The sequence below is a fragment of the Micromonospora sp. DT48 genome, from assembly GCF_049844495.1.
Classification (GTDB): Bacteria; Actinomycetota; Actinomycetes; order Mycobacteriales; family Micromonosporaceae; genus Micromonospora.
Map to the genome: position 1 here is coordinate 1 of NZ_JBNCLE010000023.1, position 56745 is coordinate 56745.

Genomic DNA, 56745 nt, shown 5'->3' on the forward strand with positions numbered 1-56745 from the left:
CCCGTGGTCAACCGGCACACCGACAAGCCCGCCGCACCTTCAACCGGACCTGACCAACCTCATCTCAAACACGCACTAAGGGACGTGCATCCATAATCGATCATGCTTTCGGTTCACAGGATCGGCTACTCCTCCATCGCATGTGTCGACTTCCGGACCTGCCGATACGAGTGCATCTGATCATGGCGAACTCCGGGCTACGGATGCGGACCGTCGAACATTCCCGCGCAACCCGAACTCGAACCAGGCAGCGAGGTCTGCGTCGAGATCGGTCTGAGTCGCCTCCGGCGCACACTCTCGCTTATCGGCGGCCAGATTCTGCGGTCCCCTCACGGGTCTGCCACGGAACCGTCGTCGCTCTGCGTCATGAGGAACGCTCCGGCTCAGGCTCGGTCGTGCCGAGAAGAGCGCGCGGTGACTGCCAGCAACACAGCATCCAGGGCACCGATGATGATCCTCCGTGGCGGAAGCCGCCACCCACCCTGCCGCACCGCTCGGTCATACTGGCGTCGTGTTCGCCCTTGTCGCCGATACTCCCGTCGCAGCCGGTGAGTTGGTCCGCCGAGGGCCAATGCAGTTCGGCCAGGACGTTCCAGGATGGACGGCGGCGCCGTACTGCCTGCATGTGCCGATCGAGCACCTTGTCGCGGTTTTCGAACCGGTCTACGACACGTTCCTCAACGACGGGCTGGCCGATGCCCGTGACTGTAGCGACGACTGGCCCGAAATCGAGGCTCTCGTCGCTGCCGGCTGCCCACCGCTGTCCGACATACCCACGAGACTGCCGGAACTGCTCGCCGAGATCCTGCGGGAGTCGTTGTACATGGACGTCCTCGACGCACTGCTGCCGCTGAAGCCCGACGTCACCATCAGATACCTGGCCAACACCGTCGACCATGTCGCCGTCGATCCGAACTGGGTGGCGGTGTGCGGACGAGCCTTTCAAGTACCCGAAGCGACCCTGTCCGGCTGAACCCCGCAAACGCCGACGACTCACCGTGTCAAGGCCCCCAGCATTAGGTTCCAATATTCGCCGCCGAGTGGATCAGGGCATTGGCGAACGTGACAGACATCGGGAGGAGACGGAGCGCGGACATGAGTGACGGCAGGTGGTTGGATCAGCTGGATCAGTGGGCCCGGCGGGGGTGGAGCCGGTTCCTGCTGCTGGTGGCAGCGCTGACGGTCGTAGGGGCGGTCATCGTCGTGATGCTGATCGTCGTGTTTGACGCGACCGGCGTCTTGGCCGAAGACTCACCATTCTGGCGCGGTGACGGGCCGGACTGGGCAGGAACCGTCGGCATCGTCTGCTACCTCACCGGACTGGCCTGCATAGGGGGCGCCTTCTGGTGGCTCGTGCGCAACGGCTACTACCAGCGTTACGCCCGCACCCGGCAATGGGCAAAAAGCTGGTCTCGTAGCCGGCACCTGGTCCGGCAGGTACGCGGCACCGTCGCACGCCGGGACGAGGATCGACCGTTGCTGCCCCTGGTTGCGGAATACCTGATCGACCAGCCGACATTCCTGCTGCCGCTCTACGGCGTGGCGCTGCTTCAGATCGGGCAGATGTTGACTCGGTGGGCACCGGGCTTCACCCTCATCGCCGTGCTCTTCGTCGGGGTGCTTACCGTCGGGGCCCTCCGGTCCTTCCAGAGCGCGCGCCGGGCGAGAGTGTTCCTCGCCGAACACGCGGGCGGCGAGACCTTACGCGTCGACCGCTGACGGCGGCATCTCGGCCCTGCGGGGGCGTACTGCGCGTCGACACCCGGGGGCCCTGACCGTCAGATCAGCAACAGCGTCTTGCCCACGGTGGTGCGGTTCTCGACCGCGGCGTGCGCGTCGGCGGCAGACTCCAACGGGAAGGTCTGACCGATGATCGGCCGGACACGCCCCGCTGCCGCCTGCGACATCATCCGTTCCGCCCACCTCGCCACATTCGGCCTGAAGCTGGAAAGCTGCTCGATGCCAATCACCTCCACACCCTTGCGGCGCGCCTCCGCCGGATCGATACGGGTGACCTCGCCGCTGGAGGCGCCGTGTATCGAGAAGCGGCCGCCACGGGCCGTGACCTCGAACGCGGCCCGCCCGATCTGGCCTCCGACACCATCGAACACCACATCCGGTCCCGCGCTCCCGGTCACTTCGAGCACACGCTTGGTCCAGCCTGGTTCGGAGTAGTCGACCACCGCTTCGACGCCCAGGTCACGAAGCACGTCGAGCTTTCGGGATCCGCGAGCGGCTCCGACGACGTGCGCGCCAGCCGCACGGGCGAGCTGCACCAGCAGGTTGCCCACCCCGCCCGCCGCCGCTTCGACCAGAACCCAGTCGCCGGGGCCGATCTTGGCGCCTTCGGCCAGTCCCATTGCCGTGCTGCCGTCGGTGTAGAGGGCGGCGGCCTCCGGCAGGCCCAAGCTGTCCGGTACCGGAAACAGGTTCCCGACCATCGCCACCGCCTGCTCGGCGAAACCACCGGTCTCTCCCGTGCGGGCGATGACACGCCGCCCCAGCCATGCCGGATCCACCTGCGCGCCGACCGCACTCACGAGCCCGGCCACCAGGCCGCCCGGCACATACGGCAGCTGCGGCCGCTCATGCCACCTGTCGGTGCCACGCCGGATCTGGGTCTCGACGAACGTCATGCCCGCTACCGCCACATCGACCACGACCTGGCCCGGCCCGGCTACCGGATCCGGTACCTCCGCCGGAACCAGCACCTCGGGACCCCCGAAACCGATCGCCTGGACCACCCGCATCTCACCCTGCCCCCGTCCCGCTCGCTGACGCGATCTACTGACAGGATGAAATCTGAAGTTAAGTTGAGGTCAAGGGATTCGCTCTGACGAGACGGGATCCCACCGGCGTCACGTCCATGGCAGGCTCATGCCGCATGATCGACGAATTCGCGAAAGACAACCTGCACGGGAGGCTGCGGCGGGACCGCGAGGCGTTGCTGTGGAAACTCGACGGCTTGTCCGAATACGACGCCCGTCGGCCTTTGACAGCGACCGGGACCAACCTCCTCGGTCTGGTCAAGCACGTGGCCACCGTCGAGGCCAGGTACTTCGGCGAGGTTTTCGACCGCCCTTCCCCGGAACCGCTGCCCCGGTGGCGGGACTCCAACGGCGCTGATCTGTGGGCGACTGAGGACGAGACCCGTGAGCAGATCATCGCGTTCTACCGACGCACGTGGGAACATTCGGACGCGACGATCAACGAGCTTCCCCTCGACGCCCCCGGCCACGTGCCGTGGTGGCCGGAGCCTTATGGCCCGCGCCGTTCGCAGCGGACGAAGCGCCCGGGGCCCGGATCGAGAACTCGAATGCTGGTTGACTACCCGCATGGTTGATCGGCGCGATGACCTGTCGACCCGGCTGATGCGGGTGGCCTCGAAGTTGGCGGCCGCAGCGTCGGTGCCCCGCGAACCGGTGATGTTCGGTGCGGATTCCCACCGTTTCCGGCTCGGGCCGGTGTTACCGGAAGGTGAGGTCGTCGGTTTCGAGAAGCGTCATGGGGTGAGGCTGCCGCCCGACTATCGCGGTTTCATCACCACCATCGGACATGGAGGACCTGGTCGGTTCGGTGGAGCAGGCCCCTTCTATGGTCTGCTCCCGATCGAGGACTGGGACCTGACGCTGGAGGGCGACCTCGACGTCACCATGTTGGCCAGGCCGTTCCCTGCCGAGCCCGGCCGGGTGTACGAAGACTGGCTTGCTCAGGCGGCGCCGGGCGAGGACGACGAGCCGTACCGCGGGACGTTGGCCCTCAGTCATCAGGGCTGCGGCGACCTGTCCCTCCTCGTCCTCAGCGGCCCTGCTCGCGGACGGGTTGTCGACACCCACCCCGGCAAGCAGGGCCCGCGCTTCACTCCGGATCCGGACTTCCTTTCGTGGTACGAGAGATGGCTGGACGCCGTTCTGGCCGGCGAGCACCACTTCCGCTGAGCGGTCGGTCGATTCCGCCATACGCGCACGTCATCTTGATCATGCACGTTCGTGCCTCGTCGGGTCCGTCGAGTCTGTCGGTCGCCGCCACGAGTACGGCGACCGAGAAGCTCACCACACCGCCCATGGTGCCCTTCTGTGTCGGACGCCGGTGGGTCAGGCCGTGGCTGCCATGGCGGCTTGTAGGTGTTGTCGGGTGTCTTCGTCGAAGGCGACGAGGCGTACCCGGTGGACGCTTGTCGGCGTGGATTTGATCGTTGCCACGGCGATCCTGGCCGCCTGGTCGGCAGGGTAGCCGTACACGCCGGTGGCGATTGCCGGAAAGGCGATGCTCCGGACGCCGAGTTCGTCGGCGACCTGGAGGCTCCTGCGATAGCAGGAGGCCAGCACGTCGGCCTCACCGTGGCCGCCGCCTTCCCAGACCGGACCGACGGCATGGATGATGTGCCGTACCGGTGGGTCGAGGTCGAACGCCGGGGTTGCCATCGCGTTGCCCGGCTCGCACGGGCCGATCGCGCCCCCGGCTTGCGCCAACCGAGGCCCCGCAGCGCGGTGAACCGCGCCGTCGACCCCACCACCGCCGAGCAGTGACTCGTTCGCGGCGGTGACGATGGCGTCCACGTTCTCTCGCGTGATGTCACCCATCACGACCTCGATCTCCACCACAGCAGAATCCTGACATACCAGACGAGGTTGTGCCCGCACAGCGTCACCAGACCAACTGCGGCGCGCAGGGATACGCCGGATCAGATGTCGAGGATCAGGGCGCGATGGTCCGACACCTCCGGCTCGGCCAGAATCTCGAACCGCTTCACCGCGGCGACGTCGGAGACGAGCAGATAGCTCGCGTGTCGCACCGCCTTGCGGTAGTGGGAGGTTCGAGTGTCTGCCGCGCCAACCAGATCGACAAGGCCGACCTCGGCCAGCACGCCGAACGTCTCGCTCTCCGGCAGCAGGTTGAAGTCTCCGCAGACGACCACCAGATCGTGCGGGCCGCGTACCCGGCACACGAGCTCCGCGAGCCGCTCGGCCTGCCGACGCCGTACCGGCGTATCAGTCTTGCCGGCCGGATCGCGCAGCCCATGCACCTGCACCACCCAGACCGACCGGCCCACGGCACGGTCTACCGTACGCACGGCGAGCGCCACGCGTGGACGATCCTCGACCGTCCACTCGACGTGGTCGACGAACTGCCCGTGCACGAAGGCCGAATCGACGCCGACGACTGGGAAGTGCTCACCGACCAGGGTCGCCAGACCGAAATCCTGCTGATGACGCGCGCCCGTGCCGTCGTACACCGGCCCGGAGTCGCTCGCCACGAAGATCGCCTGATGACGGGGCAACGTGCCACGTACATCATCGAGGAGATCAGCACGTTGGGGCAGCGACCGATGCGCATCCTCGAACCGCGTCCACCCGGTCAGGCCGGCTGTCCGGGTCACCTCCTGTAGGCAGACGATGTCGGCCTGGCTGCGAGGAAGCCACGCGACAAGTTCGTCGAACAACGCGCCACCCCAGGTGTTCACACTCACGATCCGCACAGCGACGCACCCCCGTCCCTCGATGTCCAGCGATCACGCATCACCGGCGCGACCCGACCTTAGATCAGTCGGGCCGTAACGGTTACGTCACCCGGCCACAAGCACCTTGGCCTAGGATGGAGGCGTGATCCCGTCGGACGCCGCGTACGCCTCGTGGATCACGCCGGATCTGCCGCTCTACGGCAATGATCACGAACGGTCCGACTTCGCTCCCTGACCGGCCCGGCCATCACGGCCGTCCCGTGTCCACTCTCATCTCGTCGTCCGGGAGCGACGTCTCATGTCTGCTGAGCTAATCCCCCCGAACAGCGCGCGTGCGGTGCTGCGTGCCCCGCAGGTTCCTCTGCTACTCGCCGCCAGCCAGGTGGGCCGGCTGCCTGTTGCGGCCTCCCCGATCGCCCTGCTGCTGTTCGCCCGCCAGCACGTCAGTCTCGGCGTCGCCGGTCTCGTCGTCGCCTTCTACACCGCCGGGATGGCGGCCGGTGCGCCGGTGCTGGCGCGCGCCGTCAACCGGCATGGTCAATCTGCCGTCCTGAACGCGTCAGCGTTGTTCTCAGCCGTCGGTTTCGCCGTGGTCGCGCTGGGTGGCGGTCGCCTGATCCCGACCCTGGCTGGTGCGGCGGTGGCCGGTCTGGGCACGCCGCCGTTGGAGGCATGCCTGCGTGCGCTCTGGCCGACGCTGGTTCCCGCACCCTCGGTGCCGGCGGCGTACGCCTTGGAGATCGCCGTTCACGAACTCACCTTCGTTGTCGGCCCGCTTGTCGCGGTCGCCGTCGTAGCTCTGGCCGGTACCTCAGCCGCGCTGCTGGTGGCGGCCTTGTTGCAGTTGGCCGGGGCTGCGGTCTTTGCCGCGAACAGCCGTGTGCGCCAGTGGCGGGACGATCCGGCGCCCCGACACTGGGCCGGCCCGCTGCGCTCGCCACGCCTGGTCTCGCTGGTGCTCGGCGTGGTCGGGGTAGGCGCGTCGATCGGGGTGTTGCCGGTAGTCGTCACCGCTTACGCCGAGACTGTCGGCAACCGTTCCCTGGCCGGGTGGCTGCTGGCGGCGCAGGCGGCTGGCGGGCTGATCGGCGGGTTGTGCTATACCCGCCTGAGCCCCGGCGGCCCGGCCCGACTACCGCTGGTGGCCGTGGCGTTCTCGGCCGGGCTGGCGCCGCTGGCACTGGCTCCGGCACCGCCGGTGATGGCTCTCCTGATCGTCGTTGCCGGCCTCAGCCTGCCCCCGCTGCTGACCGTTGTCTTCCTGGCTGCCGACCGGCACGCACCTGCCGGCACATCGGTGGAGGCGTTCGCCTGGATCATCACGGCGTTCGCCGTCGGTAGCGCGGCAGGCTCCGCTGCGGCGGGCGCGCTGGCTACCGTCGATCTGACGTACGGATTCCTCCTGGCACCTATCGTCGCCGCCGCCGCGGTGCTCGTCATGCTCCCAGGGCGGGTTAGCTGACACCGGTTAGCCGTAGCGGATTGCGGCCAGTGAGCAGCATCCAGGGTGGGCTGCCAGTCCACGTCCGTCGGGATGAGACGGAGGTATCCATCACTCACGGGCCGACCGTGCCGAGCGGTACGCGCGAAAGACCGTGGACGAGGTGGCGGCCAGTTGCGGACGGGACGGCAACCAGACGGTCTGGATACCAAGTTGCTCGTTCATCGCGGCGAGCTGGTACTCGTGTTGGAGGTCTGCGGCCGTACGTAGGCCGCGGACGATGACCGTGGCGCCACGGCGCAGACAGTAGGCGCTGGTCAGGCCAGCCCAGGTATCCACTTCGACGTTGTCCCAGGATGCCGGCATGACGTCGCGTACGAGTGCCGCCCTGGTCGTGGCCTCGGCGGTTGGCTGTTTGTCGGGGTTCACCGCCAGCAACACGATGATCCGATCGAACATCAGCCGAGCACGGTCCACCAGGTCGCGGTGCCCCGGGGTGAACGGATCGAACGTACCGGGATAGATCGCCAGCGAACCGTGAACAGGCGTCACCACGACTCCAAGTGAACATTTCGGACTTTTATCCGAGCGACGTTTATCGCCAGTATGGTGGCCGGCGCTACGTGGCAACGCCGAGCCCGGGGCCGGCGTCGTTCCATCGGTTGGCGAAGGCGCCTGCGCGGGCGGCGGCGGTGACGCTGTGGGCGGCAAGTTCTCGACCCTGACGGACAGCCCACCATCGTCGTCACCGGACCCGACGGCGCCCTGTGGACGGCATTGGAGAACGGCGCCCTGGCCCGCATCACTGTCTCCGCTCGTGACGCAGACAGTCGCCTCCGCCTCGCGACAGCCGCAATCCAGTGGCTACGACACCGCTGCGCCGATGCGCAGGACGCTGTCAATCCGTGACAGCGCCCTGCGCACTCACGCGCCGCCGCCCGAGCGCTACCGGGCAGCTACGGCCCATCCATGCAGCCTGGCCCAGCACCGTCAACGTGCCGCAGCGCTAGCGCAGATGCCGCCTGAAGAACCCGGCCGCGTCCTCCCCCGCGAAGTGCGGGACGCCGGTGTGTCCGCCCATGTTGGCGTGCAGCGTCTTCTCCCTGGAGCCGAAGGCATCGAACAGGTCCAGGGCCGCCTGCCGGTCGTTTCCCTCGTCGTCCCACTGCAGCAGGACGTGCAACGGAATGGTGACCTGTCGGGCTTCCTCGAACATGGTGCGAGGCACGAAACTCCCGGCGAACAGCCCGGCAGCCACGATGCGCGGCTCGACCACCGCAAGCCGGATGCCGATGGAGATCAATCCACCCGAATACCCGATCGGGCCACTGATGTCCGGCAGTGACAGCAGGGCATCCAGGGCGGCCTGCCATTCCGGGACCGCCCGGTCGACGAGCGGGAGGACGAGTGCGTCGATGATCTCGTCGCTGACCGGCTCGCCGGCCTCCAGCACCCGACGCAGGTCGGCTCGGGCCTGCTCGGCGGCAGCCCACCGGGGCCGGTCACCGCTGCCGGGCAGTTCGATGGTGGCTGCGGCAAAACCCTCCACCGCGCACTGCCGGGCGCGAGCCAGCAGACGGGGGTACATGGTGCGCAGTCCGAGCGGGGGGTGCCCGAGCAGGATCAGCGGCACCGGTGCCGAGGCTGATCCGGGCGTCCACAGGATGCCGGGGACCTCGTCGAGGGTGAATCCGCGTTCGAGGATCCCGTCATCGAGACGCTGTTCGGTGGTGAATCGCATGGTCGTGCCTTTCGGGAGTGCTCGCGAACGGCGCTCCCGGACGACCTATCGCCCGACCGTGACCCCGGAGGGGAGCACCCATGTCGAAACGTTCACGGGTACCACCTCCTCGATTTCGCACGGCCGCGAGGAACCTAACAGCGGCCACCGTGATCCGCCACCCGTTTTCCGGCGCAGGCTCCGTGCCGCGTGAACCGACAGGTCGCAGGCGTCGATCCTGGGTTGCGGTCGAATGCTTGCCGTTGACGGCAGTGGTGATCCTAGGATCCGGTGTGGCGACGAGGGCTGGTGACGGCTGGCGGTGGTGGCTGAGCGCGGGCAGCGCGGGGCTGGTGATGTTGCCGTACTGGCAGGGTGAGTCTTGGCTAGCGGTGGTGGCGGCAACGTTCGGTGTGATCGTGGTCGGTGCGTGGGCGTGGGGTACCCGGAGCGGCCGTGGCGTGGGTGTTGTTGTCGGTGTCGGTCTCATCGTCGTGCTGGCCGCGATGTTCGCTGTCTCGCAGTGGCCTCGCGGCCTACCCGTCGCGCCGTGGCTTGACTGGTTCGCGGGGTGGTTGATGGTCGGTGCGGTGTGCCTGGCGGCGATGGTGTTCAGCCGCGTCACATATCCATCGCCGGTGGAGTGGAACTGGGTGTCGGTTCGGTGGATCGCCTCGGTGGTACCGCTGGCCGCTGTGGTGCTGCTGTGCGGTGGTGGGCTCACCTACGGTCAGCTCGACGCTGACTTGAGGTTCCGAGTAAGTGTTCGCGAGGACGAATTCCTTCCGCTGCCGATGTCGCTGCGGCTGGTCTCGGCCGAGCCGTGTGCCTCTGGCGGCAGCGCCGGCAACTGCACGGCGGAGTTCGTGGTGACGGCCACCGACGGTGCCAGCCGGGGAACGACCGTGAACCGGCTCGTCGCTCACCTGCGCGAGCGCGGATGGCCACTGCAACCCGAACGTGGCAGATACTACGGCAGCCGTGAAATCAGCGGACTCATGCACTGGAAGCCACACCGAATGTGGCTGTATACCGAAGAAGAACCACCTCCGGTGCTAGAACCGGCGTCACCACGCGACTCCGTGACCGTATACATCGACAACACCTAACGCAGCCCTTGACGGGGAGGCCACGGACCGTCGTCCTCCGGCCAAGGTGGGTGCTCGCGCTCAGGCTCGGTCGTGCCGAGGAGCGCGCGTGGCGCAGACCGCGCGCAACCCTTCGACCGGGTCGTAGTGCAGGTCGAACCCGGCCACCGAGGCGGTCCCGTCGGGGTTGATGTCGAGCACCAGTTCGCCGGCCAGCCACGGGCTGTCCTGCCAGGCACGCAGATCGTTGCGCTGTTCCAGGTCGGCGACGACGTCGTCGACCACGTCGGCGGCGGTCATCGCTCGTGGCATCGGCAGGCTGCAACGGGCGATCATCCGAGGTAGTGGTCGACGGGGCAGGCTGCTGGTCGGCACGGGTACCCCGCCCCCGTCGATCCACGGGGGAAGGATCAGGCCCTGCGGGGTGCGTACCAGGAGTAGGACGTCGAGGGTTTCGGTGTCACGGACGTGGCCGTGCGCCCTACGCTCGTCGGCGTGGCCGACGCCGCCGGAGAGCCAGCCGATCAGGGGTACGCCCGGTTCGGCGACACCGGCCAGGCGGAAGCTGTCGGCCTTCGACTCCTTGGTGGCGATCTCGTCGCGTTGTCTGGCCTCCGCGTCGATCATGGCGGGCTGCCAGGACTCAGGGCCGACCGGCGTGTCGCCGTAGGCGGTCTGGGTGATCGTCGCGATGTCGTCAGGTAGCCGCAACGGTTTGCCGTCCAGGTAGGGCAGGAGCACGGCGGCGCTGCGCAGCAGGGTGGCCGGCTGGTAGACGCGTCGTGATCCATTGACCGGCTGGGGTGGTTCGACGCTCCAGTCGGCGCCGGTGATCCAGCAGGTCGGCGTCGCGTGCCGGGCGGGCCGGTCGGCGCGCGGGTGGCGGTGCAGCCGCCCGACGCGTTGCAGCACCAGGTCGACCGGGGCGAGGTCGGTGACGAGCAGGTCGAAGTCGATGTCGAGGGACTGCTCGGCTACCTGGCTGGCCACCACGATGTGCCGGTGGGGGCGGTCGCCGCTGCCCGGGGGGCCGAAGGTGTCGCGTAGCCAGCGGTCCTTGGCGGCCCGGTCGACGGCCATGAAGCGGGAGTGCGCCACCGACACGGGTGTGTCCGATCCGAGGGCTGCGCGGAGCGCGGCGGCGGTCTCCTGGACCCGGGCCCCGGTGTTGCGGACGACGAGGGCGCACCCGCCGTCGGCGAGCCGGTCGCGGAGCAGGTCCACCAGTGCGGGCAGGTCGTCGGGGAGCCGCCGCAGCGTCACGTCGCTGCTCCGTCCGGAGTCGCCGCAGCTCGTCGCGGTGGCACCGCGTTGCTCGTTGGAGACGGTCACCAGGGGGTAGCGCAGATCGGTGCGCAGGGGTGCGTACGGGTCGATGCGTGGTTTGCCCGGGTCGCGCCAGGTCAGCGTCGGGGGTGGGCCGAGGCGGCCGTCGTCGTACGCCTTCATCAGCTCGGCCCGTCGCTGTGCCGGCAGCGTCGCGGAGAGCACGACCACCGGTACGCCGTACGCGCCAAGCCACTCCAGCGCCCGGTCGAGGAACCGGCCCATGTAGACGTCGTAGGCGTGTGCCTCGTCGATGACCACGACCTTGCCGGCCAGTCCGAGGTGACGCAGCACCAGGTGCTCGCTGCGCAGCGCGGCGAGCAACAGCTGGTCGATGGTGCCGACGACGAAACTGGACAGCATGGTCCGCCTGGCACCGGCGAGCCAGCGGTGCACGCCGATGTCGGCACCCCTGGTGTCCTCGCCGATGCCGCTGGGCAGCAGGGTCGTGCGCAGGTCGTCGTAGTCGGGGTTGAGGGCGGCTTTGCCGTGGACCAGCCGCACGTCACGGTCGCCCCAGCCGACCTGGGTGTCGGGCAGCCGCCGCAGCCAGGACAGCATCCGGCCGAACATGGCGTCGCTGGTGGCCCGGGTGGGCAGGGCGAGATAGCAGCCGGCGGCACCGGTACGGCGGGCGAGGATCTCCACCGCCGCGAGAGCGGCCTCGGTCTTGCCGTCTCCCATCGCCGCCTCGACGATCATCATCCCCGGTGTGGGCATGGCCTCGGCCAGATCGGCGACGGTCCGCTGCACCGGACGTGGTGCCGCCCCCACAGGCAACGCGAACCGCGCCGCGAACAGCTTGTCCACGCTGGTCGGTGCGGCGGCGGGTCGCCAGGGCACCGGCAGGTCCACCAACTCCCACCCGGCACGCAGCCGATCGGCGTCGTTGCCGATGATCAGGTACGGGAAGTACTCCTCGTTGCTGGCGATCCAGTCGGCGACGGTCACCAGACCGGTCAGCATCGCCTGCACCGGCTGCGACAGCGCCACTCCGCTCCAGTCGGCGAGCCGGTAACCGGCACCCGACCGGTGCGCCATCCAGGTCAGCAGTTCGTGTTGGACGGACCGCCACGTGTCGCCGCCGAGCAGGTGGGGGCGCATCCGCAGCTCGCGCAGGCCCATATCGGTCGGCGGTACGCCGTGGTGTCCGCCGACGACCACGGCGTACGGGTGCGGGTCCGCCCAGTCCTGCTCGTGCAGCCAGTCGGCCACCAGCACGTGCCCGGCGGTGGCGTGCGGCGCGTACCTGCGGTCGGCGCTGATCAGATCCCGCTGGTAGCCGAGGCCGTGGTCACGCATCCGCTCCGCAAGGTTGTACGCCTGACAGGCGAAAGCCGGGGTGGCCTTACCGATGTCATGGATACCGGCGAGCCAGACGAGCAGAGTGCGAGCGTCAGCCTCACCACCGGGCAGTTCGTCGGCGACACGGTGCCGCGCCGCACGACCCAGCCAGTGATCCCACAACTGTCCGGCCACATCGGCCGTGTCCGCCAGGTGCCGCCACAGCGGCAACCAACCCACCGGAGAGGTGCCCAGCCGGTCGGTCTTGCCCCAGACCGTGCGTGCCGCCGCGCCCAGCGGTGGGGCGTCAAGGCTCGCCCGGGCGGTCATCGGGCCACCGGCAGCAGCGGGCTCGGTGCGCCGCTGTGGTGCAGGTCCTCATCCACGCCGAGCCGCGCCTGGTCGACGGCGTGCTGCATCCGGCGTTGCAGCCGGGCGTGAGCGGGCAGGAAGCCTTGACCGATAGCCAACTCAGCCATACGTCCCCCGATAATGGGCACCCGGGCCTGCCGGGAGCGAGATGGACGGAACTGTCACACGCCAGACACGACCGGCCGTCTGATTCACGCAGCATGGACACCGCGCCCGCAGTCACCGCGCGGTCACTTCATGATGCATCTTGTGAACCGTGCTTGCAAGCACGTACCTCCGCTCTGTGTTCACCGGCGACCCGGACGGATGTCCCCGATCGCGACCACGTCGGTCGCTATGCTGAGCCGCGTGTTGCCCGGCACAAGCCTCAAAGACCGCTATCGCCTGGCTCGATTCCCCCTGGCGCACAAGGGAATGGGCGAGGTCTGGCCGGCACACGACGCACTGCTGGACCGGCCGGTCATCGTCAAGTTCGTCGCCGTCACGGACCTCGACCTGGTGCGCCGTTTCCGCCGCGAGGCGCTGCTCACCGCCCGTCTCGACCACCCCGGCGTGCCCGCCGTCTACGACCTCGGCGAACACGCCGGCCACCCCTACGCGGTCCTTCAGAAGATCGACGGCATCTCCCTGTCGGACCTGGTCGCCGAACACGGTCCACTCCCGATCGGCTGGGTGGCCGCCATCGGAGCCCAGATCAGCAGTGTCCTGCTCGCGGCACAGCGACTCGGGCTCGTGCACCGCGACATCAAGCCCAGCAACGCCATGCTGGAGTCGAGCGGCTCGGTCAAGGTGCTCGACTTCGGCCTGGCCGTCATTCCCGACGACGACCGCTACTCGCGGATCACCCAGAGCGGGCAGGCCGTCGGCACCTTCGGCTACATGGCACCGGAGCAGATATTCGGTCAACGCACCGATCACCGCGCCGACCTGTACGGGCTGGGCGCCACCCTGTTCGACCTGCTCACCGGCAGCCCACCCTTCGACGGCCTGACCACCATGACCACGGTGCGGCGGCAAATCACCGCGGCACCGCCCCGGCCCGCCACGCTGCGACCCGAGACCCCGGCCACGCTCGACGACCTGGTGCACTCGCTACTGGCGTCCACCCCCGACGACCGGCCGGACAGCGCCGCCGACGTCTACCGCGTCCTGGCGCCCCTGTCGGAGAACCTGCCGCCGATACCCGGTGTGCTGGACGAGTCCGTCACCGCCGTGCAGGCATACGCCGCGATCGTCGGCCGCACGCCACCACAGCACGCGCGCCCACTCCCGCAGCAGCACGCACCAGACGCGGATCACTGAACAATCGGGGCAGCAGCACCGCCTTCTGTTCGGCGAACCGGCGACCCCCGTAGTGGAAGATCTGGGCACAGTTCTGCCCGCGCGTCTCGGTCGTCATCGCGCGCGCCGCCAGCGGTGAGTACATCGTGCTGTGCTTCAACCAGGCCGCTTCCTCGCCGTGCCGGTCGAAACCCCGGCCGCTCGCCGCATGCCCGAACACATCGTGAACCGCCCGGAACATGTCGTTCTCCCCGTCACTGAGGTAGGGATGAGGGTTGCCGGTGGCCGCGCTCGCCCACACCTTCAGCCGACGTCTGCGCAGGTCATCGACCATCGACTCGACGTCGGCGTACGGGTCCTCGTCGACGATGCGCACGCTCACGCCCAAGCCACCGAACTCCACCCGCCCGACCAGGAGGTGGTACTGCTGAACGGTCTCCCGGCCGAACGCCGCGTAGGCGGCGTAGGCACGTTCGTCGCACCGGGGTGCCGCCACGTACGCATCCGCGATGGCAGCACCGAGGACCGGATCAAGGCGCACTCGCGCGTACGCCTGGGAAGAGTCGATGCCCGCGGTCGCCGGAGCGTAGCGGCGCGCGCCACGGCAGACGTACGCGACCGGCGGGAAGCACGCAGACGCAACGGTTGACGAAGCTGCTTCGCGCAAGGGTGTTCATGGTCCTCCTCAGGTCGACGGAATCGGGTCGGTCGTACGGCTCAGCGGGGAGTCGCTCGCTCCCGCTCCGAGGGCGGGCGCATCTGCTCACGCGCCGCGGTGAGCTGCTCGCGACGGAGCAGCTCACCGAGCATCCGGATCTCGGAGGCGCGACGGGCCTGGCAGAGCTGGGCGAACTTTCCGACGGTGGTGCTGCGGCCACGACGTGGCATGGGGAACCTCCCGATGGGGTGTCGAACCGAACGACCGGAACCATAGCGCCTGTGAAGCGCGTACACAAACACCATTGTCGTGCTAAGGTTCACGAGTGACGACGGAGCCGAGTCTGGTCCCGAACGAGACCACCCTGACCGCCAGCGGCATCGCCCGGCTGGCCAACGTCGGCCGGGCTGCGGTGAGCAACTGGCGACGCCGCTACGCCGACTTCCCGACACCCGTCGGCGGCACCCCCGCAAGCCCGTCCTTCGACGCACGGGAGGTGGAAAGCTGGCTGCGTCGGCACGGCCGGCTACACCGGGCCAGCACCGACGAATGGGCCTGGCGACACATCGAGAGCTACCAACCAGCGGCCCAGATCAGCGACGTGCTCGGCATCGCCGGCGCGCTGCTCCTCGTCCGCGCCAGTCAGACCCAGGCCACCGACGCCGGCCTGCCGACACCGCGACAGCTCGTCACCCGGCTGCGCGCTCTCGACCGCGCTCTGGCCACAATGGTCGACCCGCTGCTGCCGAAACAGTGGACCGCACAACTCGACACCCTGTTGCGCGTTGTGGACCAACTCGGCACGGAGCAGGGCCCCGAAACGGCCTTCGAGTACCTGCACCACCGCTACGCTTCCTCAGCCCACTCCATGTCCGGCCTGGCCGGGACACCGGACGCCGTCGCCGAGGTGATGCTGGCCCTCGCCGGGCAGGGAACCCACACCTTCGACTTCACCAGCGGCACCGGGTCGATCCTACGAATGGCCGCCGACCAGGCCCTGGCACGCGGCACCGCCACCCGCTGCTACGCCCAGGAGATCAACCCGCAGTACGCCCTCATCACCATGCTGCGACTGTGGCTGCTGCACCTGCGCGCCCGACGCAGCATCGACACCGAGCCACCCGTCGTACACGTCGGCGACAGCCTGCTCGCCGACGCACTACCCGACCTGCGGGCCGACGTCGTCGTAGCGAACTTCCCGTTCGGCATCCACGAATGGGGCCACGACCAACTCGCCTACGACCCCCGCTGGACCTACGGCCTGCCCCCACGCACCGAACCCGAACTCGCCTGGGTCCAGCACGCCCTCGCCCACCTGGCACCCGGCGGCACCGCCGTCGTGCTCATGCCACCGGCCGCCGCGTCCCGCCCCGCCGGCCGCCGCGTCCGCGCCGAACTGATCCGACGAGGCGCCCTACGCGCCGTCGTCGCCCTCCCCGCCGGCCTGATGCCACCCACCGGCATCGGACTACACGTCTGGGTACTCACCCAACCCGACCCGCACCAGCCACCGGCAGGCGACCTCCTCATGGTCGACACCACCGCCGCACCCGACCGGCCACTCACCGACACCGTGGCCAGCGCGTGGAGCACCTACCGATCACCCGCGTACGCCGAACTGCCCGGCGTCCACCGGGCGGTGCCCGTCATCGACATCCTCGACGACCACGTCGACCTCACCCCGCAACGCCACCTCCCCCAGACCCACGGCTCCGCCACCGATCCAGCACAGGTCATCACCCGGATCGACGAGTTCGACCGACTGCTCGACCAACTGCGACACAACCTGCCAGCGGTAGCACCGGCACCGGACACACCCCTACGCGACGCCCCGCACGCCGACATCGCCGACCTCATCCGCTCCGGCAGCATCACCGTGCACCGCGCCCCCAACCGCAGCCGATCAACAGGCACCACCGCCACCACCGTCGTCCTGACCGCCGCCGACATCCTCTCCGGCAGCCCGGCCACCGGCACCACAACCCGCACCACCGACGACGAGCCAGGACCCGACGTACGCCCCGACGACATCCTCGTCCCCGTCATCGGCCACAAGATCAGCGCCCGAGTGGCCACCCCAGAACAGATCGGCGCCGAACTCGGACCCGGCACCCAACTCATCCGCGTCGACACCACCCGCTTCGACCCGTGGTTCATCGCCGGCGTCATCTCCCACACCGACAACCTGCGCATCGCCGGCCGCGCCTCCAGCACCGGAAACGGCGCGATGCGCATCGACATCCGGCGGCTGTCCATCCCGGTCCTGGCACTCGAACAGCAGCACACGTACGGCGAAGCCTTCCGCCGACTCGCCGAGTTCCGCACCACCCTGGAGCGAGCATCAGCGACCGGAGCCACACTCGCCCGTGAGATCAACGACGCCCTGACATCAGGCGTTCTCGGGCTCACCCACTGAGCGCACCGAGGTCTCGTCCGGGGCGGGCAGCACGCCGTTCGGTGCGGCTTGTCCTCCGGGCGCTGGGCTCCGCCCGTCGACGGGACCAGAGCCGCGCGGTCGGGCTGTGGTCCCGCCGCGCCGCCACCGTGCGTACCCGTCGATCAGCCGGACCCTCAGCGCCAGGTTCTCCGGCCGCGCGGCCGAGCGCGGGCCGGTACCGGAAAGGCACCTGACGGGTCCGGGAAACGTCGGTTGAATGACGTGGTGATCACGATGCAGGCGGTCGTCGAGGTGCCGATGCTCGACAGCAGGGTGCCATGGCCGGTGGAGCCGTTGACACCCGGCTCCTGGCTGGTGCTCGACGCCGATTGTCCCGACGAGCGGATCGGTCTGTTCGTGGCGGCTCTGGCAAGTGGGATCGAGGTGGCGTCTCCTGGCGGCCACAAAGAGGTCGCGGACGCGCTGCTGGCCGAGGAACTCCTCATCGTTGCTGGTGGTGTGCGGGTGTGCGACGCCAGGACCGGGACGAACGTCGTGCCGGGTTGTTGCAGTGGGCTGGAGGACTGGCGGGACTGGGCACAGGCACTCGCCGGTGGTTCACCGTGGCTGGGACATGACCCGGCTCCGGAGGTTGAGGTGCTCGGTGAGGATCTGCGGGTGTGGCAGGACAGTGGCCCGAATCGTCGTCGCGGCCCCTGGGCAGATCACCACATCGACTTTCCGCGCCGTGCGCTCGCGCCACTGTTGATGCGCGTACAGCGGGATCTGGTCGGCTTCCTGAACGCACTCGCCGGATGGGCCGCACGGTCCGGACTGGGCCGGCGAGGAACGGCGCTGGTGAACGCCGTGGATCGGAGCTTCGCCGTCACGGCACCGCTCGACGTGCCGACAGGCTAGCGCCGACGCCGCAGAAGGTGAACGCGCTCGACGACACCTCTCCGACAGCGAACGGGGCGTGAGATGGTCGCCCCAGGATCAGCCGATAAAGTCAGCGACGTACGCCACTAGCGACATGGCGCTCGACCCGCTGCCGCCGACCGTAATCCAGCCGGCATCTCCGGCCTCGTCAACCGGACCACGCTGTCCGGGCGGATACGCGACGACCCGCAACGGATGCTCGAAGTGCACCGTCAGGAAGCGCCACGCCGCCCTGTTCAGCTCTGGCTGCCGGGAATTGGCCACCTCACCCGGGTCGCCCCCATGAAACAGCAACGGGGCACCCACGCGATCCCGCAACACCCGGCCGAGGGCCAGCCGCTCAGGGCAGCGCTCGCAGGTCAGAAATCCCTCGTCGGAGGCATCGAAACCGGCGGACCATAGCTCCGCGAACCCATCCTCCGGCCAGCCAGCAAGGTAGGCAGGAAGGGAAATGTCCAGGTCGCCGTCCGCGTCGAGCATCGCCGGCAGCACACCGCTCTCCATCTGGCGGTGCAGTTCGGGATCCCAGTCGTGGGCCACCCGCAGCTGGTGGCCGAGATGGTCGACAAGCAGTTTCCACAACGCGCTGGACACCAGCCGGGACTGCGAGAAGACCGGCTGACCTGGATTGCCGGCGTACCTGATCACGGGGCCGCCGGGCTGCTCACGCAACGGCTTGCCGAGTCCCCAGCAGATCCGGTTGCACGAGCAGTAGAGAAACGCCGATGCCCCCACCTGTCCCCTCTCTAACCGGGTACGCCCATTCCACGAGCCCCCAGCATCCACAACCCTGACGGTCGGCCATCGGGCGTGTGGAAGGCAACGTACACGTCCGCGTACCTCGCCAAGCGGCGATCGTCGCGATTTTTGGCCCAGAACGCCTCCATCAGCCGTTGTGGGTCCGTCCCCCTGGGTACCTGCACATACAGCTCACCCCGATAGTCCAACTTCTTCGCGTAGTCCTCGAACTGCCGCGCGAACGTGGTCGGCGTTCCGCTGAAGGTCTTGACCTCTCGCCGGTACACCTCCCGCCCGCTAGCGTCCCGAAAGGAAACGTCGGGTGGGGGCTTGTTGGCACCGGCCAGCCTCGGCGTCGAACCGGATGGCCCATACAATGCCCGCTCCGCGTTCACTTCGGTGAGCACAAAGTCCTTGTGCTGGGCGTGCTCCCTCATCAACAGGCCGATCGACTTCCGAGCCGCTGATGCGTCGAGGTTAAGTTCCCCGCCGCACCCCTTACAGGCGGCACGGGCCAGGCGAATGTTGTTGGACAGGATTTCGTGCGGCTGCCGCAGGGGTTCCGCCACCGAGGATGTGCTCTCCGACGACGGCGAGCCCGAACTCGTGCCGGAGGTGGGCGGAGAGGTATCGCCCGGTTCCGTTGGCGCTGTTGTGCCACACGCCGCCACCGCGAACAGGGCCAAGCCGACCACGACCCGAGCGACACCGAGAGCAGTTCGGTCGAGGGGATCCATGCGGGGACCATCGGTAGTGGCACGCTTTGTCGCCGCCCCGTGACGCTGAGGCTCCGCCGTGGTCCGCTACGAGGACCAACCGGGGCGAGGCACGGGAACGTAAACGGCGGTACGCGGAGAGCGGTGAGAAAGCGCGCTCGCTGGACAGTGATACCAGCGTGAGCACCGCCAGCCTGGTGACGGCCAGGAAAACCATTCGCTGTGGTGTCACATCCTCAGTGGCCGCCAGGGCGGCACCAGCGGCCGGAGATGTCCAGCGCGTCCGGGTCGGGGAAGGCGGCCGGATCCCGGTTGCTGGCGGCGGCGGGCAGGTAGACCGCGTCGCCGACGCGCAGGACGCGGCCGGCGATGGGCTCGCGACCACCCGCTGGATCTCGTCGGCGAGCCCGAGCCACCCTCCCCACGGACCCACGAATCGCAAAAGCCACCTTCGCCGGACAAAAAGTGCGTAGCGTTCAGATGGGCCTGTGCCGAGGACCACCCAGCCGACAGAAAGGTATGAGATGTCGCTCGACGCGTTCCGCATCCCTGGCGGCTCCTTGGATGACCTGATGAGTCGGTTCTTCGGAGGCGACCCGTTCGCGGGACGCCCGGTGGAGCGGGTCGACCTGTCCCGGTTGCTCTCCACCGAATCGCGGCAACTCCTGCAACGGGCAGCCGAGCAGGCCACGCAGTGGGGCAGTCCGTACCTCAACGTCGAACACCTGCTGTGGGCCGCCACCCAGTCCGACCCCACCCGCCGGATCCTCGACGCGAGCGGCGCGGACCCGGACGACCTGGCCCGCCAGATTGAGTCGGCCGTCCCCAGGGACAGGCCACGCGAGGACACCCCACCACTCGCACCGGCGGCGAAGCGCGCCCTGCTCGACGCGCACCGCGAGTCGCGACGGTCCGGCGCGACGTACATCGGCCCCGAACACATCCTGCTCGGCATCGCCGCGAACCCGGAGACGACCGCAGGCCGGGCGTTGCGGGCGCTCGGTGGAGCCGCCACCGGGCCCACGCCGCCGGCCGGCGGTGCCGGCGGGCGCGGGGCCAGCAGCACCCCCACCCTTGACCAGTACGGACGGGACCTCACCGAGGATGCCCGGGCCGGTCGGCTCGATCCGGTCGTCGGGCGTGACGACGAGATCGACGACACGATCGAAGTGCTCTCCCGGCGTACGAAGAACAACCCGGTGCTCACCGGTGAGCCGGGGGTCGGAAAGACGGCGATCGTCGAGGGCATCGCACAGCGCATCGTCAACGACGAGGTACCCGAAACCCTGGCCGACCGGCGCGTGGTCGCACTCGACCTGTCCGGGATGGTGGCGGGTACCAAGTACCGCGGCGAGTTCGAAGAACGACTGAAGAATGTGATCCAGGAGGTCACGGCCGCCGAGGACGGGCTGATCCTCTTCATCGACGAACTACACACCGTTGTCGGCGCGGGCGGCGGTGGCGAGGGGGCGATGGATGCCGGCAACATGCTCAAGCCCGCCCTGGCCCGCGGCGAACTGCACGTGGTCGGTGCGACGACCCTGAACGAGTACCGTCGCTACATCGAGAAGGACCCTGCGTTGGAGCGCCGGTTCCAGCCGATCCTGGTGTCGGAGCCGAGCGTGGAGGACACCGTCGCAATCCTCAAGGGTGTCCGTGACCGGTACGAGGCGCACCATCAGGTGCGCTACACGGACGAAGCGCTGGACGCCGCAGCTGAACTGTCCCACCGCTACGTCACCGACCGGTTTCTGCCGGACAAGGCCATCGACCTGCTCGACCAGGCAGGAGCGCGGGTCCGGTTGCGTTCCCGCACCCCGGCTCCGGACAAGAAAGAGATCGAGAAGCGGCTGTCCCAGCTGCGCCGGGAGAAGGACAGCGCGGTGGCGAACGAGGACTATCAGCGCGCGGGTGCGCTGAAAGCCGAGATCGATGCGGCCGAGCGGGACCTGGCGGCGGCGCAGGAGGGCCCACCTCCGGTGCCCGAGGTGCAGATGGGTGATATCGCCGAGGTGGTCAGCCGCCGTACCGGTGTTCCCGTCACCCAGCTCACCGAGGTGGAGAAGCAGAGGTTGCGGCGCATCGAGGAGCTACTGCACGAGCGCGTGGTCGGCCAGCACGAGGCCGTACGGGCTGTGGCAGCCGCCGTACGCCGATCGCGTTCCGGGCTGAGTGACCCCCAGCGACCCGACGGGTCGTTTCTCTTCCTCGGACCCACCGGCGTCGGCAAGACCGAACTGGCCCGGTCCCTCGCCGCGGCGCTCTTCGGCGACGAGTCCAGCATGATCCGCTTCGACATGAGCGAGTTCCAGGAGCGGCACACGGTCAGCCGGCTGGTCGGAGCGCCCCCGGGCTACGTCGGATACGAGGAGGCCGGTCAGCTCACCGAGGCGGTTCGCCGTCGGCCGTACTCGGTGCTGCTCTTCGACGAGGTGGAGAAGGCGCATGCGGACGTGTTCAACACGCTGCTGCAGGTGCTCGACGACGGTCGTCTCACCGACGCGCAGGGACGCACGGTCGATTTCAGCAACACCATTCTGATCATGACGAGCAACATCGGCGCGGACCGCATCCTGGCCGCGCAGACGGCCGGGCGTCCCGTCAGCGACCAGCGCGAGGAACTGATGGAGCTGCTGGGGCAGCGCTTCCGGCCGGAGTTCCTCAACCGGATCGACGAGATCATCATCTTCACCGGCCTGGACCGGGACCAGCTCCTCGAGATCACCGGCCTGCTGCTGGATCGCACCCGCCGTCGGTTGCACGCACAGGACATCAACCTTGAGGTCAGCCCGGACGCCACGCAGTGGCTGGCCAACCGGGGCTACCAGCCCGAGTACGGGGCGCGGCCACTGCGGCGCAGCATTCAACGTGAGCTGGAAGACCGGCTGTCGACCCTGCTGCTCGAGGACGGAGCGAATCCGGGCGACACCATCGAGGTCAATGTCGTCGGCGGCGAACTCGACCTCTCGGTCCGGCCCGCCGCCGTACCGGCCGGCACGTGACGCCGGCCCTCCGTCGTCAGTGACGGCGAGCCGGCTCGCGTCACGGCCAGGGAGTCGGCTCGTGCCACCGACAGAGGCCGCCCGCCGGATGAAACAACTGCCGAATGTCCTTTGACAGCTCGGACTCCAGATCCCCGAATTCGTCCGCACTCACTGCCTCGCGCAGGGTCATCAACACCGCGTGAGCACCTTCAGCAGCCCGCCGGTCATCCAGTCCAGCTCGCGTCTGCACCTCATTCAGGAACTCCACCAGATCGAACTGTTCGGCGAACTCCACTCCCTTGTGCAGATACCCTCGATACTCCTCGGGAAGTTGCGCGGCCAGATCCCGGGCCTCGCCGCCACTGAGCCGTTCCGCCAGCGTCGTCAGCGTGGCTCGGATGATGTTCGCCGCCTCCGTCGGTGGCAGTCCCGCCCGCTCCTTCACGGCTTCGAGGAACTCGGCGTAGTTCACCGCTTCTCCTTCCCGACCCAGTTGAGGCTGTGTGGCACGAAACGGCCGCCACCCGGGCCGGCACCGGTCATGGTCGGCGCGGGGCGACGGCCGGACCCCGGCCCGCTGGCCCTCCGGCAGCTGCACCACCGCGTCCTCGAACTCGTCGTGCCCGACCACACGGTCGGCCAGGTCCGCCGCCTCCCGCCGCTGATCCGCTCCGTGCGGGTACGCAGGGGTGGCCACGGTCAGGAATCGCGCCGGGTCCGGAGTGACGCCTGCCCGTGCCGCTTATTTCTCGAAGAACCTCAGCTCAGCCATGCCCCCGCCCGCCCCGTCCCGGACAGCCCTGGCTACCCCCGACTACCTGGCACAAACAAGTAGTGGCGCCCTCCGCTCGACGTTCTTCGGCAGCGCAGCCGCGCCGTCGGGCCCAGCGGAGGACCGCCGGACCCGACCGGGACAGGAGGATCGCATCGCGTCCGATTGACGGTTTCGGTACGGCATGGCCTGATCAAACACCTTTCAGGTGACCAGGCCATGGCGGTACGCGTACACCACCGCCTGCACCCGGTCACGCAGGTCGAGCTTGGTGAGGATGCGGGACACGTACGTCTTGACCGTCTCCTGGCTGATCACCAGCGCCGCGGCGATCTCACTGTTGGACAGGCCCTCCGCGATGAGCCGAAGCACCTCCAGTTCCCGCCGGGTCAGCACGCCGTCGTCCCGGTTCTCCTCGGCCGGGCGAATGCGGGCCGCATACTGGCCCACCAGCTGCCGGGTCACCTCCGGGGCCAGCAGCGCGGCGCCCGTCGTGACCGTGCGGATGCCGTTGAGCAGCTGCTCCGGCGGAGCGTCCTTGAGCAGGAAGCCGCTGGCACCGGCGCGCAACGCCTCGTACACGTACTCGTCGAGGTTGAACGTCGTCACCACCAGCACCTTGACCGGCTCGGCGACCCCGACGCCGGCCAGCAGGCGGGTCGCCTCGATGCCGTCGAGCACCGGCATCCGCACGTCCATCACCACCACGTCCGGCCGCAGCCGGGTGGCCAGGTCGACCGCCGCCCGCCCGTCACCGCACTCCCCGACGATCTCCATGTCAGGCTGCGCGTCGATGATCGTCGCGAAGCCGGCACGGATCAGCGCCTGGTCGTCACAGACCAGCACCCGGATCGGCGCGGTCATGACGGCTTCCGGGCTGGAATCCGGGCCCGTACGAGGAAACCGCCGCCGACCCGCGCGCCCGCGCTGAAGTCTCCACCAAGGACGGTGATCCGCTCGCGGAGCCCGGCGAGGCCGCGCCCGCTGCCGCCTGGGGACGCGCCACCGGATCCGGAGCCGTCGGTGCTGATCTCCACGGTTGTCTGCTCCTCCGCGTGATGAACGTGAACCCTGGTCCGGCTGCCGTATGCGTACTTCAGCGCGTTCGTCAGCGCCTCCTGCACCACCCGGTACACCGCCACCTCGACGCTGCCGGTGGCCGCCGACGGCGTGCCCTCCCGGACGAACTCGACCGGCTGACCGGCCTGCCGGGACTGGTCGACGAGGGCGTCCAGGTCACCGACGGCGGGCGTACGCGGATCCTCTGTGCTGTGGTCCGGGTTGAGCAGGTCGAGCAACTGCCGCAGGTCGCCGACGGCACGGCGGCCGGTGCCGGTGATCGCGGTCAAGGCCCGGTCCAGCTTCTCCGGCGCGCCGGTCAGGTAGCGTGCCGCCTCGGCCTGCACGACCATCGCCGTCACGTGGTGCGTGACGACGTCGTGCAGTTCCCGGGCGATGCGCGTACGCTCCGCCGCACGGGTGGCCTGCTCGACCTGGCGGCGGCGTTCCGCCTCGGCGGCGCGGGTCTGGCGCAGCCACGCCCCGATGCCCCACGCGAGCACCAGCAGCAGGTAGAAGGTCGCGAACCCGGCGACGCCCTCACCCGAGCCGAGCCGGTCGAGGGCGATCGCCAGGAGCACGTACGCCGCCGAGGCGAGACCCGCGACGACCCAGCGGCGCCGTTCCAGATAGGCGCCGGCGCCGACGAGCGCGATGACCAATCCCGTACCCGCGATGGTGTGGTAGCTGCGGAGCTGGTCGATCGCGAAGCCGAGCGACACCAGCGCGAGGCAGACGGCCGGCCAGCGACGGCGTACGGCCAGCGGCAGGCACTCCAGGGCCACGACGCCGACGGTCCACGCGTCGTACGGGCGGTCGGGGAGGTCACCGAGCTGCGTACCCTGCCGTTGCAGGGCCGGAACCGCCACCGCGAGGGCCAGCGCCAGTGCGAACGGGAGATCCCGGATCGTGGTCGGCCACTGCCGCCACAGATCCGGGAGCCTCCGGAGCTTGATCACCGGGTGACCGTAACGGTTGCCGGGGCCTGCGCCGTACGACGGCCCGGGGCCTGCGCCGTACGGCGGCGGCGCGGGACGATGTGCCCGCGGCGCTTGGCCAGCCACAGGAACACCACGGTCAGCACCACACCGGCCAGCACCGCGTACAGGCTGCCCTCCGGTCCGAAAGCGCCGCCGCTCAGCGCGACCGGCCCGGACGTCGAGGCGTCGAGCAGCCCCTTCGACTCGCCGTTACCCGAGACCACGACGCTGAAGATGCCGCCGGCGGCGAAGTTCCAGCCGAAGTGCAGACCGATCGGGACCCACAGGTTCCGGGTGGCGGCGTAGCAGGCGGCCAGCATGAACCCGGCCTCGATCGCGATGGCGGTCGCCCCCCACAGGGAGGCGTCCGGGTTCACCAGGTGCATCGCGCCGAACACCACGCCGGTCAGGGCGAGGGCGATCCAGGTGCCCGTACGCTCCTCGACGATCCGGAACAGGACGCCCCGGAACAACAGCTCCTCGGTGACGGCGGCGGCCGCCATGACCCCGAGCAGACCCAGCGCTCCGGTCGGCGAGCCCCAGCCCTCGACGTGGTAACCGCCGACGAACGCGATGTTGGCGATGACGGCCGCGAACATGGCCAAGCCGATGAGCCAGCCACGGCCCAGCTTCCCGCCCCGGCCGTCCTGGGCGAGTTCGGTCGGCTCCCGGCGCTCGGTGCGCCGCACGACCCACCGGTAGACGACCACACTCAGCACGGCCGTCAGGACGCCGATCACCAGGGTGAGGAGGAAGTTGCCCTCGACGGCGGCGATGCACTGGCTGCCGACCAGGGCGACGGCGGCAACGGCGAGGAACTGTTTGACCAGACGCATGACGACTCCTTCGCAGACCACGACCGGAGTGCCGCGGACACGAGAAACCTATGAATCTCCGCCGCCGCGGTCGTCACCGTGCGGTGGACATTCGCGGGTAGCTCGCTCGGGGGACGAGACCCCTCCGGCGTCCGGTCACCGACCGGACACGGCGGACCGTTCCTTCGACATCCTTACCTCGACTCGGCCGAAGGATTTCCGAATCCTGGATTCACGGCGATCGGGATGTTCCCACGGCGCCGATCCCAGCCACAGATAATGGCCGAACTCCACACGGAGCTACCTGGTACGTGGCGAGCCCTCGAAGTAGTTGAGACGAATTAGCAGCGGCTTTGGATGCACCGCAACCGTATCCCTGGCTAGCCGGAACGCGACATCACCAAGCACGGTAGCGGCATTGACGGCGCCGGTTGGAAACGCTACGGACACCGCCATCGCCGCCAACCGGGCACCGTGCGCGCAGACCAGCGTCCGCTGATCGATCGCGAGCGACCAGGGCGGGCGACCCAGTCACGTCTTCCCTCATCGACGCGCCTACCGGCATCAGAGCCACCGGGCGTCGTCACGACAAATTGCCGGGCAGCTTTTCGATCAGTAAACAAATAGACGGGCGCATGTCCACTTCGGGACAACGGCAGTCCAACGGGGTCCGACCTAGTCCAGAATGGCCACACGACCAGTCGTGAAGCATCGAGACTGAATATCGACCGGCGACAATCTTCGGTTTCCCACACGACCCGGAAGAAGGATGTTCGATGAGAGCAAGAACAATCGGTGCTCGGCGCCTGACGTACCCCATCCTGGCCCTGGCCTTGGCCCTGCCGCCGCTGGCAGTCAGCCAGCCTGCGCAGGCGGCCCCGCACGCCGACGGTGACAGCATCCGTCAGGTCAGCACGGCCGTCAGCGCCGAGGCGTGGGCGGCCGGCAGGCAACTGCACGGCGCGCAGGTGACTGCCCACGCGGCGATCGAGGCGTACTGGACGCCCGAGCGGATGCGCAATGCCAAGCCCGTCGAGGAGTCTCCCGCGTACAAGGCCGCGGCGCGGCGCTTCGCCGAGAGTGGAGGGACCTCGTCTGCCGCACCGACCAACCGGTCCAAGCCGGTGAATGTGCCTCCGGTTGCGGGCCTGATGGGCGCCCCGGGCAACTCCACGCAGGCCATCAACCCGAACCTCGGCTCCAACCACCCGACCGCCCGGACCAACGGCAAGGTCTTCTTCAACATGGACGGCGGATCGTGGGTCTGCTCCGGCTCGGTCATCAACTCGGTCGGCTACAACACCGTGTGGACGGCCGGTCACTGCATCCACGGCGGGCCCGGCAGCAGTCTCGCCACCAACTGGTCGTTCGTCCCGGCGTACGACGATGACCTGGCCAACCCTCGGCCGCACGGCACCTGGACGGCCCGCGAGCTGTGGACCTGGAGCAGTTGGATCGACAGCTCCAACTGGGAGGCCGACATGGCCGTGGCCATCATGAACACCCGCAACGGCGTCCACATCGTGAACCAGTTCGGCGGCCACGGTTTCCGTACGCACCAGGGCTTCACGGTCGGCATCAACAACTTCGGCTACCCGAGCGACGCGCCGTTCGACGGCGGCAACCTGATGAGGTGCAGCGGCAACTCGACCAAGTCCGGGGCGCGGATCCGCATCAACTGCGACCTGACCGCAGGCGCCAGCGGCGGCCCATGGTTGATCAACTGGGATGGGAACTGGGGCTACCTCAACGGGGTCAACAGCACGCTCAACTCGTACGCGGCACCGACCTTGTGGTGGTCACCCTACTTCGACGACACCGCGTCGGACTTGTACACCTTCACCGCCCCTCGCTGACCGATCTCCCGCGACAGATACCTCGTCCCGGTAGTGCGCCCTTGACACCAGCGGGCCGTCTCCAATGGCAAACGACCGAGCGTCTGGTCGCCATTGGGGTCGGCCCGCGTCGCGCGACTCACGCCGGTCGACGCCGCGCTCGGCACGGCTCGTCGAACTGGCCACCTGGTGCGTGGGTTCAGGTGCCCGCCACTGCGGCAGCAGACGGTTCACCTCCGCCTCCGCCAGGTGTGCGTGCCCGGATCTTCATCCGGTGACGGCAGCCGGGCGGGCGGTACGGGAGACGGAGCCGGAGTTCCGGTGGTCCCGGCCGCCTGTTCGTGTGCCCGGTTCAGAATCGCCTCCGCCTCCCGTCGGGCGGCGGTCACGATCCCCTCGGCCTCGAGCCGCGCCTCCGCCTAGCGGCTGGCGGAGGAGGAACTGCCAGTACCCCGGCTCGGCCCACCATCGCGGGGACGCGGCTGCCTGATCCTTCCGGCGTGACCACGAATACCGCACCGGGAGGGAACTTCCGACTCCACCGGCCCGACGACTACTTCGACACCAACCTACTGAGGGATTTCGTCATGCCCAGCACCAGAACTCGCCGGCTCGCCCGCCCGGCGTCCCTGATCAGCGCCGTCGTCCTGGCCGGGTCCATCTCCGGCTGCGGGTCGTCGGACGACTCCTCGGCCGCCGGGTCGCCCCCGTCACCAACCGTCTCGGCTCCGACGGGCACGTCCGCCGGAGTGCTGGGTATCCGTGACCCGTGGGTGAAGGCCGCGGACAACGGCATGACCGCGGCGTTCGGCACATTCGTCAACGACGGCGACGCCGATGTGACGATCGCGTCGGCGGCGACCGAGGTGTCACCGATGGAGCTGCACGAGATGGCCATGCAGGACGGCAAGATGGTCATGCAGGCCAAGCCGGGCGGCATCGTGATCAAGGCCAACAGCAGCCACGTGCTGGAGCCCGGCGGCGACCACCTGATGCTGATGGATCTCAAGCAGCCGGTGAGGGCCGGCGACGAGGTGACCTTCACCCTGACCTTCGGCGACGGCCGCACCCAGACGTTCACCGCCGTGGCGAAGCCGTTCACCGGCGCTCAGGAGAGCTACGCCCCGGGACACGGCACGCCGGAGACGCCCGCGAGCCCCAGCCCGGCGTCATGACCGGTCCGTCCAACCGACCGGTGAGCAGGCGGGGTCTGCTCACCGGGGGTGCCCTGGCCGCCGGGGGCGCGCTCGCCGGTGCTGCCGCCGTCACCGCCGCCCGGTCCACCAACCCCGAGGTACGTCCCGCCGACACGGTGCCGGTGGCGCAGGTCGGCACCGCGGTGGAGCCGTTCCACGGAGCCAGGCAGGCCGGTGTCACCACCGAACCACAGGCGCACGCGGCCTTCGTCACGTTCACCCTGAAGCCAGGAACCGACCGGGCCGCGCTCGGGCGGATGCTGCGGCTGCTCTCCGACGACGCCGCTCGCCTCACTCAGGGCCGGCCCGCCCTCGCCGACACCGAACCCGAACTCGGTCTGCTGCCTGCCCGGCTGACCGTCACCTTCGGCTTCGGCCCCGGCCTCTACCGCGCCGCCGGGCTCGACGACCGGCGACCACCGTCGGTGGCCGACCTGCCGTCCTTCCGCATCGACCGGCTCCAGCCCCACTGGTCCGGTGGGGACCTGCTGCTCCAGATCTGCGCCGACGACCCGCTCACCGTCGCTCACGCCCAACGGGTGCTGGTCAAGGACAGCCGCCCCTTCGCCACCGTCGCATGGGTGCAGCAGGGCTTCCGCCGAGCCGCCGGCGCCGAACCCGGCCGTACCCAACGGAACCTGTTCGGCCAGCTCGACGGCACCGCCAACCCGAAGCCCGGCGGACCGATGGAGACGGCGGTATGGATCCACGACGGTCCCGACTGGCTGCGTGACGGCACCACCCTCGTGGTGCGGCGGATCAGCATGAACCTGGAGACGTGGGATCTGCTCGGGCGCACCGATCGAGAGCTGTCCGTCGGCCGCCGCCTCGACACCGGGGCACCGCTCACCGGCACCGCCGAGCACGACGAACCGGACTTCGACGCCCTCGGTCCCGACGGGCTCACCGTCATTCCCGACTTCTCTCACCTGGCCCGGGCCCACGTCACCGACGATCGGCTGAAGCTCCTGCGTCGCTCCTACAACTACGACGGAGCGCCCGCCGCCGATGGCACCGCCGACAGCGGGCTGATCTTCGCGTCGTTCCAGGCCGACATCACGAAGCAGTTCCTGCCCATCCAGCGACGCCTCGCCGAACGGGACCTGCTCAATGAATGGACCACCCCGATCGGCTCGGCTGTCTTCGCGGTCCCGCCCGGCTGCCCGGAGGGCGGCTGGGTCGGCCAACAGCTTCTCGGCTGAGCCGACAGGAGAGACATGCCCACCCATGCCCGCCCGAGCTTCGCCGGCCTACTCGCCGCCACGCTTACCACGGTGACGCTGCTGCTGGTGCCCGCTGTTCCGGCCGCCGCCCACAACACCCTCAAGTCCGCCACCCCGCCGAAGAACGCCCAGCTCACCTCGCTTCCGAAGGAGATCACGCTGGAGTTCATGCAGGAGCTGAACCCCGCGTACACCACCATCACCCTGTCCGACGCCGCGCAGCAGAAGGTGTCCACCAGCGAGCCCGCCGTCACCGGCACCAAAGGCACCATCACCATCGACCAGGTCCTGACCAACGGCACTTACACCGTCGCCTACCGGGTCGTCTCCGCCGACGGGCACCCGGTGCAAGGCTCGTACCAGTTCACCGTCGCCGACCCCACCGCCAGCCCCGACGCAGCCGCGTCAGCCACGACGGCCCCCACGGCCGCGCCGTCCACCACGCCGAGCAGTTCCACTGCGGCCAGCTCCGCCGTTGCGGCCCGCGACACCGACGACGGACCGGGGGCGCCGCTCCTGATCGGTGGCGCGATCCTGGCCGCCATGATCATCGCCGCCGGAACCGTCGTCGTGGCGCGCCGACGGTCCACCCGGGAATCCTGAACACCCCCGGCCGACGCCCGACGACCCCGGCCCGCCCTCCGGGCGCTCATCGGTTGCTGTGGGCGAGGGACCGACGGCAACGCCCTGGTCTCCGCCACGGTGCGGGTGCTTTCGCATGGTCAGTGCTGAGCGGGTTCCCACCACACCAGGTTGGCGGCCACCTGGGCCACCGGCTCGATGATTTCCCATGCCTCGGCTATCAGCCCGTCGTCGATCCGCCAGATGTCGACGACCGCGATTTCCGTTCCTGCGTCGGGAAGCCAGCGCCGCGAGTACATCACGACGTGATCGCCGTCTGCCAGCACCTGATGAATCTCGACCTGCATGTCGGCGAGCGGCACCAGCGCAGCCCGGACGGCGGCGAGCCATTCGGACTTGGTCGATGTGGTTGTACCCGGCCTGTGGTGGACGAAGTCATCACTCAGAAACGGTGCGAGCGCGTCGACGTCACCCGTCTCGATCAGTCCTGCCAGCGCCCGTTGGACGATGCTCTTGTTCTCCATGGTCATGGATGCAGTGTTTCCGTGGCCGTCTCGATTGTCGATGAACTCGGATTTCATGGCGTCCGACTCGACGATGAGTACGCTTCGTGATCGTGTACACGGTCGGGGAACTCCTACGGCAGTGGCGGCAGCGCCGGGGACTCAGCCAACTGGCCCTCGCGATCGCTGCGGACGTCTCGGCTCGTCACGTCAGCCTGGTCGAGACCGGTAAGTCCAAGCCGAGCGCCGACATGATCCTCCGACTCGCGGATCAACTGCACGTACCACTGCGTGATCGCAACCGGCTGCTGCTCGCCGCCGGCTTCGCACCTCGGTACGCCGAGCGTCCGCTCGACGACAACGCGCTGTCAGCCGTCCACGACGCGGTCCGCAGGGTGCTTCGCGCGCACGAACCATACCCGGCGGTGGTCTTCGACCGCCGGTGGAACATCGTCATGACCAATCGCGCTGTCAACCCGTTCTTCGCACAGGTGGATCCTGACCTGCTGCGGCCGCCGGTCAACCTGGTGCGACTGGGATTGGACCCGCGCGGGCTCGCTCGCATGGTCGTCAACCTGGCCGACGTACGCGCGGTGTTCCGCACCCGGATCTCGCGTCAGCTCGCCACTGCTCCCGACCCTGAACTCACCGCACTCTACGAAGAACTGTTGGCGCCCGAACCGGAGAATGCGTCGAGCCAACGGATCGAACCGGACGTCGTGTTACCGATGATCCTTCGTATCGACGGACGCGAGCTGCGGCTGTTCTCGACCATCACCACATTCGGCACCCCGGTGGACATCACGATCGATGAAATCGCGATCGAGTCCTACTACCCGGCAGACGCGGAGAGCGCCGCCTACTTCACGCAGTAGCGTACCTATGCCACCCGGACGTGCTGCTGCCGAACACCGCGCAGCGCGACGTCCTACGTGACCGGCATCGCCAATGGCTGTCACGCCACCCCGCCGGGCTCTGGCTCGCTCTGGTCGCTCGTTCGCGACAGTGGCGGCCGAGGCGGTAGCTCGCGGACGGTGACGCCGTGGCGGCTTTCTGGACTCTGCGTCGCCTGACGCCAGGGTCAGTACCGCGTCTCGCCGTTCCCCGAAGGCGGTATCACCGACTCGCCCGCCCTGGACGCCATCGGCGCCATGCCGCGCGGTGATCAGGGTGCAGAGTCGGATCAGGTCTGCTCACCAGGCCCGCCGACCCGAGCCTGTCCGGCGTCGCTGCCGGTGATGGTCGTGAGGTACTCGCGGATGATCGCGTCGAAGTCGGGCGGAGGCAGCAGGCCCAGCGATTCCGCGCGTTCCGTGCTGAAGCGCGCGGGCCAGCTGCCGACGATGGCGCGGACGGCGGGGTCGTCGATCCAGTCGATCAGGTCGCTGGTGCCGGTACCGACCACCCGTTCCAACGCTTCCACCATCTCGCGGGGCGTGGTGGTGAGCGCGGGGAGGTTCAGCGCGGTACGGCTGCCCCAGGTCACGTCGTCGACCTCAGCGGCCCGGATCAGTCCGTCGATCGTGCGGCTCGGTGAGCAGAGGGCGATGGCGGTGTCGGGGGGTACCGGACAGTTGGCCCGCTGCCCCGCGATCGGCTCTCGAATGATCCCGGAGAGGAAGCTCGATGCTGCCGCGTTCGGCTTGCCCGGCCGCACGGAAACGGTCATCAGGCGTACGCTCCGTCCGCGGATGAAACCCCTGCGGGTGTAGTCGGCGAGCAGTTGCTCGCCGATGAATTTCTGTGTCCCGTAGCTGGATTGCGGTGTCGGCAGGGTGTCGTCCCGCACGATTTCGACGGCCTCGCCGGCGGGGTTGGTGCCGAAGACCGCGAGCGAGCTTGAGAAGACCAGTACCGGAGGCGTGGAAAGCCGGCGAGCCCATTCGAAGAGGGCGCGGGTGCCGTCCACGTTCGTGCGCATGCCGAGGTCGAAGTCGGCCTCTGCGGCACCGCTGACGACCCCGGCAAGGTGGAACACGAGGTCGGCTGTGCCCAGGGTGGGCAACTGCGCCTCCAGTTCACCGGTGATCGGCACCACTCGCGGGTCGGCGAGGAGGTCCGGTTGGGGTGCCACCAGATCGACGAGCAGGAGCTCCTGGACACGCTGGGGTGCGCTGCCGCCGACGCCGACCTCCCCGGAGAGGAGGCGGCGCGCCAACAGGGTGCCGAGGAATCCGGACCCCCCGGTGATCATCACTCTCATGCCGGTTTCTCCGATCTTCCAGATGCCTTCTCCAGCCGCTCGACGACGTCCGCCAGCGAGGTGTCACCGCCGACGTTGCCGGCGAACACCACGTAGGGCAGGTCGGCGGCAAAGCCGCTGGCCGCCTCCCACAGCGACACGATGCCGTCGAGAATCGGCCCTCTGATCCAGGCCCGATCCAGGCGAAGAGCCTGGGTCGCCACGTCGGACGACGTGATGCCCCCCTTGGCGACGACGAAGGACGGACGGCGTTGTCCGACGATCCGGGCGGTCGCGTCCACCAGCGCCGCGCTCACCGTCCGAGCGATGTCGAGGCTCCCGTTGGCGTCGGCCCCGGTGACGAGTCGACGTGATGTGCGCACCACCACCAGGTCGTCGGCCAGTGCCGTTACCGCCTGCCGCACCACCTGCTCGACATGCGCGGCCCGGTCCGCCGGATCCATCACCTTGGCGACGTCGAGTTCGATCTCGGTGGGGGAACGGCGCTGTCGCAGCGCGTCGAGCTGCCGCGTGGTCAGGCCCACGTGCGAACCGACGACGACCAGGCCGTGCGAGTCGGGATCGACCAGTTGGGCGAGGCGCTCGTCGGCTATGCGTGAGCCGTCCTCCTGCCCGAGTCGCGCGCGTACGAACGACGGCCCGACCCGTGCAACGATGCCGACTCCGGCACGTTCGGCGGCGAGGATGTCCAACACCGCCGCGCGTAGATCGTCGTCGGTGGCAGCGTCGATCGCCACGACCTGGCCGTCCTGCGCCGCGGACAGGACGGCGCCCAGTGCGCCGCCGCCGGCGGCCCGGATGTCCGCGAGGTGGACCTCGGCCACCTGGTCAGCACGGAGCCGACCGCCGCTCTTCTCCTCCACCCACTCCGCGAGACGCGACGAGCGGTATCCGAACGTCGCGTCGCGCGCGTACTCGCCGTCGGCGATGGGGGTGAGACCGGCCGGTCCTGCCGCCCAGTGGATGCCGGCCACGGTGACGCGCCCGGCATCGATGTACGCCGGCGAGAGGAGCACCGCGTGCGTGGGTTGACCGTGTTCCGCGAGGACCTCGGCCAGCACGTCCGTTTCGAGGGGAAAGTGTCCTCGCAGCGTGGAGTCTCCCCGGCTCGCGAACGCGAGTTGTACGTCTTCGAGTCGAGCCGCCTCCAGGCATGCCCGGGCCACGTCCCGGTTGCGTTCGGCCGCCGCTGCCGGGGAGAGGCTTCGGGTGTTGGTGAGCACGTAGAAGCCGGGGGCCCCCTGGCGCAGTGCCCACCGCACGTCCTCGACGTCCCAGCGCGTGAGCACGGGGACGTCCCGGACGGTCTGCGTGCCGGTCGGGTCGTCATCGAGCACGACGAGCCGGCGTGCTTCGCTGAGGTGGGCGCGGATCTCGGCTGCGGTGACGCCGCGCGCTGGGGGCAGCGCCTCGGCCCAGTTCGCGTCGCGTGGGGAGATGAGCTGGTCGCGGGACGCCGTCATTCGATGCCGCTCGCAGCCAGGAGCAGTCGCATGCGGTGCGCTGCCAGAGCGGGATCGGGGAACAGGCCGATCTCGTCGGCGAGAACGAAGAGGTCGGTGAGGTGCTGCAGCGAGCGGAATCCTTCCCGACCGGTGACCATCCGGAAGTGGTCCTGGTGCCCGGACAGCCAGGCGATGAAGACGGTACCGATCTTGTAGCGGTCGGCCGGTGGCTCGAACATCTTGACCGCGAGGGGGATCGAGGAGTTCATGGCCTCGACGAAGCCCGCCTCGTCGCCCTTGTCGAGCGCGGAGAATCCAAGGGACGCGACCGGGGCGATGGGGTCGAGCACACCGAGCAGTCCGTGGCTGTGGTGCTCACCGTCGCCCAGCAGGAGGTTGGTGTACCCGTAGTCGTCGCCGGTGTAAACCTTCACGCCTTCCGGCAGACGCCGGCGGAACTCCTTTTCGAGCTCCTCGTCCAGCAGGCTGAACTTGATCCCGTCGAGGCGCGCGGAGTTCTCCTCGGCCATGCGGACGACGACATTCATCGCCTCGACGGGGTCGGCGTGTCCCCAGTATCCGGCGAGCGAGGGATCGAATCCGGTTCCGAGCCAGTGCACGATGGCGGGCTTCTCCACCTGCGCGAGGACCTGGCCGTAGACCTTGAGGTAGTCGTCCTCGTTGCGGGCGGCAGCGACAAGGGCGTGGCTGGCGCGGATCACCGCGGCGCTCCCTTGGGCCTGGACCCAGTCGAGCTGCTCGAGATACGCGTCGACGACCTCGCCCAGGCTGGGGTTGCTGGACGTGATCTGGTCCGTGCCAGCGCCGGCCACGACCGCGGCGCCTTCTTCCCGCGCGGCGGCCACACCCAGCCGGATCAACTCCTTGGCCTGTCCCCACTGGAGACCGCCGGGACCGCGCTCGGAGGTGTCCATGCCTTCGGCGATGCCCACTCCGTAGCTGAACAGGTGCTTGCGGAAGGCGATCGTGGCTTCCCAGTCGATGGGAGTCTGCTCCCCTGGGGTGTAGTCGGCACGGGCGTCCACGACGACGTGTGCCGCAGCGAGCACGGTTCGGGACTCGAAGGGCCCCTGATGGCGCGGGTAGTCGACCGGTTCGTGCATGACGTGCACTGTGGTCCCGCCGTCAGCGGTGGGGATGGTGAGCTTGGCGGTCGTGAGCGTGTCCACGAATTTCTCCTTGGGCGAAGCGTTGGGAGGGAGGTCGGCAGTCAGGACCAGGCCGGCCGCCCGCCCGCCGCCTCGCGATCCGACTCAGAGCCGATGACTCCGGCTGACTTCAGGTTGGCGATCTCTTCGGGGCTGAGCCCGGCCGCTCGGAGGACCTCTTCGTTGTGCTGGCCCACCTTGGGGGGCACCATGCGCAGGCGGGCTGGGGTCTCGGAGAGCGAGATCGGCATGCCGACGAAACGCACCGGTCCGACTCCGGCGACGTCCGCCTCGAGTACGAGGTTGTTGTGCCGGACCTGCGGGTCCTCGAAGACGGCGTCATAGTCGTGAACGGGCGCTACGAGAACGTCCTCCGCCTCGAACCGAGCCATGATCTCGTCGCGTGGGAAGCGCGCGATCGCCTCCGCCAGCAGATCGCGGGTCTCGTGGACGTGTTCTCGCAGACCCTCGATGCTCTGGAACCGAGGGTCGTCGGTCTGCTCCGGGGTCAGGCCACAGGCGCGTGCGGCCCGCCGCCACTGTTCGTCCACGTAGTACTCACCGATGAGGGCGAACCACAGTCCGTCGGCGGCCTGGTAGTAGCCGTAGAGCGCCGTGTTGTGCGCGTGGGCGATGTTGGCTGGCGGACGTGGATAACGCTGGCCGGTACTCAGGAACGTGGTGCCCTCTTGCAGGTGCGTCGTGATCGCGGCGTTCATCAGGTTCGAGTCCACGACCTGCCCGCGGCCGGTACGCTCCCGGGCCGCCAGCGCGGCCATCATGCCCAGGGCGAACTGCATGGAGGCGACATAGTCGATCATGAACGTGCCGGTCGGCATCGGGCCGGCGTCCTCGGTGCCGGACAGGGCCATCAGGCCACTGATGGCCTGCGCCGCCAGATCCTGCCCGCGCCGATGGGTGTACGGCCCACTGAGGCCGTACCCCGAGGCGTACGCGACGATGATGCGCGGGTTGACCGCCGACAGATCCTCGTAGCCCAGCCCGAGGCGGTCCATGACACCCGGCCGGAAGTTGCTCGCCACGATGTCGGCGTTCCTGGCCAGGTCCAGGATGAGCTTGCGGCCCTCGGGCGACTTCACGTCGACGCTGATGCTCCGCTTGTTCCGGTTCGTCGCGGACCAGTGCGGGCTGTATCCGTCGCCCAGGAACGGGGCCTGATTGCGCCCGATCTCACCCACGTCGATGCGTTCGACCTTGATGACGTCGGCTCCGAAGTCGGCGAGCATCTGCGTCGCGGACGGGCCCTGTTCGAGCTGGGTGAAGTCGAGGATGCGAACTCCCTCGAACGCATCGGTCACGATGAGATCTACCTTTCTGTGTCTGAGGCCGGGAAGGACGGCGGGTCATCCGGGGCGGCGTGGAGGCAGGCAACGCAGCCCCGCCGGCTCCGGGCGGAACAGCCGCGCGTCCATCTCCCGAAGTGGCTCGCGGATGATGGGGGTGAAACCCATCTGGGAAAGGACGTCGCGCCGCAGGTCGACTCCGGGCGCGATCTCGATCAGTTCGACGCCGTCAGCGCCGAGCCGGAACACCGCCCGCTCGGTGACGTAGCGGACCCGTTGCCCCGCGCGGCGCGCTCGTCGGCCGTCGAAGGCGATGCGCTGGACCCGATCGACCAGCTTGCCGTAGCGGCCGTCCCGCACGATCTCCAGGCGGCCCTCCCCGACCCGCACGTCGAGGTCACCACCGCGGAAGGTGCCGCAGAACACGACGGTCCTGGCCTTCTGGCTGATGTCGATGAAGCCACCGGGGCCGATCGGCGTTCCGTTCACGCCAGCCACGTTGACGTTGCCTTCGGCATCGAACTCGGCGAACGCCAGACCCGCGAAGTCCAGGGCGCCGCCGTCGTACAGGTCGAACTGGCTCGACATGTCCACGATCGCCGTCGGGTTGATCGCCGTTCCCGAATCCAGGCCCACGCCGGGCAGCCCGCCGAACACGCCCTGCTCGATGCTGAGCGTGAACCGGTCGAGGAAGCCCTCCTCGAGCGCCACGTAGGAGATGCCGTTCGCCATGCCGACACCGAGATTGGCGAGATCGCCTTCGTGGATCTCCTGCGCGGCGCGGCGCGCCACCACCTTGCGGTGATCGAAGCGCAGCGGTGTGACGGCCGTGGGCCGGTTCGCTTCCACACCGGTCCGGCGCGGGTCGCTGAGGGTGATGGGGGTCTGATTCGGCCAGTCGGTGATCACGACGTGGTCCACGAGCGCTCCGGGCACCGTGACCCGCCCGGCGGGAAGTTCCCCGGGGGCGACGATCCGCTTCACCTCGGCCACCACCGTGCCGCCGCTGTTGTGGACAGCTTGGGCGATGGCGAGGTTGTCGCTGAAGGCGGCTTCGTCGTCCATCGCCAGGTTGCCGTGTCCGTCGGCCACCGTGGCGCGCAGCAGCCCGAAGTGGACGTCGAAACGGGGGTAGAAGAGCCACTCGCGCCCGGCGAGGGTGATCAGCTCACTGAGACCTTCCCGGGTATGCTCGTTCATCCGCCCCCACTCCTGGCGTGGGTCGACGAACGTGCCCAGGCCGATGTCCGTGAACAGCCCCGGACGTCCGCCGGCGATCTCCCGGTACAGCAACGAGATGGTGCCGGCAGGCAATCCGATCGCCTCGACCCGGTTGTCGGCTATCGCTCGCTGCTGACGGGGCGAGAGGACGAAGTGCGAACCGACGAACCTGCGCACCAGCCCTTCGATGGCGATGTGGTCGATCCCCCGGCCCTGGTGGTCGCCGAGCCCCATGACGTGCACGACGGTCAGGTCGTTGGGCTCCTGCTCCCTGCGCCAGCGCTGCTCGAGGGCGGCGAGCAGGGTCTCCGGCACCTGCAGCAGGGAGCCGCTGCCGCCCACGGCGACCGTGGCACCCGCCGGGATCAGCGCCACCGCTTCCTCGGGCGTCAGCACCAGGCCGGGACGCCTATAGCCGTCCCCTGGGGCGGACTTGAGGGTGAGCGTCATGACCGATCAATCCTTCTTGGCGAGGAAGCTCGTAACACCTTCGCTGAGTTCGCGACTTGCGAAGATGAGCTCCAGTGCGTCCGACGCACGCACCAGACCCGCGTTGAGCGGCAGGTCGGTCGCCTCGTCGACGAGCTGCTTCGCCAGCCGAAGCGACAACGCACTGCGTGACACGAGCAGTTCGGCGAGTTCGACGGCGCGCTCCCATGCGGAGCCGTCGACGACCTCGGTCGCCAGGCCCCAATCCCGGGCCGTTGCCGCGTCGATGGTCTCCCCGGTCAAGAGCAACTGCTTGGCCCGCCCCGGTCCGACGAGTTTGGTGAGCCGCTGACTTCCGGTAGCGGCGAGCGCGCCGATCTTCACCTCCGGTAGCCCCAGGCGGACGCCCTGCCGCACCACCCGCAGGTCGCAGGCGAGGGCGAGCTCCAGGCCGCCGCCCAGCGCCGCTTGGTCGATGGCGGCGATGGTGGGGAACGGCAGCCGGGCGAGCATCCGCAACATGCGGTCCTCGACGAGCACCTTGCGCTCGGCGGCCTGCTCCCCCAACCCCGCGAACTCACGCATGTCGCTGCCGGCGCAGAACGCCCGCCCGTCGGCCGCACCCAGGACGAGGGCTCGTGCGTCGGATTCGGCCGCACGGCGGAAGGTCTCGGCCAACTCGGCGAGCATGTCCAGCGTCATCAGGTGCAGCGGCGGGTTGTCGAGCCGCACCAGCCACACGGGGCCGGAGCGGTCGAGCCGGACCGTCGCGAGTGCGGTGGTGTTCATCAGAGCATCACGTCCCCGCCGCAGACATTCAGCGTCTCCCCCGTGATGTAGGAGGCGTCGTCGGAGGCGAGGAACGCCACTGCGGCCGCCACCTCCTGGGGCCGGCCAGTGCGGCCGAGCGGGATGGTGGCAACGCGCTCGGCCAGCATCTGCGCCGGATCCGTGTCGACCATGCGGCCGAGTTCGACGTTTGCCCGCTGGGCCAGCGGCGTGTCGATGCGGCCCGGGGCAACCGCGTTGACCCGGATCCCACGTGGCGCCAACTCAGCGGCGAACGTCTTGGTCGTGCTGACGACCGCCGCTTTCGACGCCGCGTAGTTCGCCGACATCACGTTCGGCAACGACGCCTGGATCGAGGCCACCGTCACGGCACTGCCGCCGTCCGGTAGGAGCCGCGCCGCGAGTTGCAGGGTCAGGAACGTACCTCGGGCGTTCACCGCCAGCACGCGGTCCCAGTCCTCGACGCTCAACTCCAGTAGCGGTCCGAAGGTCTGGATACCGGCGTTGGCGACGACGATGTCGACCCGGCCCAGCAGGTCGCCGAGCGAGGCCAGCGAGGCCGGGTCCGAGACGTCGACCCTCGCGGACTCCGCGGAGCCGCCGACGGCCCGCAGAGCGCTCGCCGCTTCGCGCGCCAGGTCCTCGTCGACATCAGCGACGACGACATGTGCGCCCTCTGCGGCGAGCCGCTCGGCGATGGCCCGTCCGATCCCCTGGCCGGCGCCGGTCACCAGCGCGCGGCGATCCAGGAACCGGGACGCGTTGCCCACCGTCATGACTGCGCCTTCGGCAGTTCGATGCCATGGAGCACGCCCAGCCGCTCGAAGTGCTGGTAGATCCGGTCAGCGTACTTGCCGAACTCGGGAGACTCCCCGAGCGCGATCGGCCGCGGGCGGGGCAGGTCGACGACGATCTCATCGACGACCTCTCCCGGACTGGGGCTCATGACGAAGATCCGGTCGGAGAGCCCGACAGCCTCCTCCACACTGTGCGTGATGAACAGGACCGTGGGGCGCCGCTCCATCCACAGTGCCTCAAGGTCGGTACGGACCTGCAGGCGGGTCAGCGCATCGAGCGCACCGAAGGGCTCGTCGAGCATGAGAACCGACGGGTTGTGCACGAGTGTCCGGATCAGCGACACCCGTTGGCGCATCCCGCCGGAAAGCTGACGGGGGTACTTCTTCATCGCCTTGGTCAGCCGCAACCGCTCGAACAGCTGCTCCGCGCGGCTGCGGATCTCCTGCTCTGGTAGGCCACGGATCGTCGCCTGGAGCATGACGTTGTCGATAGCGGTCCGGAACTCGAGGAGGAGGTGATCCTGGAACGCGATACCCACATCCGTGATGGGCCGCTTCACCGATTCACCCCCGACGCGGATGTCGCCGGTCGTGCGGTCGAGCAGTCCGGCGACCATGAGCATGAGGGTGCTCTTGCCGCATCCGGAGGGGCCGACGATGGAGATGAACTCGCCGGGTTTGATGTTCATGTCGACCGGCTTCAGCGCCTGGAACGGGTTCGGGCTGTCGAGCCCGAAGGTCTTGCTGACTGACTCGATGGAGATCGAAGTCCCCGACCGGGTGACGGCCGCTGTGGTGCGTGCGGTCATGACTGTGCCTTTCCGCTCGCTTCGACGCCGCCGAGGGGGACCTTGGACAGCAGTTCCACCTTCTGCCCCTCCTGGCAGACACGTCCGTCCTGGTCGACGACGCGTACGTCGAAGGTCACGATCGCTTGGGTCGGCTTGGACGCGCTGTCGCGCATCTCGGCCACCGAGTACTCGACGAAGATCGTGTCGCCGATGAAGATCGGGGCCTTGAACCGCCAGTCCTTGATTCCGAGGAATGCGATAGCGGTGTTGCGCAGCATCTCGGTACGCGGCCACATCAGGCCGTGTGCGTAGGCCAGGCCCAGCATGCCGTGCGCGATCCGTCGACCGAACTGGCTGGCCTTCGCGTAGACGTCGCTGGTGTGCACCTCGGAGAAGTCACCGGTCAACGCGGCGAACCCGAGTACGTCGGCGTCGGTGATGGTGCGTCCCGGGCTGCGGAATGCGAGTCCGACGTACAGGTCCTCGTAGAGCAGCCCTTGCCGCGGGATGTCGTGTGGCACGTGGTCCCTCCTTTCCACAGATCAGTGCGCGGTGTTCGCCTGCGGGCTCACTTCGCGGCCAGCGGCACCGGCTTGTTGTCCTGGCACTGCTGCATCTCCGCCTCCTCAGGGAGGAAGTCGTTCGAGTAGTAGGTGGTGGCGTCGGTTCCGGCGGGCAGGAGTTCGACCGAGGACAGCAGGTCCTGGGTGCGCGCCCAGCTCTCGTCGGTCGCCTTGCCGACGACCTTCGCGCCGCCGGCGCACAGCAGCGGCAGGACCGCGTTCAGCTCAGCGAGGCTCTGCTGCTCGTTCGAGTTGGGGAAGTACTCCTTGACCGCCGCGGCACCGGCCTCCGGATCGGCGGCGACAGCCGCCCAGCCCTTGAGGCTGGCTCGGAGGAACGCCTTGACGTCGTCGGCGTTGTTCTTCAGGTAGTCCTCGTTGGCGAACACGCTGGTGCTGACCGTCGGGACCCCGTACTCCGCAAAGGTCCAGTTCTTGGTCTGCGCGCCCTGCTGCTCCAGCTGCACGCCGTACGAGTCGGTCGAGCCGAGGATGGCGTCGACACGATTCTGCAGCAGCGCCTGGACCAGGGACTCCTTGGGCAGGCCCACCTGCTTGATGTCCGAGGGCTGCAGACCGTTCTTCTCCAGCAGGATGGGCAGCATCGCCGTCTGGGAGCCGCCGGTCGGCACGCCCACACTGCGGCCCTTCAGTTCCTGGATCGAGTTGATGCCGCTCGACGTCAGGGTCGTCACCTGGTTCGGGCTGGATTGGTAGAGCACCATGATGGTCTTCATGGGTGCGCCCTTGGCGACGAGGGCGCTCGTGGTGGGCGCCTCGGCGAATCCGATCTGAGCCTGACCCGATGCGACCATCTGGGCGGTGACGCCGGAGCCGGCACCCGGAACGATCTTGACGTCCAGCCCCTCCTCCTCGTACAGACCGTGGACGGCGGCGTACTCGAAGCCCGCGTTGAATCCGCCCGCAGTGAAGTTGAGCTGGAAAGTGAAGGGCTTGAGCTTGGTGCCGTCGGCGCCGACGGAGGAGTCGCTCGAGCCGCCGCACGCGGTGAGCGCCATGGAGGCGGCCAGCACGGACGCGACCAGCGCGGATCGCCGGGGGATGTGGCGCATGTCGTTCCTTTCCGGGATCGTCGTCGGTCCCGTTTAGTGAGGTGGTGGGTGGTGAGGGGGTGATCAGTCAGTTGTTGCGCGCGCGCTGCCAGGGCGTCAGCAGCCACTCGACCAGCTCGACGAGGTAGTTGAGGGCGATTCCGATGACGGTCAGCACGACGAGGACCGCGAAGATCAGCGTGGTGTCCAGGGTGCTCGTGCCCTGGAGCAGCAGATAACCCAACCCGGTGTTGGCTCCGACGAACTCGGCGACCAGGGCCGCCGTCGCGGCGAGCGTCGCCGACGTCTTCAACCCGGAGAAGATCACCGGCAGGGCGGAGGGGAACCGCAGGAAGCGGAACGTCTGCCAGCGCGACGCGCCCATCGACTTGGTCAGGTAGAGCATCCGGTCGTCCAGGATCCGGAAGCCGCTGATGCTCGCCACCAGGAGCGGGAAGAAGGTCATCAGGACGGTGAGCAGGATCTTGGACTCGATGCCGAAGCCGATCCACACCACGAAGAGCGGGGCGATCGCGATCTTCGGTACGAGCTGCATGAAGACGACCGGCGGGTACACCACCTGCCGGGCGACGCGACTGAGCGCGATCATCAGCCCGAGCGGGATGGCCGTCACGATGGTGATACCGAGACCGGCCACGATCTCGGTGACCGTGACGGTGGTGTTCTCCCACAACAGCGGGAAGTCGTCGGCCATGCGGGCGAACGTTTCCTGCGGGCTGGGCAACAGGTACGACGGGATGTCAAACGCCTCCACCGCGCCGGCCCACAGAGCGACGATGGCCGCGAAGACCCCCACCGGGATGAGGTCCCAGGCGAGCTTGCGGAGTCGGCGGGGCCGATAGGTCGTCGCCGCGGAGGTTCCCGGCGCCGCGACGGCCTTCGGAGCCCCGGCGGTCGTCGGGGAGTCGGTTTGCATGGACATCGAGAGCCTTTCGTTCGTATCAGCAGCTCAGTAGCGCCGGACCCCACCAGAGGCGGTAGGAGTCCGCCGCCACGCCGGCCCAGCGAGAGTCCGGCGCCTCGACCATGCTGAGCGCCGCGCGAAGGGTGACGAGCGTGGTTTTCTCGGCAGCGAACATGGGGTGGAAGGGCTCAAGGGCGAAGGCCACCCCTCCGTCCTCAGCCTCGGGTAGCAGCGCCTCCAGCGCCCGAGCGGCTCGTTCCAGCGTGGCCCGTGCACTGTGCACCACGGGGCCGACGGCGACGAGGTGGTCGGCACCCAGTTCCGCGGCGTCGTCGAGAGTCTGCGGGCTGGCGTCGTCCGCCGCCCGCTGGTCGGGTTCGACCAGATACCCCCTGCGGCAGACGGCGTGAACCGAGGGTCCCGCACGGCGTGCGACCGTGCCCACCGCCGACGTCGATCCGAGTCCGAGGCGTGTCGCCAGACGTCCGGGGCGTCGAAGCCGGCGATCGCATCGGCGAACTCGTCGGCCGGCACCGACAGGAGGGCGCCCTGACCAAGGACCATGCGGTGAGTGCGCATGTTCGCCACCATGACCCTCCAACCTGAGCGACTGGAACACCGTTGCTGACCGGAACGCTATTCCAGTAATGTCGACAGCACAAGGGGCACGTGAAAGATTGGGCTGCGTCGACCCCCCGCCACCGAGGCGGGCGAACCATAGAAAGCGGTGGATAATGGTTGCTGCAGGGACCCTGTCACGTGGCTTGGCGGTGCTCTCCTGCCTTGTCGGTGAGGTCGAGGGCGTGCCCCTGGCCCGCATCTCCGACCAGTTGGGGCTTCCCCGAAGCGCCACCCATCGGATCCTGGCGACCCTCACCGACGAAGGTTTCGTCTTTCAGCTCAAACCGTCGGGCAACTACGCTCTCACTCTCCGTATTGTCGGCCTGGGGCTACGACACCTGGCGACCTCGACCATCACCGGGCTCGCCAAACCGGTCCTGGTTCGCCTCGCTCGCACCTCGGGCCAACTCGTCCGCCTCAGCCTGGCCGACCGGGAGCAGCTGATCTGGGTCGCCAAGGAACAGGGCGCGACATCCGGACTCCGGTACGACGCGGACGTGGATCATGGCCACGTGATCCCCCTCGACTCGACCGCGACGGGGATCGCCTGGCTGTCCGCGCTGCCCGAGGACCGGGCCCTACGGCTCGTCGCTCGGCAGGAGCAGCCGCGACGGCACCCGGTCGGGCCCGAGTTCCCGCGCAGCCTCGCCGACGTGGCCGCCCGCATTCGCGAAGCGCGAGAGCAGGGGTGGGCGCGCGTGCATGAGAGCAACGAGAGAGGGATCTCGGCGATGGCCATGCCGCTGGTCGATGCGTACAGCGGTGAGGCGATCGGAGCGGTGAGCATCGCCGGACCCAGCATCCTCCTGACCGAGGGGCGGATGCGCGAAATCCTCCCCGCACTGCGGCAGACCGTCGCCGAGCTTGGGGACATTGCGGTGGCACTGGCGGGCGAAGCCAGTTGCACCCCCTCGCCGCCCGCGCAGACGAAGGCCACCGATCCGTCGTTCGAGAAACTCGGACGCTGAGGGTCACTGTCGACGACGAGTTCCTCGCGGCTCCCGGCGCCGACACGCACGGCAAGAAGAAATCGACGAACTCCCGACCACGCCGCACAGGTTGAAGATCAAGCTAAGGGACGCTGCAGAAGTAGAGCTCATCCGTCAGCATGCCGAGCGAACCGGTGACCGGCGTCGACGTCCAGCCACCCGGGCCGTTCGCGTACAGGGTGAAGGTGCCGGTGTCCACAGCCAGCAACACGCCGGGAACGACGATCGAGGTGTCGTTGGAGCCGAGAGTGCCGCCTCCGGAGAAGCCGTCGCTCAGGAACCAGGTGAAGCCACTGCGGGCCACGCCACCGGCGGGCAGGTCCCAGGTGAAGGCGGGCGGGGTGAGTTGGCCCGCCATGCAGGCCAGGTCGGTCGGCGGGTCGACCGTGCCGGCGGCGAGAGCAGCGCTGCCGAACTCGGTGTCGGTCCAGGCGGCCAGCGTCGACCGGGCAGGTGCGAGCGCCATGGCATGGATCCAGAGCGAGAGGGCGAGGACACCCGCGAGCCAGCGTCGCCGGGCGTGGCTCTCACGTCGCCGGCTCGGCGTAGCGGGGATCCGTACGCGCCTCACGGCTGTTCCTTCCTGACCCGGTTCCTGCGCGTGGCGCGCATGAGCAGCAGGCCGACGAGCAGGGCACCCGCACCGGCGAGCATCGGCGTCCGCAGGTCGGTGCCGGTGCGTGGCAGCGTGTCGACCTTGCCGCCGGTCGCCGCCCTGTCGCCGAGTCCGGTCGCCGTGAGGATCAGGTCGGCCGAGCCGGCGGCCGTGGAGTTCGGGAGCAGGCTCGCGGTGACGAGTACCCAACGCTGTTCGTCGGAGCGCATCGTGCTGATGGGGACCGGGCGTTCGGCCAGTCTGGTGGCGGGGCCCTCGGCGAGAACCTGCTCTCCCCGCCCGCCGGGACAGGCGCCGTTCACCCAGCGGGCGGCGCAGACGGCGACCATGACCTGGAGTCCGTTCGTCGAGACCACGAGCGGGCCCAGCGCCGACAGCGTGATTGTCACCGTGCCCGGGTGCGGGGCGTGCGCGGTGACGCCCACCTGCCACGGCACCGGCTCCCTCGGTGTCATCGATGTCATGCGAGCCTCGTCGCGGATCGATATCAGGGTGAGGTACCTGCCCCGGATGACCTCCTCGGTCAGTTCCGCCCGTGCCTGACCGGGCGTGGCCAGGACTGCGGCGGCGACGCCCGGAAGCACGGCCACCATGACGAACAACCGCCGGGCGGTCGATTCGACATGCGCCGCTGTCCGGCTCGGCGGGGCGCCGACCTCAGGACCTGTTCCCGCCTCGGCAGGCGCCGGAGGGCCCGTTCGCCGTCGGCGCCACGTCGTACGCCGCCGGGTCGGCGGTTCCGTGGCGCGCGGCCAGAACGCCCAGGTGACGATCACGGCGGTGCCGACCGTGATCGCACTGGTCGCGTACGGGTTCGACACGGCCCGCACCGCGTACCCGAGCCTGGGCACCGACCAGGTGACGAGCCGTACGTGGGTCACCGCGTACGGCGCGGAGTCGTTGGAGTCGTTCGCGTCCCCACGCAGGGTGAGCAGGCGGGTGGGCCCACCGCCCTCGTCGATCTGGACGACCCGGTGGGTGATCGGTGGAAGCGGCGTGCGGTCGACGGTGACCACGTCGCCCACCTTGACCTCGGACGCGGGGATCTCACGTACCACCGCCAGCGACCCGGCGGGAATGGTCGGGCTCATCGATCCGGTCTTGAACAGGATGAGTGAGATGTCGAAGAAGAACGCCAGCGGGACGAGGACGACGCACACCGTCCCGCCGACGGCGAGCAGGGTCAGCGCCAGATCGCCGACGCGGGCGATGACGCCCCGCCCTCGACGTGCTCGTCTCATCATGTGCAGGACCCTTACGTGGACGTGGCGGCGAATCGGTGGAGGCGGTGGCGGAACAGGTGCCACCGATGTCAGGGGTACGTACCTTCGTCATCGTGGTCGTGCGGATGTCGGTCCAGGCGTACGACGAGTCCGTGGGGCGACTCGGTGCCGAAGACGCGTGCGGTGAACGACCCGGTGCCGTACTCGCTGTCGGTCCAGGCCGCGAGCGTGGACGTCGTGTCCACGCCGAGGACGAGGGCGGCAGCGAGTACGGCACGGGTTCGGAGAAGCCGTGGTGATCCGGCCGGCACCCGACGGTTGACCACGGCTGCCACCTACACGGACTCGGCGAGAAGCTGCCAGGTCTCCGTGACCGACGAGCCCTGCACCAGAGCGCCGTCCGCCGTCACGACGAAGCACAGGTATGCCGGAGCGCCAGGCGCGGGAGGAGGGCCCTGCGTCAGGTTGAACGTCGCCGCGCCAGCCACCGAGTCGAGCGCCGTGCCCTGCGGCACGATCCAGATCGGGCTCGTTGGGGTCTCGCTGCAGTCCGCGAAGGTCGGCACGGTCGCGATCCCGTAGGTGAGCCCGGCGAACGCAGGCAGGCTGGGGGTGGCCGAGGCCACCGTGACGGTCGCGTCGTACGTGGTGTCTGCGGTCAGGCGGACGGCGAACGGCGCAGCGACCGCGTCGCCGGGGCTGATGTTGTCGAAGCCGGTGCTGAAGACCAGCGCAGCCGCCGTGCCGGGCGTGTCGTGCTCCGCCCAGACGGAGTCGTCCGTGCTGCCCTCGATGTTGAAGGTGCCGGCGGTGAACGTCCCCGTGGCGTACTCCGAGTCGTTCCAGGCGGCGAGGGAGATCGTCGCGCCGATGCCGAGGGCGAGCCCTCCGGCCAGGACGGCCTTGAGCTTGCGACGGCCTCCCGGACTGCTCGATCCGCCCAATGTCAATCTTGTCGATCCAAACAACGTGTCCTCCTCGTGCGACGGGGTGGGCTGGCTGGGGCTGTCACGCAAGGGACACGATAGGTCTTAAAACAGACAAAGCGGGCGCAAGTAGACAAATCAGCTGGCGAACCGAGCCATGAGGTGACCGCTGGGCGAGTAGTCGATTTTCCAATCGGCGTGGACCCCGAGGACGATCTGATGGCAGCGCCAATCTGATGGCAGCACCAGACCCCAGTGGGTTGGTGACGCACAATGGTCGCTGCCGGCGTAATGGCTCCAGATGGTGCCGCTCGGGTCGCCGGACGCTACCGTTCGGACGTGCCGGCCACCGTGGATTGAAGGTGCCCGAGACGAACTAGCACAGTCGCCCGCGTTCCGGTCTTGAACCGCGCCGTTGCATGGACACCTTCCGGCAGCCGGATGCGGCGTCCTCGCGTCGTCAACGCGACCATGGTGTCGGCGGGGAGCACCGATGCGAGTGTCCCTAGCATGCCTGGAATGCTTTTCTCCTGACGTGAACCCAGCCATGAGGTCTGTTCGCCGTACGGCATGTCGGTCAACACGAGCTGCGGCGGTGGTAACGCGGTCAAGAATGCGGCCACCTGCTGGTGGTCGAGGACGTCGGCCTGTCCGACCACATGGGGGAGGTCTCCGCCACCCCGGGCAAGCAGCTCTTGCAGCCGCCGCGCAGCCTCGGCGGATTCCCTGTAGGACGGTCGGCCAAAGCGGTGTGCCATGTCTTCCAGCTCGGCTGCCCGCTTCCGCATGCCCTCGGCGGACAGGAGAGCAAGGTTCGCTCGTGCAAGCCGGAGCGGGCCATCGGCGATGTCCGAGGCGACAAGTCCCGCGATCTTGTCCCGATGCAGCAGACCCAACACGGTTAGCAGGTTCCCACTGCCACAGCAGGGATCCCATACGGTCAGAGGCCGGGGTTGTCCCAGGGCGTGCCACGCGCGGAGGAACACCTCCGATGCGAGGCGGACGGGAAAGCCCGGATGGCCCGGTGCCGAACGCAGCACCGCCCCGCTGGCCAGGTCAGAGTAGTCATGTCGCTCTGTCACAAACCGATAGGTCATCACACCTCCGGGTAGCTACTACTGCCCGCGCCGAAGACGTCGAGCTCTGCTTCGCTCTCCGGCGAGGGCCTGGGGGCGGTGCCCGCAGCTGCTCGTCGGGGCGCTACGCCGGTTCGACGGGCAGCCAGAGTTCGCAGGTCGCGATGCTGAAGTCGTTCGTGGGATCGAGCATCGCGGTGATCTCCGGGCCTGGCCGCAGCCGCCACGGATTGAAGGGAAACCATGCGGCGGCGGCCGTGGCCCAGGCGTTCTGAAGAGTCTGCGGATGCGGCCCCGTGGTCCGGAGGACCACCCAACTGCCGGCCGGGACCTCGATGATGTCGAGGTCGCCCGGGATCGGCGTGCCCGGGGACACGGCGACCCCGTGCAGGTAGGTCAGCTCGCTGCCCTCGTCGTAGTCGGCGTCGAGGTCGTCGCTGACCGCGAGCAGGCCGCTCGGCTCAGCGTTGCCGAGTGCCTTCAGGCGCAGGTGCTCCTCGGCCGGTAGCGCGGCGATGTGCTGCCGGATGTACGGGTTGATGCCTTGGTGGATCAGCGGAACGCGAGCAGCGTGCCCTACGAGCCGGAACGCGGGATGGTCGACGATGCGGGTATCCATGTGGTCGCTCCCTTCGACAGGTAGGCGGAACCTGAGCTGGGGGTGATCGACGGCGTACCGGCTGCGGCTGATCGTCGTTCCTCCGATCCGATCGTGCGGCGGCGCTGCTGCGCCACACCCGACAGAAGCCGCGCGGGAAGTGTCGGGTGAGCGGGATCGATGTCGCCGCAAGATGGGGCCATGGATGACACGACATTGGTGTCCCGCTTTCTTCGCGACGGCTTCGTCAAGTTGGCCGGTGCCGTCGCGCCGCGGGTGGCTGCGGACTGCGCGCGGCTGCTGTGGCGAGAGACGGGCTGCGACCCGGACGACCCGGCGACGTGGACCCAGCCGGTGCACTGGGTGGAGGGCATGGCGCAGGGGCCGTTCGCCGCCGCACCCAATTCCCCGTTCCTCCATCACGCGTACGACCTGCTGGTCGGCCCGGGACGCTGGGAGCCGCGCTACTCGCTGGGCACGTTCCCGCTGCGCTTCCCGCACGAAGAGGAGCCGAACGACGCGGGCTGGCACATCGAGGGCAGCTATCTGCCGGAGGGCGAGAGCTGGTACTTCACGAATGTGCGTTCCCGTGGCCGGGCGCTGCTGATGCTGTTCCTGTTCAGCGAGGTCGGTGAGGAGGACGCGCCGACCCGGATCCGGGTCGGCTCACACCTCGACGTGCCGAAGGTGCTGGAGAAGTACGGCGAGGAGGGGGCGAGCGGGCTGGACCTGGCACCCGACCTGGTGGCGGCCTCCGAACACCGGCCGGTCGCCCTGGCCACCGGGTCCCCGGGCGACGTCTTTCTGTGCCATCCGTTCCTGGTGCACGCGGCGCAACCGCACCACGGGACACGGCCGCGCTTCATGGCCCAGCCGCCGCTGATGCCGGCCGCGCCGTACGAATTGGAGCGGGCCGACAGCGCCTACTCACCCGTCGAAATCGCGATCCGTCGGGGTCTCGGACAGGACACCCCCGATCCGGACGGGGTTGGCACTGACGACAATGTCGGGTAGGCGTGCCCAGGCGTGGCGCGGGTGATGTACGACGGAGGCGGGGACAAGGGTGGTTCTGCGGGTGAGTGGTCGCAACGCGCGATTCCAGCAGTGGGAGGCTCTCCTGCGTAACCGGACCAAGCGGCAGCGTCGCGGCGAATTCCTCGTGCAGGGCGTGCGTCCGATTGCGATGGCCGTCGAACACGGTTGGCAGATCCGAGAGCTGCTGTACGACGACAGCGCTGCGCTCTCCGGTTGGGCGCGCGAGACGCTGGAAACGGTCCGCGCCGAGAAGGTCGCTGTCTCCCGTGAACTGATGCACGAGCTGGGAGGTAAGGCGGACGACGTGCCAGAGTTGCTGGCCGTGGTCGCGCTGCCGGAGGACGACCTGGGCCGCATTCCGGTCGGGCCGAACATGCTGACCGTGGTGTTCGACCGGCCGACCAGCCCTGGCAACATCGGGACCCTCGTCCGGTCCGCGGACGCCTTCGGCGCCTCCGGCGTCATCATCACCGGCCACGCCGCCGACGCGTACGACCCGAAGGCAGTCCGGGCGAGCACCGGATCGCTGTTCGCTCTGCCCGTGGTCCGGGTGCCCACACGCCAGGCCGTGCTGTCCTGGGTCGGCGACGTCCGGGCCGGCGGCATCGGCATGAGCGTCGTGGGAACCGATGAGCTGGGCACGCTGGATGTCGCCGATCACGACTTCAGGCAACCAACGCTGATCTTGGTCGGCAATGAGACCACCGGTCTCAGCTCCGGCTGGCGTGAGGCCTGCGACCAGCTTGTCCGGATCCCGATGTCCGGGGCCGCCAGTTCCCTGAACGCGGCGACCGCCGCGACCGTCGTGCTGTACGAATCGGCACGGCAGCGGACCCATCCGGTGACCAGCGACAACGACAAGTGACACCACGTCACACGCGGTCATGACAGCACGCCACTGACATGTCGGCGGCGGACGCGCTTTCCTGGGTACATGTCCACCACCCCTGCCCACGCCACGATGAATGCCGACGTCGAGGCCCGCCGTCCCCGACGGTGGCTGCGGATCGTCTCCGGCACCCTCGCCGCAGTGGTGGCCGTCGCCAGCCTCGGCGTCGCCGCCCTTCAGCTCGGCCTGCCCTGGCAGATGGGCGAGGGCGACCGCAACCACGTCTACGAGGGGCCGGCCGGTTCGCAGCGCTACCAGGTCCATCTCCCGCCCCAGCACGACGTGAGTGCCCGGCTGCCGGTGGTCATGGCGATCCACGGCTGCGCGATGACCGGCTACGGGTGGAACTCGATGAAGGCGACGACCCAGTTCAACAACCTGGCCGACCGGGAAGGCTTCATCGTCGTCTATCCCACACAGTTGATCTCACGTAACGTGATCGCCTGCTGGAACTCGGCTGACCCCCGTGAGCAGCAGCGGCACACAGGTGAACCCGCGCTGCTGGCCGGCGTCGCCCGCCAGGTGGTCGAGGAGTACGACGCGGATCCGGCGCAGGTACACGTGGCCGGCGCGTCGTCAGGAGCGGGAACCGCAGTCATCCTCGCCGCCACCTATCCCGACGTCTTCGCCACGGTGACCTCGGTCGCCGGGGGTGAGTACGGGCTCAACCAGGTGGACCCGGACGACCCGGACTCGACGTCGCCGCTGGACACGGCACGGCAGGCCTGGGCACAGATGGGCGAGCGCGCCCGCCAGGTGCCGCTGCTTGTCATCCAGGGCGAGCGGGACGAGGTCGTGCCGCCCCTGGTCGCCACCCGACTCGTCGCCCACTGGACTGCGGTGGGTGATCTCGTCGACGACGGGCTGCCCAACGACAGCCTCGCCCTGACCGAGGAGACCGTGTCGGTACCAGCGGACGCGGGACGACACGCGTACACGCATTCGACGATCACCACGTCGGACGGCTCGTCGCTGGTCGAGGCGTACCTCGTCCAGGGCATGGGCCACGCCTGGCCCGGCCCGAACGGCGAGGGCCGCTACACCGACCGCGCGGGCCCCGACGCCAGCGAGATCGTGTGGGACTTCGCGGTGCGCCACCCGATGCGATGACGACGGCCGTCCGCCGAGACCGCGTTCTCAGGCGAACCCGCGCGCTGCCCTGCCGCGTGCCCCGGACCCCGGTGGGTCAGACCTGGTCACAGCCAGGTCACCCGCAGCCTCGGTCCGGGCCAACTCGACCGCATCGGCACGACCGCCCCTCTGGCCCGGGCCGGAGGGCTGCGGGCCGACCTGGCCGGGCGCTGGAGCTGCGCGCCGCTGCGGAGATCGACCCGGACCGGGCCCGCGCCGCCCCTGCGGAAGGCCCACGCGATGTGGACCGACGCGTCGGCCGTGGGCGACGCCGCCCCGGCAGCGCTGGCGCTGGGCCGGTTGCCGGACGCCACCGCCGACGACAGGTTCGCCGCGCTGCTGGCCGCCGAGCGCCTCGCCGTCGGGGGCGTCACTATCGACCAGGAGGAGTCACCACCGGACCGGCCGACCGGCCACCGGCGTCGGTCGTGTCCGTCTCGCGGCCCGACTGGCACCCGGTGTCAGGACTGTCGCCCGGACCTCGGCAGGGCTAGTGCCACGAAGGTGGCCGCCAGCATCACAGCGGCGTTGACCAGGAAGGCGGCGTGGAATCCGTCCACGACGGCCTCGACTGGCGTCGTGTCAGGCAGGGCCCGCTCAGTGGTCGTGGTGGCGATGGTGACCAGGACGGCCAGACCGACCGCCCCGCCGATCTGGCGCGAGGTGTTGAGCAGACCGGACGCTGCGCCGTCATCGCCGGGTGCCACACCGGTGGTGCTGGTCACCGTCGCCGCAGGCAGCAGCAGGCTCATGCCGAGGCCGGTCACCAGGGTGGGGCCCAGGACGTGGGTCAGGTAGGCCGGCTCCGCCGGCATCCTGGTCATCCAGAGCAGGCCCACGGCCGTGACGAGACCGCCGGCGAGCAGGAGCGGTCGGGTGCCGACCTTGGGCAGGAGCTGGCGGGCACCGAGACCACCGGCGATCACGATGGCGGACATCGGGAGCAGCGAGAGACCCGTGCTGAACGGGTCGTAGTCGAGCGCCTCCTGGAAGTACAGGGAGAGCAGGACCATCCCGGCCGTCATCGTGACACCCATGCAGAAGATCAGGAAGTTTCCGATGCTGACGGTGCGGAGGCGGAAGATGGCCAGCGGAATCAGCGGATGACGGCTCTTCGCCTCCACGGCCACGAAGCCGATCAGCAGCACGGCGGCGGCGATCAGGGCGACCAGCACGTTCGTCTCGGTCCAGCCGTCGGTGGCGACCTCGGAGAAGCCGTAGGTCAGGGCACCGATGCCGAGGGTCGCCGTGAGCGCACCCGGGAGGTCCAGGCGACGGCGTTCGCCGGTGTCGCGGTCAGGCAGCAGCCAGAGCAGGCCGGCGACGAGCAGGATGAGGCCGGGCGGGACGTTCACGAACATGACCCAGTGCCAGCTCAGCCCGGCGGTCAGGACGCCGCCGAGGATGAGCCCGGCGACGCTGGAGAGGGCGCCCATCAGGCTCCACAGCGTGACGGCTCGCTCGCGACGGTCCTCGTCGCTGTGGCTGGCGGTGATCAGGTTGAGGCTGGTGGGTGACAGGGCCGCAGCGCCGAGGCCCTGGAAGACGCGGGCCACCAGGAGCATCCAGGGGCTGGTGGCGAGTCCACCGGCGAGGCTGGCCAGGGTGAAGATCACCGTGCCGGTCAGGAAGACCCGCCGGTAACCGAACAGGTCACCGGCCCGGGCCGCCAGCAGCAGGAAACCGCCGAAGGCGATGAGGTATCCACTGACCACCCACTGCTGCTGGCTGACCGACATGTCGAGGCTGGCACGCATGTCGGGCAGCGCGAGCGTGACGATCGTGGCGTCGAGCACGACTGTGAACTGGGCCAGGCAGGAGATCGCCACGACGACGCCGAGCGGCAGGTTGGGCCGCACGACGCCGCGGGGTGCCAGGCCGGTTCGGGAGTCGAGCATGTGATCTCCTCACTGGTCCAGAATCACGCACGGGAACTGGATGAGGCCGACGTTAACACCGTTCACGGTGAACGGTGTTGATGCTAGGAATGACCGCAAGTCGTTGTCAAACCAGAGGAGCGACGGGTGCTGCGCAAGGCTGACGTGGTCGACGGCGCGTTGAAGCTGCTGGACGCCGAGGGGATCGACGGGCTGACGATGCGCCGGCTCGGCGCCGCGCTCAATGTCCAGGGCAGCGCCCTCTACCGGCATTTTCCGAACAAGGAGGCGTTGCTCGATGCCCTGGCGGACCGGATCGTCGACGGGCTCGGCGATCCGCTGCCGGAGGCCGACTGGCGCCGGCAGCTGTACGTCCTCGGTGACCGGATGCGGTCGGCGATGCTGGCACACCGGGACGGTGCCCGGGTGGTGGGCGGCACCTTCGCTCCCGGCCTGAACACGATGCGCGGCGCCGACCGCGCGATCACCGCACTCTGCACCGCCGGCCTGGCGCCCGCCCAGGCCGGGTGGCTCGCCTTCGCCCTCTTCTACTACGTGCTCGGCCACGTGATCGAGGAGCAGGCGCTGGCCGAACTCCCGGCGGGTGACACCTGGCGTCAACGCATCGAGAAGCTCGACGCCGAGATGTCGACGCACCACTCGGCCGCGCTGGCCGCGCTCACCGGCGCCGATCCGGGGGAACGGTTCCGCTACGGCCTGCAGGTCTTCATCGACGGCGTCGCTCAACAGATCGACCGGGCCGAAAGCTGAGATCCGCCCCCACCACGGATGCGAAATTCACATCCAGTCATGAAGAACGTCGATTGCGGCCCGGATCGCGGTTGGTAACCTCGGAAGCGTTCCGGCGACCCGGAAACGTTCGGCGGGATATTCGTGACCGACCGCGAAGGCAGCACTTGATCCCGTGATCTCGCAGGCGGGTACCAGTCCTTGATGCGGCATGCCAAGCGCTTTTTCGTTGGCATCATTAGGGTAAGGGATGACCGACCATGGCTGGACTTCTCCGAGTAATCACCGAAACACAGAAGCCTCGGGTTCACAAGTACACGCAGGAGCTGCTGGAACGCGCGAAAAAGCAGCACGGGGAGAATTCCGGCGCCTATCGCGGCATCTACAACCAGTATTTCCGAATGCCGTCGACCGGCCCGAGTTTCGGCAACAACACGCGGCACTTCGACGCGGTCATGTCGAGTGACTTTCCCAAGGGCCTGGAGCGCCTCTACCGACGGGTCGTCGTCATCGACATGCTCTCCGCCTGTGCCAGCGAGTGCGTGTTCTGCGTCCGCGGCCTCTACGATCCGCACACCTTGGGCACGGATCAGATCGGCGCCATCGCGGACTTCCTGAAGCGTGACGAGGACCTGCGCGAGATCCTGATCACCGGCGGAGACCCCCTGATCTCGCCGCGCAAGCTCAACGAGCTGCTGGCCGCGGTGGCCACCAGCGCGGAGAACATCATCACCGTCCGGATGGGCACCCGGCTGCCGGTGCAGAACCCGGGCGCGTTCACCGCGGACACCTACCGGGTGTTCGAGGAGTTCGCCGACCGTTTCCAGTTCGAGATCGGTGTGCAGGTCAACCATCCGTTCGAGTTGCAGCCGGAGGCGGTCGAGGTATTCGGCGCCCTGCAGCAGCGGGGCGTGCGTCTCTACAGCCAGAACGTCCTGCTCAAGGGCGTCAATGACGAGGCCGAGACGCTCATCGA

56 protein-coding genes and 1 pseudogene (1 of these 57 only partly in view) are annotated in these 56745 nt (G+C 68.9%); 21 read left to right on the forward strand and 36 right to left on the reverse strand.

Annotation, left to right across the window (positions count from 1 at the left end; genetic code table 11):
- The first annotated feature begins 460 nt into the window (after positions 1-460).
- Together ACLQ2S_RS23390 and ACLQ2S_RS23395 are read left to right on the forward strand one after the other, a co-directional pair.
- Complete coding sequence (locus ACLQ2S_RS23390; protein ID WP_155218779.1) at positions 461-973, forward strand: hypothetical protein; 513 nt, start codon at positions 461-463, stop codon at positions 971-973.
- 194 nt (positions 974-1167) lie between these two features.
- Positions 1168-1719: a hypothetical protein gene (locus ACLQ2S_RS23395; RefSeq protein ID WP_425702886.1), complete on the forward strand. Its 552-nt coding sequence runs from the start codon at positions 1168-1170 to the stop codon at positions 1717-1719.
- Positions 1720-1778: 59 nt separating this feature from the next.
- On the opposite strand, the gene ACLQ2S_RS23400 is transcribed toward ACLQ2S_RS23395, so the two are convergent.
- Positions 1779-2750 carry a zinc-binding dehydrogenase gene (locus ACLQ2S_RS23400; protein WP_425702888.1) on the reverse strand — a complete coding sequence of 324 codons (972 nt, stop codon included), beginning with the start codon at positions 2748-2750 and terminating at the stop codon, positions 1779-1781.
- Between the two features lie 134 nt (positions 2751-2884).
- Here ACLQ2S_RS23400 and ACLQ2S_RS23405 point away from each other — a divergent pair.
- Both ACLQ2S_RS23405 and ACLQ2S_RS23410 read left to right on the forward strand, forming a co-directional pair.
- A pseudogene (locus ACLQ2S_RS23405) lies at positions 2885-3259 on the forward strand (DinB family protein); the annotation flags it as partial.
- A 112-nt stretch (positions 3260-3371) separates the two neighbouring features.
- Positions 3372-3938, forward strand: coding sequence for an SMI1/KNR4 family protein (locus ACLQ2S_RS23410; RefSeq protein ID WP_155218774.1), 567 nt, complete (start codon positions 3372-3374; stop codon positions 3936-3938).
- A 156-nt stretch (positions 3939-4094) separates the two neighbouring features.
- Here the strand turns inward: ACLQ2S_RS23410 and ACLQ2S_RS23415 are convergent, their stop codons facing one another.
- Complete coding sequence (locus ACLQ2S_RS23415; protein ID WP_309223370.1) at positions 4095-4604, reverse strand: O-acetyl-ADP-ribose deacetylase; 510 nt, start codon at positions 4602-4604, stop codon at positions 4095-4097.
- An 80-nt stretch (positions 4605-4684) separates the two neighbouring features.
- Complete coding sequence (locus ACLQ2S_RS23420) at positions 4685-5479, reverse strand: endonuclease/exonuclease/phosphatase family protein (RefSeq protein WP_425702891.1); 795 nt, start codon at positions 5477-5479, stop codon at positions 4685-4687.
- A 280-nt stretch (positions 5480-5759) separates the two neighbouring features.
- Here ACLQ2S_RS23420 and ACLQ2S_RS23425 point away from each other — a divergent pair, with 280 nt between their 5' ends.
- Entirely contained in the window at positions 5760-6923 is a 1164-nt protein-coding gene (locus tag ACLQ2S_RS23425) for an MFS transporter (protein WP_155218773.1), read from the forward strand.
- Positions 6924-7013: 90 nt separating this feature from the next.
- Here the strand turns inward: ACLQ2S_RS23425 and coaD are convergent, their stop codons facing one another.
- Together coaD and ACLQ2S_RS23435 are read right to left on the reverse strand one after the other, a co-directional pair.
- Positions 7014-7454 (reverse strand): pantetheine-phosphate adenylyltransferase, encoded by a 441-nt coding sequence (gene coaD / locus ACLQ2S_RS23430; protein ID WP_309223369.1) that lies wholly within the window; start codon positions 7452-7454, stop codon positions 7014-7016.
- 454 nt (positions 7455-7908) lie between these two features.
- Positions 7909-8643, reverse strand: coding sequence for an alpha/beta hydrolase (locus tag ACLQ2S_RS23435; protein ID WP_155218771.1), 735 nt, complete (start codon positions 8641-8643; stop codon positions 7909-7911).
- Between the two features lie 272 nt (positions 8644-8915).
- On the opposite strand from ACLQ2S_RS23435, the gene ACLQ2S_RS23440 reads away from it, so the two are divergent.
- Positions 8916-9731, forward strand: a complete 816-nt coding sequence (locus tag ACLQ2S_RS23440) for a hypothetical protein (RefSeq protein WP_425702894.1) — start codon at positions 8916-8918, stop codon at positions 9729-9731.
- A gap of 60 nt (positions 9732-9791) precedes the next feature.
- Here ACLQ2S_RS23440 and cas3 read toward each other — a convergent pair whose 3' ends face one another.
- Both cas3 and ACLQ2S_RS23450 read right to left on the reverse strand, forming a co-directional pair.
- Positions 9792-12650, reverse strand: a complete 2859-nt coding sequence (cas3, locus tag ACLQ2S_RS23445) for a CRISPR-associated helicase Cas3' (protein WP_425702896.1) — start codon at positions 12648-12650, stop codon at positions 9792-9794.
- Positions 12647-12799 (reverse strand): hypothetical protein, encoded by a 153-nt coding sequence (locus tag ACLQ2S_RS23450; RefSeq protein WP_155218763.1) that lies wholly within the window; start codon positions 12797-12799, stop codon positions 12647-12649. The genes cas3 and ACLQ2S_RS23450 overlap by 4 nt, the downstream gene beginning before the upstream one ends.
- Positions 12800-13040: 241 nt before the next feature.
- On the opposite strand from ACLQ2S_RS23450, the gene ACLQ2S_RS23455 reads away from it, so the two are divergent.
- Positions 13041-13994, forward strand: a complete 954-nt coding sequence (locus ACLQ2S_RS23455; protein ID WP_425702898.1) for a serine/threonine-protein kinase — start codon at positions 13041-13043, stop codon at positions 13992-13994.
- Here the strand turns inward: ACLQ2S_RS23455 and ACLQ2S_RS23460 are convergent.
- Both ACLQ2S_RS23460 and ACLQ2S_RS23465 read right to left on the reverse strand, forming a co-directional pair.
- Positions 13897-14469, reverse strand: a complete 573-nt coding sequence (locus ACLQ2S_RS23460; RefSeq protein ID WP_425702900.1) for a hypothetical protein — start codon at positions 14467-14469, stop codon at positions 13897-13899. The genes ACLQ2S_RS23455 and ACLQ2S_RS23460 overlap by 98 nt on opposite strands.
- A gap of 221 nt (positions 14470-14690) precedes the next feature.
- Positions 14691-14861, reverse strand: coding sequence for a hypothetical protein (locus ACLQ2S_RS23465; protein WP_425702902.1), 171 nt, complete (start codon positions 14859-14861; stop codon positions 14691-14693).
- 95 nt (positions 14862-14956) lie between these two features.
- On the opposite strand from ACLQ2S_RS23465, the gene ACLQ2S_RS23470 reads away from it, so the two are divergent.
- Entirely contained in the window at positions 14957-17047 is a 2091-nt protein-coding gene (locus ACLQ2S_RS23470; RefSeq protein ID WP_425702904.1) for an N-6 DNA methylase, read from the forward strand.
- A 255-nt stretch (positions 17048-17302) separates the two neighbouring features.
- On the forward strand, positions 17303-17926 hold the full coding sequence (locus ACLQ2S_RS23475) for a hypothetical protein (RefSeq protein ID WP_155218995.1): 624 nt from the start codon (positions 17303-17305) through the stop codon (positions 17924-17926).
- A gap of 78 nt (positions 17927-18004) precedes the next feature.
- Here the strand turns inward: ACLQ2S_RS23475 and ACLQ2S_RS23480 are convergent, their stop codons facing one another.
- The 3 genes from ACLQ2S_RS23480 to ACLQ2S_RS23490 all read right to left on the reverse strand — a co-directional run bounded on the left by ACLQ2S_RS23480 (position 18005) and on the right by ACLQ2S_RS23490 (position 19826).
- A complete protein-coding gene (locus ACLQ2S_RS23480) occupies positions 18005-18682 on the reverse strand; it encodes a hypothetical protein (protein ID WP_155218759.1) in 678 nt (225 codons plus the stop codon).
- A gap of 11 nt (positions 18683-18693) precedes the next feature.
- On the reverse strand, positions 18694-19254 hold the full coding sequence (locus ACLQ2S_RS23485; protein WP_155218757.1) for a hypothetical protein: 561 nt from the start codon (positions 19252-19254) through the stop codon (positions 18694-18696).
- Positions 19255-19637: 383 nt separating this feature from the next.
- Entirely contained in the window at positions 19638-19826 is a 189-nt protein-coding gene (locus ACLQ2S_RS23490; protein WP_196222545.1) for a hypothetical protein, read from the reverse strand.
- A 99-nt stretch (positions 19827-19925) separates the two neighbouring features.
- On the opposite strand from ACLQ2S_RS23490, the gene ACLQ2S_RS23495 reads away from it, so the two are divergent.
- Complete coding sequence (locus tag ACLQ2S_RS23495; protein WP_425702907.1) at positions 19926-22403, forward strand: ATP-dependent Clp protease ATP-binding subunit; 2478 nt, start codon at positions 19926-19928, stop codon at positions 22401-22403.
- Between the two features lie 40 nt (positions 22404-22443).
- Here ACLQ2S_RS23495 and ACLQ2S_RS23500 read toward each other — a convergent pair whose 3' ends face one another.
- From ACLQ2S_RS23500 to ACLQ2S_RS23515, 4 genes are all read right to left on the reverse strand, one after another.
- A complete protein-coding gene (locus ACLQ2S_RS23500) occupies positions 22444-22857 on the reverse strand; it encodes a DUF2267 domain-containing protein (RefSeq protein ID WP_309223366.1) in 414 nt (137 codons plus the stop codon).
- A gap of 504 nt (positions 22858-23361) precedes the next feature.
- The gene (locus ACLQ2S_RS23505) at positions 23362-24021 is read right to left on the reverse strand and encodes a response regulator (protein WP_155218753.1); all 660 of its coding nucleotides are present in this window, start codon (positions 24019-24021) and stop codon (positions 23362-23364) included.
- Positions 24018-25175, reverse strand: coding sequence for a sensor histidine kinase (locus ACLQ2S_RS23510; RefSeq protein ID WP_425702910.1), 1158 nt, complete (start codon positions 25173-25175; stop codon positions 24018-24020). Before ACLQ2S_RS23510 ends, ACLQ2S_RS23505 begins: the two co-directional genes overlap by 4 nt.
- Positions 25172-26032, reverse strand: a complete 861-nt coding sequence (locus ACLQ2S_RS23515) for a CPBP family intramembrane glutamic endopeptidase (protein WP_425702912.1) — start codon at positions 26030-26032, stop codon at positions 25172-25174. The genes ACLQ2S_RS23510 and ACLQ2S_RS23515 overlap by 4 nt, the downstream gene beginning before the upstream one ends.
- 755 nt (positions 26033-26787) lie before the next feature.
- On the opposite strand from ACLQ2S_RS23515, the gene ACLQ2S_RS23520 reads away from it, so the two are divergent.
- The 4 genes from ACLQ2S_RS23520 (at position 26788) to ACLQ2S_RS23535 (ending at position 30868) form a co-directional block, all read left to right on the forward strand.
- The gene (locus ACLQ2S_RS23520) at positions 26788-27867 is read left to right on the forward strand and encodes a trypsin-like serine peptidase (protein ID WP_425702914.1); all 1080 of its coding nucleotides are present in this window, start codon (positions 26788-26790) and stop codon (positions 27865-27867) included.
- Between the two features lie 566 nt (positions 27868-28433).
- A complete protein-coding gene (locus ACLQ2S_RS23525; protein WP_155218747.1) occupies positions 28434-29021 on the forward strand; it encodes a copper chaperone PCu(A)C in 588 nt (195 codons plus the stop codon).
- Positions 29018-30244, forward strand: a complete 1227-nt coding sequence (locus ACLQ2S_RS23530; RefSeq protein WP_155218745.1) for a Dyp-type peroxidase — start codon at positions 29018-29020, stop codon at positions 30242-30244. Before ACLQ2S_RS23525 ends, ACLQ2S_RS23530 begins: the two co-directional genes overlap by 4 nt.
- Before the next feature lie 15 nt (positions 30245-30259).
- Positions 30260-30868 carry a copper resistance CopC family protein gene (locus tag ACLQ2S_RS23535; protein ID WP_155218743.1) on the forward strand — a complete coding sequence of 203 codons (609 nt, stop codon included), beginning with the start codon at positions 30260-30262 and terminating at the stop codon, positions 30866-30868.
- Positions 30869-30987: 119 nt separating this feature from the next.
- On the opposite strand, the gene ACLQ2S_RS23540 is transcribed toward ACLQ2S_RS23535, so the two are convergent.
- The gene (locus ACLQ2S_RS23540) at positions 30988-31377 is read right to left on the reverse strand and encodes a nuclear transport factor 2 family protein (protein ID WP_155218741.1); all 390 of its coding nucleotides are present in this window, start codon (positions 31375-31377) and stop codon (positions 30988-30990) included.
- Positions 31378-31457: 80 nt separating this feature from the next.
- Here ACLQ2S_RS23540 and ACLQ2S_RS23545 point away from each other — a divergent pair, with 80 nt between their 5' ends.
- Positions 31458-32225, forward strand: coding sequence for a helix-turn-helix domain-containing protein (locus ACLQ2S_RS23545; protein ID WP_425702917.1), 768 nt, complete (start codon positions 31458-31460; stop codon positions 32223-32225).
- A 308-nt stretch (positions 32226-32533) separates the two neighbouring features.
- Here ACLQ2S_RS23545 and denD read toward each other — a convergent pair whose 3' ends face one another.
- The 12 genes from denD to ACLQ2S_RS23605 all read right to left on the reverse strand — a co-directional run bounded on the left by denD (position 32534) and on the right by ACLQ2S_RS23605 (position 44483).
- Positions 32534-33553 (reverse strand): D-erythronate dehydrogenase, encoded by a 1020-nt coding sequence (gene denD / locus ACLQ2S_RS23550; protein WP_155218739.1) that lies wholly within the window; start codon positions 33551-33553, stop codon positions 32534-32536.
- The gene (locus ACLQ2S_RS23555; RefSeq protein WP_155218737.1) at positions 33550-35016 is read right to left on the reverse strand and encodes a four-carbon acid sugar kinase family protein; all 1467 of its coding nucleotides are present in this window, start codon (positions 35014-35016) and stop codon (positions 33550-33552) included. The genes denD and ACLQ2S_RS23555 overlap by 4 nt, the downstream gene beginning before the upstream one ends.
- A complete protein-coding gene (locus tag ACLQ2S_RS23560) occupies positions 35013-36188 on the reverse strand; it encodes a DUF993 family protein (protein ID WP_155218735.1) in 1176 nt (391 codons plus the stop codon). The genes ACLQ2S_RS23555 and ACLQ2S_RS23560 overlap by 4 nt, the downstream gene beginning before the upstream one ends.
- Before the next feature lie 41 nt (positions 36189-36229).
- The gene (locus ACLQ2S_RS23565; protein ID WP_155218733.1) at positions 36230-37486 is read right to left on the reverse strand and encodes a CaiB/BaiF CoA transferase family protein; all 1257 of its coding nucleotides are present in this window, start codon (positions 37484-37486) and stop codon (positions 36230-36232) included.
- Between the two features lie 45 nt (positions 37487-37531).
- Positions 37532-39142, reverse strand: coding sequence for an acyl CoA:acetate/3-ketoacid CoA transferase (locus ACLQ2S_RS23570; RefSeq protein WP_425702920.1), 1611 nt, complete (start codon positions 39140-39142; stop codon positions 37532-37534).
- 6 nt (positions 39143-39148) lie between these two features.
- Entirely contained in the window at positions 39149-39910 is a 762-nt protein-coding gene (locus tag ACLQ2S_RS23575) for an enoyl-CoA hydratase/isomerase family protein (protein WP_425702922.1), read from the reverse strand.
- A complete protein-coding gene (locus tag ACLQ2S_RS23580) occupies positions 39910-40686 on the reverse strand; it encodes an SDR family NAD(P)-dependent oxidoreductase (RefSeq protein ID WP_155218727.1) in 777 nt (258 codons plus the stop codon). The genes ACLQ2S_RS23575 and ACLQ2S_RS23580 overlap by 1 nt, the downstream gene beginning before the upstream one ends.
- Positions 40683-41516, reverse strand: coding sequence for an ABC transporter ATP-binding protein (locus ACLQ2S_RS23585; RefSeq protein WP_155218725.1), 834 nt, complete (start codon positions 41514-41516; stop codon positions 40683-40685). The genes ACLQ2S_RS23580 and ACLQ2S_RS23585 overlap by 4 nt, the downstream gene beginning before the upstream one ends.
- Complete coding sequence (locus ACLQ2S_RS23590; protein ID WP_309223363.1) at positions 41513-42019, reverse strand: MaoC/PaaZ C-terminal domain-containing protein; 507 nt, start codon at positions 42017-42019, stop codon at positions 41513-41515. Before ACLQ2S_RS23590 ends, ACLQ2S_RS23585 begins: the two co-directional genes overlap by 4 nt.
- Before the next feature lie 47 nt (positions 42020-42066).
- A complete protein-coding gene (locus ACLQ2S_RS23595) occupies positions 42067-43134 on the reverse strand; it encodes an ABC transporter substrate-binding protein (RefSeq protein ID WP_425702925.1) in 1068 nt (355 codons plus the stop codon).
- 67 nt (positions 43135-43201) lie between these two features.
- The gene (locus ACLQ2S_RS23600) at positions 43202-44056 is read right to left on the reverse strand and encodes an ABC transporter permease (RefSeq protein ID WP_155218721.1); all 855 of its coding nucleotides are present in this window, start codon (positions 44054-44056) and stop codon (positions 43202-43204) included.
- A gap of 19 nt (positions 44057-44075) precedes the next feature.
- Positions 44076-44483: a TIM barrel protein gene (locus tag ACLQ2S_RS23605; RefSeq protein ID WP_196222543.1), complete on the reverse strand. Its 408-nt coding sequence runs from the start codon at positions 44481-44483 to the stop codon at positions 44076-44078.
- Positions 44484-44772: 289 nt separating this feature from the next.
- On the opposite strand from ACLQ2S_RS23605, the gene ACLQ2S_RS23610 reads away from it, so the two are divergent.
- Complete coding sequence (locus ACLQ2S_RS23610) at positions 44773-45627, forward strand: IclR family transcriptional regulator (RefSeq protein WP_255456652.1); 855 nt, start codon at positions 44773-44775, stop codon at positions 45625-45627.
- Positions 45628-45730: 103 nt separating this feature from the next.
- On the opposite strand, the gene ACLQ2S_RS23615 is transcribed toward ACLQ2S_RS23610, so the two are convergent.
- The 6 genes from ACLQ2S_RS23615 to ACLQ2S_RS23640 all read right to left on the reverse strand — a co-directional run bounded on the left by ACLQ2S_RS23615 (position 45731) and on the right by ACLQ2S_RS23640 (position 50108).
- Positions 45731-46219, reverse strand: coding sequence for a hypothetical protein (locus ACLQ2S_RS23615; RefSeq protein ID WP_425702928.1), 489 nt, complete (start codon positions 46217-46219; stop codon positions 45731-45733).
- Positions 46216-47508, reverse strand: a complete 1293-nt coding sequence (locus ACLQ2S_RS23620) for a signal peptidase I (RefSeq protein ID WP_196222541.1) — start codon at positions 47506-47508, stop codon at positions 46216-46218. Before ACLQ2S_RS23620 ends, ACLQ2S_RS23615 begins: the two co-directional genes overlap by 4 nt.
- A gap of 68 nt (positions 47509-47576) precedes the next feature.
- Positions 47577-47822 (reverse strand): SipW-dependent-type signal peptide-containing protein, encoded by a 246-nt coding sequence (locus tag ACLQ2S_RS23625; RefSeq protein ID WP_425702930.1) that lies wholly within the window; start codon positions 47820-47822, stop codon positions 47577-47579.
- Positions 47823-48431 carry a SipW-dependent-type signal peptide-containing protein gene (locus ACLQ2S_RS23630; RefSeq protein WP_155218713.1) on the reverse strand — a complete coding sequence of 203 codons (609 nt, stop codon included), beginning with the start codon at positions 48429-48431 and terminating at the stop codon, positions 47823-47825. It lies immediately after the preceding gene.
- A gap of 308 nt (positions 48432-48739) precedes the next feature.
- Entirely contained in the window at positions 48740-49510 is a 771-nt protein-coding gene (locus tag ACLQ2S_RS23635; RefSeq protein WP_155218711.1) for an rRNA methyltransferase, read from the reverse strand.
- A gap of 103 nt (positions 49511-49613) precedes the next feature.
- The gene (locus ACLQ2S_RS23640) at positions 49614-50108 is read right to left on the reverse strand and encodes a GyrI-like domain-containing protein (RefSeq protein WP_230462646.1); all 495 of its coding nucleotides are present in this window, start codon (positions 50106-50108) and stop codon (positions 49614-49616) included.
- 180 nt (positions 50109-50288) lie between these two features.
- Between ACLQ2S_RS23640 and ACLQ2S_RS23645 the strand changes: the two genes are divergently transcribed.
- The 3 genes from ACLQ2S_RS23645 (at position 50289) to ACLQ2S_RS23655 (ending at position 53121) form a co-directional block, all read left to right on the forward strand.
- On the forward strand, positions 50289-51101 hold the full coding sequence (locus ACLQ2S_RS23645) for a phytanoyl-CoA dioxygenase family protein (RefSeq protein WP_425702933.1): 813 nt from the start codon (positions 50289-50291) through the stop codon (positions 51099-51101).
- A gap of 49 nt (positions 51102-51150) precedes the next feature.
- Positions 51151-51987, forward strand: a complete 837-nt coding sequence (locus tag ACLQ2S_RS23650; RefSeq protein WP_425702935.1) for a TrmH family RNA methyltransferase — start codon at positions 51151-51153, stop codon at positions 51985-51987.
- Positions 51988-52056: 69 nt separating this feature from the next.
- Positions 52057-53121: an extracellular catalytic domain type 1 short-chain-length polyhydroxyalkanoate depolymerase gene (locus ACLQ2S_RS23655; RefSeq protein ID WP_425702937.1), complete on the forward strand. Its 1065-nt coding sequence runs from the start codon at positions 52057-52059 to the stop codon at positions 53119-53121.
- A gap of 482 nt (positions 53122-53603) precedes the next feature.
- Here ACLQ2S_RS23655 and ACLQ2S_RS23660 read toward each other — a convergent pair whose 3' ends face one another.
- Positions 53604-55040, reverse strand: a complete 1437-nt coding sequence (locus ACLQ2S_RS23660) for an MFS transporter (protein WP_155218701.1) — start codon at positions 55038-55040, stop codon at positions 53604-53606.
- Between the two features lie 126 nt (positions 55041-55166).
- Between ACLQ2S_RS23660 and ACLQ2S_RS23665 the strand changes: the two genes are divergently transcribed.
- Both ACLQ2S_RS23665 and ACLQ2S_RS23670 read left to right on the forward strand, forming a co-directional pair.
- Positions 55167-55790, forward strand: coding sequence for a TetR/AcrR family transcriptional regulator C-terminal domain-containing protein (locus tag ACLQ2S_RS23665; protein WP_155218699.1), 624 nt, complete (start codon positions 55167-55169; stop codon positions 55788-55790).
- A gap of 239 nt (positions 55791-56029) precedes the next feature.
- Positions 56030-56745, forward strand: partial view of a radical SAM protein gene (locus ACLQ2S_RS23670; RefSeq protein ID WP_155218697.1) — the 5' portion only. Its footprint extends 364 nt past the window's final position; the window shows 716 of its 1080 coding nt (coding positions 1-716); the start codon lies at positions 56030-56032; its stop codon lies off the right edge, out of view.

Coding starts and splice junctions, on each gene's coding strand:
- ACLQ2S_RS23505 (WP_155218753.1), bottom strand. CDS start 24,021: ATGACCGCGCCGATCCGGGTGCTGGTCTGTGACGACCAGGCGCTGATC.
- ACLQ2S_RS23400 (WP_425702888.1), bottom strand. CDS start 2,750: ATGCGGGTGGTCCAGGCGATCGGTTTCGGGGGTCCCGAGGTGCTGGTT.
- ACLQ2S_RS23635 (WP_155218711.1), bottom strand. CDS start 49,510: ATGACCTATCGGTTTGTGACAGAGCGACATGACTACTCTGACCTGGCC.
- ACLQ2S_RS23515 (WP_425702912.1), bottom strand. CDS start 26,032: ATGCGTCTGGTCAAACAGTTCCTCGCCGTTGCCGCCGTCGCCCTGGTC.
- ACLQ2S_RS23540 (WP_155218741.1), bottom strand. CDS start 31,377: ATGACCATGGAGAACAAGAGCATCGTCCAACGGGCGCTGGCAGGACTG.
- ACLQ2S_RS23600 (WP_155218721.1), bottom strand. CDS start 44,056: ATGTCCATGCAAACCGACTCCCCGACGACCGCCGGGGCTCCGAAGGCC.
- ACLQ2S_RS23535 (WP_155218743.1), top strand. CDS start 30,260: ATGCCCACCCATGCCCGCCCGAGCTTCGCCGGCCTACTCGCCGCCACG.
- ACLQ2S_RS23595 (WP_425702925.1), bottom strand. CDS start 43,134: ATGCGCCACATCCCCCGGCGATCCGCGCTGGTCGCGTCCGTGCTGGCC.
- ACLQ2S_RS23495 (WP_425702907.1), top strand. CDS start 19,926: ATGTCGCTCGACGCGTTCCGCATCCCTGGCGGCTCCTTGGATGACCTG.
- ACLQ2S_RS23525 (WP_155218747.1), top strand. CDS start 28,434: ATGCCCAGCACCAGAACTCGCCGGCTCGCCCGCCCGGCGTCCCTGATC.
- ACLQ2S_RS23425 (WP_155218773.1), top strand. CDS start 5,760: ATGTCTGCTGAGCTAATCCCCCCGAACAGCGCGCGTGCGGTGCTGCGT.
- ACLQ2S_RS23660 (WP_155218701.1), bottom strand. CDS start 55,040: ATGCTCGACTCCCGAACCGGCCTGGCACCCCGCGGCGTCGTGCGGCCC.
- ACLQ2S_RS23520 (WP_425702914.1), top strand. CDS start 26,788: ATGAGAGCAAGAACAATCGGTGCTCGGCGCCTGACGTACCCCATCCTG.
- denD (WP_155218739.1), bottom strand. CDS start 33,553: ATGAGAGTGATGATCACCGGGGGGTCCGGATTCCTCGGCACCCTGTTG.
- ACLQ2S_RS23575 (WP_425702922.1), bottom strand. CDS start 39,910: ATGAACACCACCGCACTCGCGACGGTCCGGCTCGACCGCTCCGGCCCC.
- ACLQ2S_RS23640 (WP_230462646.1), bottom strand. CDS start 50,108: ATGGATACCCGCATCGTCGACCATCCCGCGTTCCGGCTCGTAGGGCAC.
- ACLQ2S_RS23570 (WP_425702920.1), bottom strand. CDS start 39,142: ATGACGCTCACCCTCAAGTCCGCCCCAGGGGACGGCTATAGGCGTCCC.
- ACLQ2S_RS23585 (WP_155218725.1), bottom strand. CDS start 41,516: ATGACCGCACGCACCACAGCGGCCGTCACCCGGTCGGGGACTTCGATC.
- ACLQ2S_RS23655 (WP_425702937.1), top strand. CDS start 52,057: ATGTCCACCACCCCTGCCCACGCCACGATGAATGCCGACGTCGAGGCC.
- ACLQ2S_RS23450 (WP_155218763.1), bottom strand. CDS start 12,799: ATGGCTGAGTTGGCTATCGGTCAAGGCTTCCTGCCCGCTCACGCCCGG.
- ACLQ2S_RS23475 (WP_155218995.1), top strand. CDS start 17,303: ATGCAGGCGGTCGTCGAGGTGCCGATGCTCGACAGCAGGGTGCCATGG.
- ACLQ2S_RS23555 (WP_155218737.1), bottom strand. CDS start 35,016: ATGACGGCGTCCCGCGACCAGCTCATCTCCCCACGCGACGCGAACTGG.
- ACLQ2S_RS23580 (WP_155218727.1), bottom strand. CDS start 40,686: ATGACGGTGGGCAACGCGTCCCGGTTCCTGGATCGCCGCGCGCTGGTG.
- ACLQ2S_RS23465 (WP_425702902.1), bottom strand. CDS start 14,861: ATGCCACGTCGTGGCCGCAGCACCACCGTCGGAAAGTTCGCCCAGCTC.
- cas3 (WP_425702896.1), bottom strand. CDS start 12,650: ATGACCGCCCGGGCGAGCCTTGACGCCCCACCGCTGGGCGCGGCGGCA.
- ACLQ2S_RS23610 (WP_255456652.1), top strand. CDS start 44,773: ATGGTTGCTGCAGGGACCCTGTCACGTGGCTTGGCGGTGCTCTCCTGC.
- ACLQ2S_RS23645 (WP_425702933.1), top strand. CDS start 50,289: ATGGATGACACGACATTGGTGTCCCGCTTTCTTCGCGACGGCTTCGTC.
- ACLQ2S_RS23435 (WP_155218771.1), bottom strand. CDS start 8,643: ATGCGATTCACCACCGAACAGCGTCTCGATGACGGGATCCTCGAACGC.
- ACLQ2S_RS23530 (WP_155218745.1), top strand. CDS start 29,018: ATGACCGGTCCGTCCAACCGACCGGTGAGCAGGCGGGGTCTGCTCACC.
- ACLQ2S_RS23620 (WP_196222541.1), bottom strand. CDS start 47,508: ATGATGAGACGAGCACGTCGAGGGCGGGGCGTCATCGCCCGCGTCGGC.
- ACLQ2S_RS23410 (WP_155218774.1), top strand. CDS start 3,372: ATGCGGGTGGCCTCGAAGTTGGCGGCCGCAGCGTCGGTGCCCCGCGAA.